The sequence below is a fragment of the Syntrophorhabdaceae bacterium genome (genome assembly GCA_036504895.1).
Lineage (GTDB): Bacteria > Desulfobacterota > Syntrophorhabdia > Syntrophorhabdales > Syntrophorhabdaceae > PNOM01.
In genome coordinates, this window is sequence record DASXUJ010000095.1 from 1 (window position 1) to 57,671 (window position 57,671).

Annotated in this window: 50 protein-coding genes (1 of these 50 running past the window's edge); 33 read left to right on the forward strand and 17 right to left on the reverse strand. The window is 55.0% G+C overall.

What is annotated here, in order from left to right:
* Nucleotides 1-843 (reverse strand): fused MFS/spermidine synthase (locus VGJ94_13515; protein HEY3277631.1); only part of this gene is annotated, 843 nt, incomplete at its 3' end.
* A gap of 750 nt (nucleotides 844-1,593) precedes the next feature.
* Here VGJ94_13515 and VGJ94_13520 point away from each other — a divergent pair.
* The 4 genes from VGJ94_13520 (at nucleotide 1,594) to VGJ94_13535 (ending at nucleotide 6,496) form a co-directional block, all read left to right on the forward strand.
* Nucleotides 1,594-2,268, forward strand: coding sequence for a response regulator transcription factor (locus tag VGJ94_13520; protein ID HEY3277632.1), 675 nt, complete (start codon nucleotides 1,594-1,596; stop codon nucleotides 2,266-2,268).
* A complete protein-coding gene (locus VGJ94_13525; protein HEY3277633.1) occupies nucleotides 2,261-3,661 on the forward strand; it encodes a heavy metal sensor histidine kinase in 1,401 nt (466 codons plus the stop codon). Before VGJ94_13520 ends, VGJ94_13525 begins: the two co-directional genes overlap by 8 nt.
* Nucleotides 3,662-3,673: 12 nt before the next feature.
* A complete protein-coding gene (locus VGJ94_13530; protein ID HEY3277634.1) occupies nucleotides 3,674-5,137 on the forward strand; it encodes a DegQ family serine endoprotease in 1,464 nt (487 codons plus the stop codon).
* A gap of 150 nt (nucleotides 5,138-5,287) precedes the next feature.
* Nucleotides 5,288-6,496 (forward strand): type II secretion system F family protein, encoded by a 1,209-nt coding sequence (locus VGJ94_13535; protein ID HEY3277635.1) that lies wholly within the window; start codon nucleotides 5,288-5,290, stop codon nucleotides 6,494-6,496.
* A 33-nt stretch (nucleotides 6,497-6,529) separates the two neighbouring features.
* Here VGJ94_13535 and bioB read toward each other — a convergent pair whose 3' ends face one another.
* The 9 genes from bioB to thiL are packed head-to-tail and all read right to left on the reverse strand — an operon-like array spanning nucleotide 6,530 to nucleotide 16,005.
* On the reverse strand, nucleotides 6,530-7,507 hold the full coding sequence (gene bioB / locus VGJ94_13540) for a biotin synthase BioB (GenBank protein ID HEY3277636.1): 978 nt from the start codon (nucleotides 7,505-7,507) through the stop codon (nucleotides 6,530-6,532).
* The gene (trmFO, locus tag VGJ94_13545; GenBank protein HEY3277637.1) at nucleotides 7,491-8,813 is read right to left on the reverse strand and encodes a methylenetetrahydrofolate--tRNA-(uracil(54)-C(5))-methyltransferase (FADH(2)-oxidizing) TrmFO; all 1,323 of its coding nucleotides are present in this window, start codon (nucleotides 8,811-8,813) and stop codon (nucleotides 7,491-7,493) included. Before trmFO ends, bioB begins: the two co-directional genes overlap by 17 nt.
* Nucleotides 8,798-11,032 (reverse strand): type I DNA topoisomerase, encoded by a 2,235-nt coding sequence (gene topA / locus VGJ94_13550; protein HEY3277638.1) that lies wholly within the window; start codon nucleotides 11,030-11,032, stop codon nucleotides 8,798-8,800. Before topA ends, trmFO begins: the two co-directional genes overlap by 16 nt.
* A 44-nt stretch (nucleotides 11,033-11,076) precedes the next feature.
* On the reverse strand, nucleotides 11,077-12,132 hold the full coding sequence (gene dprA / locus VGJ94_13555; protein ID HEY3277639.1) for a DNA-processing protein DprA: 1,056 nt from the start codon (nucleotides 12,130-12,132) through the stop codon (nucleotides 11,077-11,079).
* 7 nt (nucleotides 12,133-12,139) lie between these two features.
* Nucleotides 12,140-12,844: a hypothetical protein gene (locus VGJ94_13560; protein HEY3277640.1), complete on the reverse strand. Its 705-nt coding sequence runs from the start codon at nucleotides 12,842-12,844 to the stop codon at nucleotides 12,140-12,142.
* On the reverse strand, nucleotides 12,841-13,347 hold the full coding sequence (locus tag VGJ94_13565) for an RDD family protein (protein ID HEY3277641.1): 507 nt from the start codon (nucleotides 13,345-13,347) through the stop codon (nucleotides 12,841-12,843). The genes VGJ94_13560 and VGJ94_13565 overlap by 4 nt, the downstream gene beginning before the upstream one ends.
* Complete coding sequence (locus VGJ94_13570; protein HEY3277642.1) at nucleotides 13,344-14,081, reverse strand: 16S rRNA (uracil(1498)-N(3))-methyltransferase; 738 nt, start codon at nucleotides 14,079-14,081, stop codon at nucleotides 13,344-13,346. The genes VGJ94_13565 and VGJ94_13570 overlap by 4 nt, the downstream gene beginning before the upstream one ends.
* Nucleotides 14,081-15,043 carry an HD domain-containing protein gene (locus VGJ94_13575; protein HEY3277643.1) on the reverse strand — a complete coding sequence of 321 codons (963 nt, stop codon included), beginning with the start codon at nucleotides 15,041-15,043 and terminating at the stop codon, nucleotides 14,081-14,083. Before VGJ94_13575 ends, VGJ94_13570 begins: the two co-directional genes overlap by 1 nt.
* The gene (gene thiL, locus VGJ94_13580) at nucleotides 15,040-16,005 is read right to left on the reverse strand and encodes a thiamine-phosphate kinase (GenBank protein HEY3277644.1); all 966 of its coding nucleotides are present in this window, start codon (nucleotides 16,003-16,005) and stop codon (nucleotides 15,040-15,042) included. Before thiL ends, VGJ94_13575 begins: the two co-directional genes overlap by 4 nt.
* 247 nt (nucleotides 16,006-16,252) lie before the next feature.
* Between thiL and VGJ94_13585 the strand changes: the two genes are divergently transcribed.
* The 9 genes from VGJ94_13585 to VGJ94_13625 all read left to right on the forward strand — a co-directional run bounded on the left by VGJ94_13585 (nucleotide 16,253) and on the right by VGJ94_13625 (nucleotide 24,331).
* Nucleotides 16,253-16,954 (forward strand): GntR family transcriptional regulator, encoded by a 702-nt coding sequence (locus VGJ94_13585; GenBank protein ID HEY3277645.1) that lies wholly within the window; start codon nucleotides 16,253-16,255, stop codon nucleotides 16,952-16,954.
* A gap of 12 nt (nucleotides 16,955-16,966) precedes the next feature.
* Nucleotides 16,967-18,226 (forward strand): ABC transporter substrate-binding protein, encoded by a 1,260-nt coding sequence (locus tag VGJ94_13590; protein ID HEY3277646.1) that lies wholly within the window; start codon nucleotides 16,967-16,969, stop codon nucleotides 18,224-18,226.
* Nucleotides 18,227-18,283: 57 nt separating this feature from the next.
* Nucleotides 18,284-19,063 carry an ABC transporter ATP-binding protein gene (locus tag VGJ94_13595; GenBank protein HEY3277647.1) on the forward strand — a complete coding sequence of 260 codons (780 nt, stop codon included), beginning with the start codon at nucleotides 18,284-18,286 and terminating at the stop codon, nucleotides 19,061-19,063.
* Complete coding sequence (locus VGJ94_13600) at nucleotides 19,051-19,740, forward strand: ABC transporter ATP-binding protein (GenBank protein ID HEY3277648.1); 690 nt, start codon at nucleotides 19,051-19,053, stop codon at nucleotides 19,738-19,740. Before VGJ94_13595 ends, VGJ94_13600 begins: the two co-directional genes overlap by 13 nt.
* Nucleotides 19,741-19,751: 11 nt before the next feature.
* Nucleotides 19,752-20,414: a cysteine hydrolase gene (locus tag VGJ94_13605; GenBank protein ID HEY3277649.1), complete on the forward strand. Its 663-nt coding sequence runs from the start codon at nucleotides 19,752-19,754 to the stop codon at nucleotides 20,412-20,414.
* Between the two features lie 106 nt (nucleotides 20,415-20,520).
* Nucleotides 20,521-21,510, forward strand: coding sequence for a branched-chain amino acid ABC transporter permease (locus VGJ94_13610; protein ID HEY3277650.1), 990 nt, complete (start codon nucleotides 20,521-20,523; stop codon nucleotides 21,508-21,510).
* Entirely contained in the window at nucleotides 21,507-22,340 is an 834-nt protein-coding gene (locus VGJ94_13615) for a branched-chain amino acid ABC transporter permease (GenBank protein HEY3277651.1), read from the forward strand. The genes VGJ94_13610 and VGJ94_13615 overlap by 4 nt, the downstream gene beginning before the upstream one ends.
* Before the next feature lie 28 nt (nucleotides 22,341-22,368).
* Nucleotides 22,369-23,703, forward strand: a complete 1,335-nt coding sequence (locus VGJ94_13620; protein HEY3277652.1) for a glycerate kinase — start codon at nucleotides 22,369-22,371, stop codon at nucleotides 23,701-23,703.
* Between the two features lie 106 nt (nucleotides 23,704-23,809).
* On the forward strand, nucleotides 23,810-24,331 hold the full coding sequence (locus VGJ94_13625) for a methyltransferase domain-containing protein (GenBank protein ID HEY3277653.1): 522 nt from the start codon (nucleotides 23,810-23,812) through the stop codon (nucleotides 24,329-24,331).
* Between the two features lie 161 nt (nucleotides 24,332-24,492).
* Here the strand turns inward: VGJ94_13625 and VGJ94_13630 are convergent, their stop codons facing one another.
* From VGJ94_13630 to VGJ94_13650, 5 genes are all read right to left on the reverse strand, one after another.
* Nucleotides 24,493-25,149, reverse strand: coding sequence for a hypothetical protein (locus VGJ94_13630; protein HEY3277654.1), 657 nt, complete (start codon nucleotides 25,147-25,149; stop codon nucleotides 24,493-24,495).
* A 33-nt stretch (nucleotides 25,150-25,182) separates the two neighbouring features.
* Complete coding sequence (locus VGJ94_13635) at nucleotides 25,183-27,342, reverse strand: xanthine dehydrogenase family protein molybdopterin-binding subunit (GenBank protein ID HEY3277655.1); 2,160 nt, start codon at nucleotides 27,340-27,342, stop codon at nucleotides 25,183-25,185.
* A complete protein-coding gene (locus tag VGJ94_13640; protein HEY3277656.1) occupies nucleotides 27,342-27,809 on the reverse strand; it encodes a (2Fe-2S)-binding protein in 468 nt (155 codons plus the stop codon). Before VGJ94_13640 ends, VGJ94_13635 begins: the two co-directional genes overlap by 1 nt.
* A gap of 283 nt (nucleotides 27,810-28,092) precedes the next feature.
* Complete coding sequence (locus tag VGJ94_13645) at nucleotides 28,093-28,650, reverse strand: hypothetical protein (protein ID HEY3277657.1); 558 nt, start codon at nucleotides 28,648-28,650, stop codon at nucleotides 28,093-28,095.
* Nucleotides 28,651-28,724: 74 nt separating this feature from the next.
* On the reverse strand, nucleotides 28,725-29,837 hold the full coding sequence (locus VGJ94_13650) for a hypothetical protein (GenBank protein HEY3277658.1): 1,113 nt from the start codon (nucleotides 29,835-29,837) through the stop codon (nucleotides 28,725-28,727).
* Nucleotides 29,838-30,300: 463 nt separating this feature from the next.
* On the opposite strand from VGJ94_13650, the gene VGJ94_13655 reads away from it, so the two are divergent.
* From VGJ94_13655 to VGJ94_13665, 3 genes are all read left to right on the forward strand, one after another.
* Entirely contained in the window at nucleotides 30,301-33,216 is a 2,916-nt protein-coding gene (locus VGJ94_13655) for a PAS domain S-box protein (protein HEY3277659.1), read from the forward strand.
* On the forward strand, nucleotides 33,216-33,848 hold the full coding sequence (locus VGJ94_13660) for a response regulator transcription factor (GenBank protein ID HEY3277660.1): 633 nt from the start codon (nucleotides 33,216-33,218) through the stop codon (nucleotides 33,846-33,848). Before VGJ94_13655 ends, VGJ94_13660 begins: the two co-directional genes overlap by 1 nt.
* A 230-nt stretch (nucleotides 33,849-34,078) precedes the next feature.
* Nucleotides 34,079-34,474: a response regulator gene (locus VGJ94_13665; GenBank protein HEY3277661.1), complete on the forward strand. Its 396-nt coding sequence runs from the start codon at nucleotides 34,079-34,081 to the stop codon at nucleotides 34,472-34,474.
* Between the two features lie 20 nt (nucleotides 34,475-34,494).
* On the opposite strand, the gene VGJ94_13670 is transcribed toward VGJ94_13665, so the two are convergent.
* On the reverse strand, nucleotides 34,495-34,731 hold the full coding sequence (locus tag VGJ94_13670) for a hypothetical protein (protein HEY3277662.1): 237 nt from the start codon (nucleotides 34,729-34,731) through the stop codon (nucleotides 34,495-34,497).
* 98 nt (nucleotides 34,732-34,829) lie between these two features.
* Here VGJ94_13670 and VGJ94_13675 point away from each other — a divergent pair, with 98 nt between their 5' ends.
* The 17 genes from VGJ94_13675 (at nucleotide 34,830) to VGJ94_13755 (ending at nucleotide 57,385) form a co-directional block, all read left to right on the forward strand.
* On the forward strand, nucleotides 34,830-35,498 hold the full coding sequence (locus VGJ94_13675) for a DUF3313 domain-containing protein (GenBank protein ID HEY3277663.1): 669 nt from the start codon (nucleotides 34,830-34,832) through the stop codon (nucleotides 35,496-35,498).
* A 22-nt stretch (nucleotides 35,499-35,520) separates the two neighbouring features.
* Complete coding sequence (gene ydiK / locus VGJ94_13680) at nucleotides 35,521-36,588, forward strand: AI-2E family transporter YdiK (GenBank protein ID HEY3277664.1); 1,068 nt, start codon at nucleotides 35,521-35,523, stop codon at nucleotides 36,586-36,588.
* Nucleotides 36,588-37,805: a cation:proton antiporter gene (locus VGJ94_13685; GenBank protein ID HEY3277665.1), complete on the forward strand. Its 1,218-nt coding sequence runs from the start codon at nucleotides 36,588-36,590 to the stop codon at nucleotides 37,803-37,805. The genes ydiK and VGJ94_13685 overlap by 1 nt, the downstream gene beginning before the upstream one ends.
* Before the next feature lie 55 nt (nucleotides 37,806-37,860).
* Entirely contained in the window at nucleotides 37,861-38,928 is a 1,068-nt protein-coding gene (gene gap / locus VGJ94_13690; protein ID HEY3277666.1) for a type I glyceraldehyde-3-phosphate dehydrogenase, read from the forward strand.
* Nucleotides 38,929-38,997: 69 nt separating this feature from the next.
* On the forward strand, nucleotides 38,998-40,023 hold the full coding sequence (gene fbaA / locus VGJ94_13695) for a class II fructose-bisphosphate aldolase (protein ID HEY3277667.1): 1,026 nt from the start codon (nucleotides 38,998-39,000) through the stop codon (nucleotides 40,021-40,023).
* A gap of 26 nt (nucleotides 40,024-40,049) precedes the next feature.
* Nucleotides 40,050-41,342, forward strand: a complete 1,293-nt coding sequence (locus VGJ94_13700) for an ATP-dependent 6-phosphofructokinase (GenBank protein ID HEY3277668.1) — start codon at nucleotides 40,050-40,052, stop codon at nucleotides 41,340-41,342.
* A 67-nt stretch (nucleotides 41,343-41,409) separates the two neighbouring features.
* Complete coding sequence (locus tag VGJ94_13705; protein ID HEY3277669.1) at nucleotides 41,410-43,032, forward strand: NADP-dependent glyceraldehyde-3-phosphate dehydrogenase; 1,623 nt, start codon at nucleotides 41,410-41,412, stop codon at nucleotides 43,030-43,032.
* Nucleotides 43,033-43,070: 38 nt separating this feature from the next.
* Nucleotides 43,071-43,751: a potassium channel family protein gene (locus VGJ94_13710; protein HEY3277670.1), complete on the forward strand. Its 681-nt coding sequence runs from the start codon at nucleotides 43,071-43,073 to the stop codon at nucleotides 43,749-43,751.
* Nucleotides 43,752-43,890: 139 nt separating this feature from the next.
* Nucleotides 43,891-46,335, forward strand: coding sequence for a glycogen/starch/alpha-glucan phosphorylase (locus VGJ94_13715; GenBank protein HEY3277671.1), 2,445 nt, complete (start codon nucleotides 43,891-43,893; stop codon nucleotides 46,333-46,335).
* 31 nt (nucleotides 46,336-46,366) lie between these two features.
* A complete protein-coding gene (gene pyk / locus VGJ94_13720; GenBank protein HEY3277672.1) occupies nucleotides 46,367-47,797 on the forward strand; it encodes a pyruvate kinase in 1,431 nt (476 codons plus the stop codon).
* A gap of 48 nt (nucleotides 47,798-47,845) precedes the next feature.
* Complete coding sequence (locus tag VGJ94_13725) at nucleotides 47,846-49,093, forward strand: efflux RND transporter periplasmic adaptor subunit (GenBank protein HEY3277673.1); 1,248 nt, start codon at nucleotides 47,846-47,848, stop codon at nucleotides 49,091-49,093.
* Between the two features lie 3 nt (nucleotides 49,094-49,096).
* Nucleotides 49,097-52,324, forward strand: a complete 3,228-nt coding sequence (locus VGJ94_13730; GenBank protein HEY3277674.1) for a multidrug efflux RND transporter permease subunit — start codon at nucleotides 49,097-49,099, stop codon at nucleotides 52,322-52,324.
* Between the two features lies 1 nt (nucleotide 52,325).
* Complete coding sequence (locus VGJ94_13735; GenBank protein ID HEY3277675.1) at nucleotides 52,326-53,744, forward strand: efflux transporter outer membrane subunit; 1,419 nt, start codon at nucleotides 52,326-52,328, stop codon at nucleotides 53,742-53,744.
* A gap of 66 nt (nucleotides 53,745-53,810) precedes the next feature.
* Entirely contained in the window at nucleotides 53,811-54,977 is a 1,167-nt protein-coding gene (locus tag VGJ94_13740; protein HEY3277676.1) for an ABC transporter permease, read from the forward strand.
* 10 nt (nucleotides 54,978-54,987) lie between these two features.
* On the forward strand, nucleotides 54,988-55,776 hold the full coding sequence (locus VGJ94_13745; protein HEY3277677.1) for an ATP-binding cassette domain-containing protein: 789 nt from the start codon (nucleotides 54,988-54,990) through the stop codon (nucleotides 55,774-55,776).
* Entirely contained in the window at nucleotides 55,773-56,771 is a 999-nt protein-coding gene (locus VGJ94_13750) for an MlaD family protein (GenBank protein ID HEY3277678.1), read from the forward strand. The genes VGJ94_13745 and VGJ94_13750 overlap by 4 nt, the downstream gene beginning before the upstream one ends.
* The gene (locus VGJ94_13755; GenBank protein ID HEY3277679.1) at nucleotides 56,768-57,385 is read left to right on the forward strand and encodes a PqiC family protein; all 618 of its coding nucleotides are present in this window, start codon (nucleotides 56,768-56,770) and stop codon (nucleotides 57,383-57,385) included. Before VGJ94_13750 ends, VGJ94_13755 begins: the two co-directional genes overlap by 4 nt.
* Nucleotides 57,386-57,474: 89 nt before the next feature.
* Here VGJ94_13755 and VGJ94_13760 read toward each other — a convergent pair whose 3' ends face one another.
* A protein-coding gene (locus tag VGJ94_13760; GenBank protein HEY3277680.1) for an endonuclease/exonuclease/phosphatase family protein crosses the window boundary here: on the reverse strand, nucleotides 57,475-57,671 show its 3' end. The gene runs 889 nt beyond the window's last position; the window shows 197 of its 1,086 coding nt (coding positions 890-1,086); its start codon lies beyond the right edge, outside the window — the gene reads right to left on this strand; the stop codon is at nucleotides 57,475-57,477.

The following is a 57,671-nucleotide window of genomic DNA, read 5'->3' on the forward strand; positions in this document are numbered from 1 at the left end:
CACATCGGAATAGATCTTTTCGTAATCATATTCTATATGAAGGGGATTTTCGAGGCATACGTAGGAGTGAATAAGATTATCGAGGACCATCGCCTTAAGCGGCGTGGTCCGGTCATGGCTTATGGTGTCGATGAGCTTGATGGTGAAATAGTCGCTCTCCGTGTAAAGCTTTACGCCCTGCCGGAGGGGCACCTTGTAGAGGAAATGATGGACGCCCCACATGCCGAAAAAAGCGATGATGACAAAAAGGGCCACGCTCTTCTTCGTTTTAAAGAGGGAGCCGGAGAAGAGGGCAGCCAAAAGCAGGATTATGCCCATGAGGAATATAATCTTTTGGGTTCCCATCCATGAGATGAGAAAAAAGCCTGTAATAAAGGTACCGATGATAGCCCCGAGCGTGGAGAGGGCATATATCTTTCCAATTACATTTCCTGCATTATCGAGATTTTTGAGAGTGAGCCTCACCACTACGGGGCTGATTGTGCCGAGCACGCAGCCGGGAATGAAAAAGATGATGGTGGTGACAAGAAAAATTCGCAGCATGAGAGAGAGGGGGAAACGGTAAGAAGCGACTGCGAAAGTAAGAGGAATTATGGCAAGGGTCAAAATACCCGAAAGAAGTAGAAGCCATCCCAGGGTCTTCCTTTCGGGAAACCGGTCAACGAGTTTCCCGCCTATATAGGCGCCTATGCTGATGCCCGCCAGAATCACGCCGATAATACTCGTCCACGTATAGATCGAAACACCTACGAAGGGGGCCAAGACGCGTCCGGCCACCATCTCTATGACGAGGGTGCAGAAACTTGCCGTAAAGGTGATGATGTAGGCTTCCAAAAGGCTCATAGACTCACAGTACCTCCAATTGTAGAATAGCGCGTGGGGGATATCTTCCCGGAACCGGGGCCTTACTCCCGCACATAGAATTTGATCGGCAACCTTTTTATACTTACAGGTTTCATGGGGGTTTGTCAAAGCATTTAATGGGGCTCACGTCGCCCCCTCCGATAGCAAAGGCTATCGGAGCCTCCCCCTCTCGCCCGCTGTGCGGGCTAGGCTGACGCGGGAGGACCGGTTTCTTTTCCCTTTTTTCGCTTCAACGCATACACGCTTTACGGGCGCATTTTATTGGGGCTTGCGTCGCACAACCCATAGGGGCTCACGTCGCCCCCTCCACGGGCAGCAGCCCGCGGAGCCTCCCCCTCTCGCTCGCCGTGCGAGCTACGACACGGGGGACCACTCATAGAGGAATTGCCCTTCATAAGCGCCGCCTGTTCCTTCTAATAGACGAGCAGGCTTCTTTTCGCCTCTGCAGGTTTTTACTGCCTTGGCTTCGACTAACGACTGGAGACTAGAGACTGCCCTTTCTATTCTAGGGGCTCACGTCGCCCCCTCTCGCTCGCGTGCGAGCTACACCACGAGGGACCACTCTATGGGGAATGCCCTTCATAAGCGCCGCCTGTTCCTTCTAATAGACGAGCAGGCTTCTTTTCGCCTCTGCAGGTTTTTACTGCCTTGGCTTCGACTAGAGACTAGAGACTGTTCCTCGAGTTGTTATTGCGGGATTTTTTGTTTTAGTTAATATATAATATGGCGATGAAAGTGCTTGTTATCGAGGATGAGGTCAAGGTCGCGAGTTTTGTGAGCAGGGGCCTTGAGGAAGAAGGGTATGATGTCGATGTGGCCTATGACGGGCTTAAGGGACTCGAGGCCCTTAAGGGGGCTTCCTATGATATCGTGCTCCTCGATCTGATGATACCCGAAATCGACGGGCTCGAGGTGCTTCGGCGGATGCGCTCGTGGGGGTCCATTACTCCCGTTCTCATCATCACGGCGAAAACCGCCAAAGAAGACGTGGTAAAGGGGCTTGATACGGGAAGTGACGATTATCTTACCAAACCCTTTTCCTTCGATGAGCTCCTCGCGAGAATAAGGGCCCTCCTTAGACGGAGCAAACAGGCGGAATCACGGCTGCTCGAATATGGGCATGTGATCCTGGATCCCTATAACCGCAGGTTAAGTGTCGATTCCAAAGAGATCGAGCTCACGGAGAAAGAGTTTCTCATTATGGAGTTTATGCTCAAGAATGTGGAAAGGCCGCTCACGAGGAACGAGATTGCCGAATATGTATGGCAAAGCAAGGGGGAATCGACGAATATCGTCGACGTATATGTCAACTTTCTCAGAAAAAAGCTCGATTCCGTCTCCGCAAGAAGGTATATCCATACGGTAAGGGGCACCGGCTACATTCTTAGAGAAGGTGATGAATAAATTTAACCTCCCCATAAAATGGAAACTGACGCTCTGGTATGGAGCCATACTTGCGCTCATTCTCGTGGTCTTCTCGTCGGGAGTTTATATCTATTTTCAGAATGGACTTCAGAAGAGCATCGATGCCAAAATAACATCCATAGCCCAGGTTTTGTCTTCATCTATGACAGAATCCCATACCCAGAGTGTCTTCGGAAATTTTGAGCGGTACCTCGAGAACGTGCTGGGGAGAAGGCCCAAGGGGAAGCTGGTGCAGATCATCGATACTTCCGGTAAAATAGGGGCGAAGATGAATGATATCGAGACGGATTCGGTGCCTGCCAGCTTTGAAAATTTGCAGAAGGCTTTAAAAGGGGAAATCGCATACGAGACGATCGGCGAGAGGCGTCCGCGGCTCAGAATGATTACCTTCCCCATCGTCGAAAACAAGAAGGTGACGAGCATTATCCAGGTCGGCACCTCCCTGGAAGACTTCGACGAGACGATGACGAAGCTTCTTCTCATTCTTGTGGTGGGTATCCCCACCTCTTTATGCGCCACCATTCTGGTTGGATATTTTCTCGCTAAAAAGGCATTGAAGCCGGTCGATCAGATAAGAAAGGCGGCGGTAAAGATTTCGTCCACCAATCTCGATGAGAGGATAGATGTCAAAGGAAGGAAAGACGAGCTGTCGCGGCTTGCGGAAACTTTTAACGCCATGATCGCGAGGCTGAAGGAATCCTTCAGCAGGATCAATCAATTCAGCCTCGATGTCTCTCATGAGCTTAAGACCCCGCTCACGATCCTGAAAGGTGAAACCGAAGTCGCATTGCGGAAGGACAGGGAAACAGAGGACTACAAGAACCTTCTGAAGAGCAGCCTCGAGGAGGTTGACCGGATGTCCAAGATCATAGACGATCTCCTTTTCCTCTCAAAGGCGGATCCCAAAGATGTGCGCCTCAATCTCGAAGACGTTTCGCTCAGAGACCTCATAATCGAAGTGTGCAGCGATATGCAGATTTTTGCCGATAAAAAGGGTATAGAGCTTTCCGTGGGCGAGCTGGGTGAGGCAAAGGTGAGGGGCGACGAGCTGAAGCTCAGGAGAATGTTCCTTAATATCGTGGAGAATGGGATAAAATATACCCAGCCCGGTGGTCAGGTGGCGGTCTCGTCTTTTGCGAACGGCGGCTATGTGCGGGTAAATGTGAAGGATAATGGCCCGGGGATCGGAGAAGAGGATTTGAGGTATGTGTTCGACAGATTCTATCAAGCGGACAGGTCGAGAAGGAGGGAAGGCGGCACAGGCTTGGGTTTATCCATCAGCAAGTGGATAGCGGAAGCTCATAAGGGCTCGATCCAAGTCGAAAGCCAGGTCCGGAACGGGAGCCTGTTTTCCATAAAATTGCCTATTTAAGCGGAGGGAATCATGAGAAACAAACGATGGCAAGTGACTGTTGTTGCGCTCTTGTGTATGGCGCTCGTTTTTGTGTACGTAAGGGGCAAGGTTGTCTCCAAAGAGACGTCCTTTGACGCGAGCAGGTTGCCGGTCAGGACCGTGGCTTATGACAAGGGACTGCCCAGCTTCGGTCCTCTCGTGAAACAGGTCAGGTCTGCCATCGTCAATATCAGCACCACCACGGTCAGGAAAGGACCTAATCTCGGCCCGGGGGCCGGCGGGCCCCAGGGGGGCTTCAGGGATTTCTTCGGGGAAGATTTCTTCGAGAAATTTTTTGGAGATATGCCACAAAAAGAGTCTAAGCAACGAAGTCTCGGATCGGGCTTCATTATCGACAGGGAAGGGTATATCCTTACCAATAATCACGTGGTCGAGCGGGCCCAGAGCATAAAAGTAAAACTCACCGACGGAAAAGAGTATGACGCCACCGTAATAGGGAAAGATCCCAAAACCGATATCGCACTCATAAAAATAACTGCCAAGCAGGTCTTTCCCGTTGCACCCTTCGGCGATTCCGATAAATTGGACGTGGGGGATTGGGTTGTTGCAATCGGCAATCCCTTCGGCCTTGAGCACACCGTCACTCAGGGTATTGTGAGCGCGAAGGGCAGGATCATCGGCGCGGGCCCTTACGATGAATTCATTCAAACCGACGCGTCGATCAATCCCGGGAACAGCGGCGGCCCCCTGTTCAATCTTGCCGGCGAGGTGGTGGGAATAAACACCGCCATCTTCTCGGGAGGACAGGGCATAGGATTTGCGATACCGATCAACGTGGTCAAGGAGCTCCTGCCCCAGCTTAAGAGTAAGGGAAAGGTGGTACGGGGTTGGATCGGCGTGGTGATACAGAAAGTAACGCCTGAGATTGCAAAAAGCTTCGGTCTCAAGGAGACGGAAGGGGCGCTCGTGGCCGATGTATCCGAACAGGGTCCCGCTGATAAGGCGGGAATTAAAAGGGGTGATGTGATCGTATCCTATAACGGAAAACCGATAAAGGAGATGGAGCAGTTACCGCGACTTGTAGGCGCCACGGAAATCGGCAAGAAGGTAAAGATAGGCATTTTGCGGGACGGGAAGCAGATGGATGTGGATTTAGTGATCGGAGAGATGAAGGAGGAGGGTGTCCTTACATCGAAAAAACCGGAGGTAGATAAAGATTTCTTCGGCCTCGTGGTTCAGAATATCAATCCTGATATTGCAAAGCATCTGAACCTGAAGGATAAGAGAGGCGTCATAGTAACGGACGTTCAACCCGGGAGCGCCGCCCAGAATGCAGATATACGGTCGGGAGACGTAATAAAGGAGATCGCGAGAAAGCCTGTCCGAAACCTGACTGATTTTAAGGAGGCCATGAAGAAAGCGAACATCAAGGAAGGGATCGTGCTGCTCATCACCAGGGAGAATGCGACCTTCTATGCGGTCATGAGAGATTAGGCTGAAAATGACGGATTCAGAGGGCCGGCTTCCCTTCGGGGCGCCGGCCCTCTGTTTCTTTTCTCCGAAAGTGACGATGGTCATTGTATCATCTATCGGAAAAAGTATAAAAATAGAGTGACATGATATGAAGGAAAACAGGCGGCCTGCATGACCTTATTTGAATGGGAAGGGAAAACTTTAAAGGGTGAGACGCGAACCGGCGTTTCCGGATCTCCGTCACATGCGGCCCTCAGGGCAGAGCTCAGAAAAGACGGGATTATACTCGTCAAATGGAACGAGAGGAAAGATGCGTCCAAATCCCGGGCGAAGGGGAAAAAGAAGAAAGTAAAGACCCTGAGTGTCGTTCTCTTTACCCGTCAGCTCGCTACCATGATTACCTCCGGCCTCCCCCTGGTCCAGTCCCTCGATATCCTTTCAAGCCAGATAGAGGATAAAAACCTCAAAATAATCGTCGAGGAGATAAAAGAGAAGATCGAGGGGGGATCCAGTTTCGCCGACGCCCTTAGGGACTATCCCCAATGTTTTGACGCTCTTTATGTAAATCTGGTGGTAGCGGGCGAGGAGGGCGGCACGCTGGACACGGTCCTTATCCGTCTCGCCTCCTATATGGAGAAGACGGAGAAGCTCAAAAAGAAGGTCAAGTCGGCGATGATCTATCCTATAAGCATAATCGTGGTTGCCATCGGCGTAGTAATGGTCCTCCTGATCTTTGTGATACCCGTTTTTGAGACGATGTTCAAAGACATGGGAGCTACCCTGCCCGCGCCCACCGCGTTTGTGGTTGCCTTGAGCAGAATGGTCAAATCGACGATCCACATCCTGGCAGGCGTGGTAGTCGGGCTCTATTTCCTGTTCAGGAGATATTATCGGACGGAGAAAGGAAGAAGGCAAATAGACAGACTGATACTTAAGATGCCCCTTTTTGGCACTTTGGCCGTAAAAGCCTCGGTGGCGCGGGTGACCAGGACTCTTTCCACCCTCCTCTCAAGTGGCGTGGCCATACTCGACAGTCTCACGATCGTGGCGAGGGTGGCAGGCAACAGGATTGTGGAGGACGCCCTCGTCACCGCAAGACTTCGGATCAGCGAGGGGAAAAGCATGTCGGAGCCTTTGGAGCAAAGCGGGGTATTCCCGCCCATGGTCGTCCAGATGGTCCAGGTAGGCGAGTCGACAGGCGCACTCGATAACATGCTCAATAAAGTGGCCGATTTCTATGAGGAAGATGTAGATACGATGGTAACAAATCTCACGGCCCTTATGGAGCCCATGATCATGCTCTTCCTGGGCGTGGTGCTCGGGGGGCTTATTATCGCCATGTACCTGCCCATCTTCAAGCTCGGGACCGTGGTAGGATAGGCGGACAAAAGGCGGTCCGTCGCGCCGGGGCCCTTAAGGGAGCGAGGGCGTGAGGCCCAGGTCGCGTATCATTTCAAGGTCGGCAACAGTGCCTCTGCCCTCGGTAGTAAGGTAATTTCCCGTCATGAAAGAGTTGCATCCCGCGATTATTCCCAAGGGCAGGAGCTGTCTCAGGTTTCTCTCCTTGCCTCCGCACAGTTTGATATCCTTCTTCGGGAGAATGAACCGGTAAAGGGAAACGGTCAAAAGGACCTCCAGCGGGGTCAGGGACGCGGCATCCATCAGGGGCGTTCCCGGAATGGGGCTCAGGATGTTGATCGGCACCGAATCGACGTCGAGCTCCCTGAGGGTCATGGCCATCTCTATTCTCTGTTCCATTGTCTCGCCGAGTCCTATGATCCCCCCGGAGCAGACGGTCAGTCCCGCGTCTTTAGCGGCCGTCACGCTTCCCGTGTCCTCATCGTATTCATGGGTGGAACAGATATGGGGGAAGAAGCTCCGCGAAGTCTCCAGATTATGATGATATCTGTAGAGCCCGGCGTCCTTGAGGCCCCGTGCCATTTCCCGGTCGAGAAGCCCTAAAGATGCGCAGGGCTTGATGCCTATATGATTCAGACGTTCGATGGCTTCATAAATTGTATCCCATTCCTCTTTTGCGATCACGGAAGTGCCGCTCGTGACGATGCCGAAGAAATGAGCGCCTGCCTCGTGGGCCGCGCGCCCTTTTGCAAATATCTCATCGGCGCTTACCAGGGGATAGACGGGCGCATCGGTCTCGTAATGGGCCGACTGGGCACAAAACCTGCAGTTTTCCGGGCAGACGCCTGATTTTGCGTTTATAATGGCGCAAAGGCTGATCTTCTGTCCTTTGTAAAATTCCCTCAACTCGGAAGCATAGGCCATGAGGAGGAAGGGATTCTCCATGCCCTTTCCATATAATGCCATTACGTCGGACGTGTCGATTTCTCCCCGTAGGGCCTTCTCTTTCAGCGCTTCAATCTCTTGTTTCATCCTGATCTCCATCATCGGGACGCGGGGCGACCCGTTTCTCCATCCAGAAGCCTATCGAATCCAGGGCCTGCCGGATTATTCTCTCCTTTTCCTTCTTGTTATACTCGGGCATAAGGCCGAAATTTACATTCATGGGCTGAAAATGTTTTCTCTCCGTAGTGATATAGCGCACGAGACCGCCGATGCAGGTGTCCGGCCCGGGGGGCTCGAAAGGGATGCCCCTTATGAAATTACAGGCCGAGATACCCGCGAGAAGTCCCATGGCGGTTGATTCCATATACCCTTCCACGCCGGTGATCTGGCCGGCAAAAAAGAGATTCGGCATGGCTGCGAGACTGAGACCGCGCGTAAGTGCCGATGGGGAGTTGATATAGGTATTACGGTGTACGCTGCCGTGACGCAAAAAAGAGGCGCGGGCAAGACCGGGAATCATCCGGAACACCCGCTCCTGCTCTCCGTATGTCAGCTTTGTCTGGAACCCCACCATGTTGTACATGCTTCCGGCGGCGTCTTCCCTTCTTAGCTGGACAACGGCATAGGGTCTCCTGCCGGTATCGGGATGAGATAGCCCCACCGGCTTCATGGGGCCGTAGGCAAGGGTTTTCCTCCCCCTTTCAGCCATGACCTCAATGGGGAGACAGCCCTCAAAGTAAGGCGTCTTCTCGAAATCTCTCATGCTTACCCGCTCGGCTCCTATAAGGGCATCGATAAACGCATCGTATTCTGTCTGGGTGAGGGGACAGTTGAGGTAGTCGTCTGTGTGGTCCATATAGCGGGAGCCGAAGAACGCCTTCTCCATATCTACCGTCTCGCTGTCGATGATAGGGGATATGGCGTCGAAAAAAGAAAGGTTTTCCGCACCCGTGAGGGCGCCGATCCTCTCCGCGAGACTATCGCTCGTGAGCGGGCCTGTGGCGATTATCGCTACTCCGGAAGGGATCTCCGTCACTTCACCCCGGATCACATCGATCAGGGGGTTGGCCTCTATCTCCCGTGTTATCAGCCCCGAAAACTCGCCCCTGTCCACCACAAGGGCCTTACCGCCCGGAATGGCTGCCCGATCGGCCGCACTCAGAATAATGGAGCCGAGGAGACGCAGCTCCTCTTTCAGGAGGCCGTGAGCGTTCGAGAGGTCTTTCGATTTCAGTGAATTACTGCATACAAGCTCCGAAAGAAGTGAGGTCCTATGGGCAGGCGTGGAGGTATGGGGTCTCATCTCGCACAGGGTTACCCTGAGTCCCTGGCGGGCTATCTGAAAGGCGGCTTCAACCCCTGCAAGGCCGCCTCCGATTACTTTGATTTCCATCCGCAGCCCTTCCGCAGGCATGAGAGCATCTTTCTGTGGAGAAAGAGCGTCGGCGCCCCGCATTCGGGGCACGGACCCTCCGCAGGCTCCGCATTAGTTGCAAAGGAGCAATCGGGGTACCGCGAGCATGCCGTGAACTTCTTCTTTATCTTCGATACTTTTTCGACAAGCTTGCCGGTGCATTCTTCGTTGGGGCAGGCAAAGCCGAGAGAATAGGGCTCTGTGTGCTTACAGTCGGGATAATTGCTGCACGCGAGAAAGCGGCCGAATCTGCCGGTCTTTTCGACGAGATTGCCGCCGCACTCGCTGCACGTGCCTTTTACTTCCTGCTCTACTACGTGAATAGCCCCGGAGCTGTCTACTTTCACATTTTTTTTATTCTTGCATGCGGGTTTTCCGCTGCATATAAGGTATTCCCCGTTCTTGCCCCACCTGAGCAGCATGTTCTTGCCGCACTGCTCGCAAAGTATGTCTGTCTCCTTCTCCTCTTTCTTGAGACTTTTCATGCCTTCCTGCGCCAGGAGCAGCTCCTTCTGGAGAGTGGCGTAAAATTTTTCGAGGGAAGAGACCCAATTCGCTTTTCCGCCTTCAATCTGATCCAGTTTCTCTTCGAGTTTTGCGGTAAAGTCGACATCCACTATGGTGGGGAAGAAGCCCTTCATGAGACCGTTTACCGTGATGCCAAGGGGCGTGGGTATGAGTTTGCCTTTATCTCTTTTCGCGTACGAGCGATCCTGGACCGTGGTGATGATGGTAGCATACGTCGACGGTCTGCCGATTCCCCTTGTCTCGAGTGTCTTAATGAGAGACGCCTCCGTATATCTGGGAGGGGGCATAGTAAAGCGCTGATTGAGCACGGTATCGGCGAGGGTGAGCGGGGTGCCTGATTTCATATCGGGCAGATAGGCAGTCTGCTCTGCCTTTTCACCATCCTCACCCGGAGCCGTGACTGCCTCTTCTTCGTATATTCTCGTAAAGCCGTCGAAGAGGACGTGGGAGCCCCGTGCGACAAAGATATACTCACCTGCTTTGATGTCCACAACCTTGGTTTTCAGCCTTTTCTGCGCCATTTGAGAGGCGATGAACCTCTTCCATATAAGGTCGTAGAGAGCGAAGAGGTCTTTGTCCAGGAAAGGCCTCACCTTCTCCGGCGTGATGTGAACTTCGGCGGGACGTATCGCTTCATGGGCGTCCTGGGCCGATTTCTTATTCTTGAAAAGGTGAGGCGCCTTCGGAAGGTATTCTTTCCCGAAAGTGCCGCCGATAAGCTCCCGGGCGCCTTTTACCGCCTCATCGGAAACGCGCACGGAATCGGTCCTCATGTAGGTGATAAGACCCGTAAGACCTTCTTCGCCCCCCATATCCACTCCCTCATAAAGCTTCTGAGCGAGCATCATGGTTCTCTTGGGTGAGAATTTCAGTTTCCTTGACGCCTCCTGCTGAAGCCTGCTGGTAATAAAAGCGGGCTGGGGCAAAACATTCTTTTCTTTTATCTGAATATTTGAAATGACGAAATTATTATTCTTTATTGCTTTCTTTATCGCCTCGGCCTCGCCTTTGGAGGCGACCCTGATCTTTGCGTCACCTTTCTTTTCCAGAATCGCTTTAAAGCGCTCTCCTGAGGGAAGCTCGAGTTCTGCCTCGATGACCCAGTATTCTTCTTTTACAAAGCTCTCTATCTCTTCTTCCCGGTCGCAGATCAGCCTCAATGCCACCGACTGCACGCGACCTGCCGAAAGTCCATAGCTGACCCTTTCCCAGAGAAGAGGGCTTATCTTGTACCCGACCAGCCGGTCAAGAATCCTTCTCGTTTTTTGTGCATCGTATTTTGATGCATCCAGAGCAGTAGGATTCTTCAGGGCATCGAGCACCCCTTTTTTCGTAATTTCATGGAAGAGGACTCGCTGCACGTTCTTCTTTTTTCCTACCAGCTCTGCTACGTGAAATGCGATCGCTTCACCTTCGCGATCAGGGTCGGACCCGATGTAGATAGTATCCGCAAGGTTGCCGGCTTTTTTGATCTCGTCAACGGCCTTGTTTTTGCCCTTAACCAGAACGAAATGGGGATTAAACCCTTTTTCGACATCCACCCCCATGGCGCTCTTGGGAAGGTCCTTGATATGACCGTAGGTTGCCTTTATGGTGAAATCCTTACCCAGAAATTTTGAAAGCGTTTTCATCTTTGTTGGTGACTCGACGATCAAAAGCGACTTACCCATTTATATCCTGCCTCCCGGGGCATCCTTTACTTTGCAAGGGACGATCATTTCTTGATATAAAAGCCCCCGGCGACCTCTCGCACCGCTTCCTTCATCTCGAGCAAGGTGAGAATCGCCATCACATCTTTTGCGCCCATATTGCTTTTTTCTATCACTTCATCGACATGGATCTTCCCGTGGCCGACAATTGAATAAATATAACCTTCCCTCTCACTCATATCAATCGGTAGTTTGTTCCCGATCCGAATCTCCGGAAAGCATTCGGAGATTATGTCCTCGATCGTGTCCACGAGCCTTGCGCCTTGTTTGATCAGGGCATTCGTCCCTTTGCTTCCGTCGCTGAATATGCTTCCCGGGACTGCCATTACGCTTTTCCCGTACTCAATTCCGAGCCGCGCGGTGATGAGGGAGCCGCTCTTTTCGGTGGCTTCTATTACGAGGATGCCCTTGGCAAGGCCCGCGATGATCCTGTTTCTCTCGGGAAAATGCCCTGACAAGGGCCTCTCTCCGAGGCCGTATTCGGTAAATACCGCGCCCTCTTCGCCTATTTGCCGTAAAAGGCGGCCATGCTCGGAGGGATATACAATGTCGAGTCCGCATCCCAGAATGGCGAGGGTCTTTCCCCTGCCGGCGAGCGCTCCCCTGTGAGCGGCGCCGTCTATGCCGCGCGCGAGGCCGCTCACGATAGTGATGCCGACGCTTGAGAGGGTGTCGGCTATTTTTTCCGCGAGGCGCATGCCCTCCTCTGTAGCTCGTCTCGAACCGACGATCGCGAGGGCGGGGCTATCCGTCCTCAGAGGACCCTTTTTAAAAAGGACCAGGGGAGGGTCGGGAATGGCCTTAAGCGCGGCCGGATAGAGGTCATCCCTTATGGTGAGCGCTTCCGCCCCCATATCGCCCAGTTGTGCCAGCTCCTCATCGATGGCTTTCCATCCTTCGAAAGATGCGATTTCCCTGGTCAATATGGGATCGCCGGCCGGCACGCGCCCTTCAAAAACCGGCGCGATTAAGGAAACCTCCTCAAGAAGGCGCCTCTTTCTTGCCATTCCAAGGCCCTTGAGCCTCGAGAAGGCGATCAGGGCGCGCAGTTCTTCCATCATCCCTTCCTTATTTCTGTACTGTGCACACTATATTCCTGCGAGGAGTCCAATTCGCCCCCTCTCCTTCGGCCCCTGTCGCATCCTTTTCGCTTCCGTGTTGGAATTTCTCAACGGAAAGGGGAGCGAGGATAAAGAGCTCGTTGAGCAGCAGGAGTCTGGAAGGACCGTTCTTCCACCACCCGTCCTTTTTGAAATAGGAGACGTTGACGGGCCTGATCAGATAGGTTGTTTTTCCGGTCCCCGAATTGCCGTAGAGCATGTGGTACCTTCTCGATGCATATTCGGGAACGAGGATGATCACCTTCTTTGCGCCCATGGCGGTAAACTGTTTTCTTATCTTATAAGCCTTCTTTAACCCCTCTCCGTCAGTCTCCATCTTTCTTACGAGGCCCTCTTTTATCCCCCTGGCCTTTGCCATTTTTTGAACAGGGTCGAGGATGCTCCCACCCAGTACGGTATCGTTCTCCACATAAATGAATCGTCCGTTGCCCGCCCAGAACTCCCTGAAGGCGTCCGCGTAAGCCTCGCCGTTCTTATCCTCTTCGAATCGCGGAACGAATAGAATGTCCGAGGGAGATAACTTGTCCTCGTATCTGAACTGGTTTCCGAGAAACTTAAGGCTGATGGGATGAGCGCTCAGCCCCGCGCCTATCAAAACACAGATGAGAACGAAGATGAGGCAGCCGCAACCCACCTTTCCATCCTGTTTCATAATGCCTCCTCCGGCTTTTGGCCCGGGATTTCATCTTCCGGGAACGGACCGCCCTCTGTCTCCGTTTTCTCAACCCGTATCACTTCAGTGCCGGCTATAAGATCATGAAGGGTCCTTCCATAGAAAAAGAGGGCCATAATGAATCCGATGAAGCAGGGCAGGGCAGAGAGACCGTAGGCGACAGTTCTCACAAGAGATCTTACAAAACCTGGTGCCTTACCCTTTTGTCTTCCTTCTGCGCACACTACCTTTATATTCATGATGGCTTTCCCGAAAGTCATCCCCTCTCTCGTGGTGAGGAAGGTAAAATAAAAAAGGAAGATCAGGCAAATAAAAAGGGAAGAAAGCAAGAGAATACAAGAAAGATTTATGAATGTCAATCTGCCGGATCCGAGGCGGTATCCCGCCAGGGCCGCCAGGCACACGCTCACCCAGGTGCTGAAAAGTAGGGCAAGATCGATGATGAAGGCGATGCACCGGGAAGACAGGGGTGCCTTATTCATTTCAGGAGATACTCGTAGAGGATGATGGAAAGTACTACAAGCGGGGCGGTTTCGGACCTGAAGATGTGCTCCCCTAAACTGCAGGGGGCGAAGCCCTTGCCCTTTAGCCACTCTATCTCCGACTCTTCAATGCCGCCTTCGGGGCCCGTAACGATGAATATATCCCCTTCTTTCCTGGCGCCCATTATATTCTTTAAAGTCTGCTCCTTTTCTTTTTCATAAAACACCCATCGGTTACTCACGTCGTCGACGTAAGGAAGGATTTCCTGGAGCGGCATAGGATCGGTTATTTCGGGGACCGAGCTTCTCCCCGACTGTCGGGATGCCTCTCTCGCAATCCTTCGCCACCTCCCGTACTTCTCCCGTGTTCCGCTATCCGCCTTGACGACAGTCCTTGCGAAGAGGGCCGGAATGACTCGGTCCACCCCCAACTCGGTAGCCTTCTCGATGAGCCAATCCATGCGGGCGCCCTTTATAGGGCTGGCGCAAAGAGTCACCCTGTCCCGGCTTACCTCCTGCTTGAGCTCGGTGCTCAAAATATCAAGGACCACTTCCCTGCCTTTGACGGTCCGGATACTGCAATGGTAGAACCGGCCTTCCCGGTCGATAAGGTCTAACCGCTCTCCCGGGTTTTTTCTGAGGACCGTTACGATATATTTGGTCAAAGGGCCCCGCAGACGGGCAAGGCCGTCTTCGATCTCCAGAGTATCGACGACTATCCTTTTTACTTCCATTATTTACTGCCTGAAAGCCTGTAGAAATAAGATTCGTAAAGCCTGTGATAGGCCGACCAGCGCTCGTCCTCCATATTGGATTTCATATGCTCTTTTACGCCCATTACTTTCGCGTCGAGATCATCGAGGTAATGGACGATAAGGGCCTCAACACACATCGGTTTCTTCGGAGAGCCCCACTCTTCGACGCCATGGTGGCTGACGATGATGTGGGACAGAATATCGGCGATGTCCCGGGGGAAATCTTCGACCTCGGCGATCAGCTCTTTGAGCATCATCACTCCGATGGTAATGTGGCCCAAGAGCCGTCCCTTATCGGAATATCCGAACCCCCCCTTCAACTCCAGCTCTTCGATCTTGCCTATGTCGTGAAGGAGGCATCCTGCCACCGCCACATCCCCGTTTCCCCCGAGCACGGCTGCCGCCAATTTTGCCATTTTCGCCATGGAGACGGAATGTTCGAGAAGGCCGCCCATGGCCACATGGTGTACCCCCACGGAGGCAGGAAAGAGGAAGAATTTATTAAACCACTCTTTTCTCGTTTCAAGGGCCGCAAAGAGCCGTCCGAGATGGGGGTCCTCTATTTCGGCCACAAATTGTCTATAGTCATTCCTGACGTGCTCGTCGCCGTCTCCGTTCTCAGGATAATAGTCTCTCATCTCCTCGAGAGAGAGCTCTTTTTCGACCTTTCTGATATCGGTAATGGTGAGCTGGCACTTCTCCTGATAGAGGCGGGATTTTGCCTTTATGCGAACCAGATCATTTCTTTGAAAGAGGCTGCTCAACTCGTCGACCCGATCCCATATCTTCCCCTCAATGGTACCCGTCTTATCCCGAAGGGTAACGCTCATATAACGCGCGTTGTTCCTGCCGGAGAAGATCCCTTTCTTGACCGCCACAAAAAAATCGTTAACGTCGATGTATTCTCCTGTAATATCCGATATGTATAACGTTTTGTTCATCCATTATCTCCGAAATGCTGATAGCCTTTTGATGTAATGGGAACCATAACCCCCTGGTTAAGAAGTTTGACGCCCTTTCCCCGGATTACCCTGCCGATCACGGAGAGAGGCACTCCCCGGCCGCGAAGTCCCTCGACCTCGGGAAGCTTTGAAGGCGGGAAGGTGAAGAGAAATTGATAATCTTCCCCGCCGGAAAGGGCGAAGCTCTCTTTTCCGTTCCGCACCAGTTCCCGTGGGATCGGTATGTGCTCGAAGTCAAGACGCGCCCCTTTCCCGCTCTCCCTCATCATTCGTTCGAGATCGATAATCAGACCGTCGCTCACATCCATCATCCCCGAGGGGATCTCGCGGTCCATCAGCTCCTTCCACACAATATAGGGAGGCTTGGGGTTGACGTACCGGTCTATAAACCTGCTCTTTTTCCGGCCCGTCGGGCCGTTCATCAGGAGGTGGAGTCCGTAGGCGCTTTCGCCGAGGAAACCTGTTACGCCGATATAGTCCCCTTCCGAGGCGCCTTCTCTTCCGAGGTAACGATCGCTTTTCAATTTTCCTATCATGGATACATCAATAAAGAAATCCGATCTTGTGGCGGAGGTGTCCCCTCCCAGGAGGGTTACATTGAACTCCTTCGCCGCCTGGCTCATGCCGGAGTAAAGGCTGCGGATTTCCGGGAAAGACATTCCCTGCGGTATGCCTATAGTGACGAGGAAATAAAGGGGCAGGGCGCCCATGGAAAGAATATCGGATATATTTACGTAGAGCGCTTTCTTCCCGACCTGCCTTGCATTCATGAAGGCGAATTCAAAATGGATGTGCTCGACCACCGTATCCTGGACGAAGACATAGCTGCCATGGGCCATTTCGACCACCGCGCCGTCGTCTCCGATGCCCCGTATAACCTCTTTTCTGCTTTTTTCGAATTTCTTCAGTCTTTTTATTAATTCGTTTTCAGGAATTTCCATAATTGAGAAAGATAATAACAGTTAAACCGGCGATTTTCAAGGTAGATTAAAGGCAAATCCCCCTCCTGTGGCGCAGCCTTTTCAGGAGTCCCGGCCCCGGCAATCCTGTGGTCGTCTTTTATAGCCCAGGGCCGAACCCGCGGGTGCACCGAAGGCCGATATATTTCATGAAATATGAAGTATATTTCACGAAAGAACTTGACAAGGCACGCTGTTTTGATAAAATTAATATATGATGCAGACTAAAGTGAGCAAAGAAAGGTTGAGCAATCAGATATATGCCATACTCAAAGATATGATCGCCAACCAGCGGTTTGGACCAGGAATGCGTATCAATGTGGAGCAGATCGCCAAAGAGGTAGGTGCGAGCCGTACCCCTGTGTGGGAGGCGGTCCATCGGCTCATACAGGAGGGGTTACTCGAAAATATCCCGAACAGGGGTGTTTTTATGGCATCTCTCACGCCCACTATGGCCATCGAGCTTTATACCGTGAGAGAGGTGCTCGAGGGTCTGGCGGCGAGGCTGGCTATATCTCATGCGGATGAAAAGCTCGTAAAAAAAATGAAAAAATGCATCGACGATCAGCGGAAGGTAGTGGAGAAAGAAGACGTTATAGGCTATTCCCGCCTGGATTATGATTTTCATGCCCTTGTCTATGAAGCGAGCGGAAATAAAATACTGCAGGAGATGCTGCAGGCGGTAAAGAACAAGATGAGGCCGATCGCCATGCATATCAGCCCTGTGATCTCCAGTCTCTACGACGATCACGTAAGGATTGTGGACGCCTTCGAGCTGAAGGACCAGGAAAAGGCGGAGGCGGCCTTTCGGAATCATAACCGTAAAATGGTAGAGCAGATCAGAGAGAGCACGGAGACCGATGACTGGAAAGAAGTGGTCGGAGAAAGATCGAACGGCAGGAAAGAGGATTCCGGTACCAAAACAAAATGAGGAGGTATTGCGATGGGTACGAAGATGAAGCTAATGGCAGTTTTTTCCTTGATCTGTTTTATGGCCGCCGGCGGTATATTCGCCGGCGGTGTATTCGCGGCGCCGCCCGATAAGATAAGGGTAGGCCTGATGTTCGGCCTCACCGGCGCGGCTTCTCCTATCGGGCCCCTTCAGCTCGACGGAGCGAAGCTTGCGGTAAAAGAGGTCAATGCAGCGGGGGGCGTGAAGATGGGAGGAAAAAAGGTGCCCATCGAGATTTTTGTAAAAGATGACGAGTCGAAGCCCGATATTGCTATCCGCCGATTCAGAGAGCTGATCGACGAGAGTAAGGTAAACGTCATTGTGGGTCAGACCTTCGCTCCCATATCAGCCGCTCTCAACAAGGAAGTGAAGAAGACCCCGATCGCCTATTTTCCCGTGAATGTCGTGGCCGCCACCATGTTTGAAAAGAACGAGATGGCGGAGACCACCTTTGCGGTGCATGGCAGCGCTTACTCCGCAGGGTATGCAGGAGCATCGTATATTGTTGATAAACTGGGATACAAGAATATTATCTTCTTCGGTCCCGCCTACGCCTTCGGCCGCGATCAGTGGGCAGGGGCGAAGGCAGCATTCGAGAAGCGGGGCATTAAGGTCGACTATGTAGAATCGCCCGTGGGGACCAGTGATTACACCTCTTATCTTCTGAAGATCGGCGAAAAAAAACCCGACATCGTCATGCTCGCCCACTGGGGGGTTGATGCGATCAACGTGCTGAAACAGACCTATGAGACCGGTCTCAAGAAGAAAACGAAGATATGGTTCGACTGGATGACCAACGCCTTCGGAAGCGGCGTGCCGCCCGAGGCGCTGGAAGGCGTCTATTCGCTCATGTCCTGGTACTACGATATGAAGGGTTTTCCCGATGCCGCCATCGTAAAAACTTCGGATGCCTTTGCAAAGAAATTCGAAAAAGAATACAAGTATCCGCCTGACCCTTATTCGGCAATGGCCTATGAAGGCGTTATGGAAGCGGTACGCGCCATGGAGCTTGCCCAGTCGACTGACGGAAAAGCGATGGCGAAGGCTCTGATGGCAAACCCGAAGTTCGATTCCATGAAGGGACAGGGCATGTGGAGGGCCGACCACCAGCCTATATTTAAATATGGCGCCTATGTAGTGGTAGGAAAGGGCGCGAAAGAGAGAAAGGATAAGAAGTGGGACCTTGTAAAGGTGATCGGAGCCTATACGGGTGAAGATTACCTCCCGACCCTGTCTTCCCTGGGATACTGATGGTGAAAAGGGGCGCCCTTTCCGAGGGCGTCCCTTACGATCCTTCAATGAGGAGTTATGAAAGAACAGAATTTCATTGAGACTAAAGGAGTTACGATCCGGTTCAACGGATTGGCCGCGGTTGACGGCGTCGATTTCACCATGAGGGAAGGTGAGGCGGTGGGCGTTATCGGTCCCAACGGGGCCGGCAAGACCACGTTCTTTAACCTTCTTACCGGACTTTTTCCGCCTACCGAGGGGAGCATCTTCTTTGACGGAAAGGAGATCACCAAAGTTCCGCCTCACAAGAGAGTCATGATGGGACTGGTAAGGACTTTTCAGCTTGTCTCCGTCTTCGACTCGCTGAAAGTGATGGATAATCTCATTCTCGCGTCCATAAGGTTCAGAAAGGACCATGGATCGAAGAGGAGGTTTTTCTTTGCCGATGCCCATCAGCCCGAGGTAATGGATAGCTGTGTTCAGGCCCTTCACACGATGGGAATTGAGGGCAAGGCCGACCTCATGACTTCCGAGCTTTCTTACGGAGACAAACGGAAGCTGGAAATTGCGGTGGCCCTGTCTCTTAATCCGAGGGTGCTCCTTCTGGACGAGCCCTTCGCGGGGTTAAGCGATTCCGAAATAGGAGAGGTCCTGCGCATTATAGAGAAGGTGAAGTCCCGGTTCTCCCTCATCCTCATCGAGCATAAAATATCCAGGATCGTCGATCTCGTGGAGAGGTTGTGCGTCATGCACGAGGGCAAGCTGATCGCCCAGGGCATCCCCAATGAGGTGCTTTGCAATACTCTGGTGCGGGAAGTTTACTGGGGCAAAGAGGAGGGCTTGGTATGCTCAGTGTAAAAAATCTGGATGTTGCGTACGGGCACGCGAAGGTCCTCCACGGCATCACCCTCCGTGTCGAGAACGGCGAAATGGCTTTTGTGGCGGGCAGGAACGGGGCGGGAAAGACCACGCTCCTTAAATCGGTGGCCGGTTTTCTGAAACCCTCTTCCGGTTCCATCTTTTTTGAGGAGAAAGAGATCACCGGTCTTGCCCCTGAAAAAATAGCATTAATGGGAATACGATATGTTTTTCAGGATAAGAGGGTATTCTCGCAGCTTACGGTAAAGGAGAACCTCGAGCTTGCGGCCTATCCCACCCGTGAGAAAATAGCGGATGCCATCGCCAAGGTGGTCAGCATCTATCCCAAGATCGAGAAATACCTGAATGCGAGAGCAGGGAGCTTGAGCGGGGGCCAAAGGCAGATTTTACTCATCGGGCGCGCCCTTGTGGGAAATCCCAGGCTGCTTCTTATCGACGAGCCCACCGAGGGCCTTGCCGCCGGGACCATTAATGATATCCTCAATGTCCTTTCCCTGATGAAAGGAAAGGTATCGATGGTGATCGTGGAGCAGAATCTCTCTGTAGTCGGTATGCTTGCCGACAAAGTCTATGTGATGAAAGAAGGCAAAGTGGTGACGGAACTCACGGAAAAAGGGGAAATAAACAATAAAAGCCAGTTGGAACAATACCTGTAAGGAGGACAATTATGAGCGCACCAAAAATTGAGGCATCAAAGACCGCCATCGTTTTGATCGAGCCGCAATACGATTTTCTGAAACCGGGCGGTTCAATGTACCAGTTTATCGCGCAGCAGCTTGAGAAACGGAACGTGATCCCCAATCTCGTCGACCTCATCGACAGGGCGAGGGGCAAGGTCAAGAAGATCATCTACGTGCCCTTCGAGGCATTCGAGCCGGGTTTTCCCGAGATAGATCCTCACGGTCCGGGAATGGGAGGTTTGAGGGGCCTCGAAATAGACATGCCCACCGGCTGGGAGATCGAAGGCAAACCGGTCAGCGGCGCCTGGGTGGCGGGAACACTGGGCCCGGAGATCATCCCGGAGCTCACGCCCAAGAAGGGAGACCTGATCGTGAGAGGCAAGAAAACCCTTGACGCGTTCTGGTCCACGGCCCTCGACTATACTTTGAGGGTCAATATGATCGAATATGTCGCCATCGTCGGATTTCACACCAACTGGTGTGTCGAATCGACCGCGAGATCGGCGTATGACAAGGGCTACAGGGTAATTGTGGTCGGCGACTGTACGGGGACTGACACGGATATGGAACAGGATTATGCCGAGAAATATATATTCCCGAAAATCGGCCATGTAATGAACCACGAGGATTTCCTGAAGAGCCTCATATAAGTGTTTTAAATATCGGAGCGGATCGGAAGGATCCTTATCAGGCAGTAATCCTGGATTCGGGCCTTCCGTGCCCCCGGCACCCGCGGAGTCTTAAGAGGAGGACAGTTTGAGCGCGAGCAGTCCCTACGGAAAAAAGAATTCATATATTGCAACCGGTCCGAGAAGCGTCATGGATATCGCGATAATCGCCGCGGCCTTCATCGTTCTGGTCCCCGTGCTGGGGATAAACAGGACCACCGATTTCATAATCTTCTGTATTTTCGTCCTCGGATATAATCTCCTTTATGGCTACATGGGCCGCCTTTCCTTCGGTCATATGCTCTATCTGGGCACGGGGGCATACGCACTTACCCTCTTTACGGAGCATGTTTCGAAGAACCCGATCCTCGCAATTCTCGCCGGTATTTGTGCCGGAGCGTTAATAGGCATAATCCTCGGACCTATCATCGTACGGACCTCGGGCGCCTGTTTTGCCCTTATCAACCTGGCATTCGACCAGGTCGGATATTTTCTCGTTATCGTCGCCTTCTCAAAATATACCGGGGGCGAGGACGGTATGTCAGCCTACTTCGGAAAGCTACCGCTTCTCGATTTCGGTAAAAAACCGGTCATATTCGGATTCGTCCTCTTCTGCCTTCTTCTTACCTATTATTTGCTGAAGAAGTTTACTTCCTCGCCCTACGGCGTATTGATCAAGTCCATAAAGGAGAATGAGACGAGGGTAAAATTCCTGGGCTACAACACTTTTGCGTATAAGTGGGCAACTTTCATAATATCTACTTCCATATCCGCCTTTGCAGGGGCGCTTTCAATTCTCAATTACGGCTACGTGACGCCCAGTTTCATCGATCCCTCAAGGGCCGTGGAAGTCATATTCGCAGCCCTCATCGGAGGGGCGGGAAGTCTCTATGGCTCCATAATCGGTGGAGTCGTATATATGGCCATAAGCAATTATCTCGCCTCCTATATACCGAGATGGGAAATGTTTCTCGGTTTTGCCCTTCTTATCAGCGTCTTCAGGTTCAGGTCGGGCATCTGGGGGTTTATAGTCGAAAGAATAGAGAAAAGACACAACCCGTCAGCGAGGCAATCATGATAAATACCATCGCATATGGATTGACTATCGGCGCGATACTCTACATTATCAGCATAGGGCTCTCCCTTACCTTCGGCACGATGAGGATCGTGAACTTCGCTCACGGTTTCGTCTATACGGCAGGGGCCTATCTGCTCGTCACCTCCCTTCCTCTCGTGAGAGACAACTTCATCCTCGGTGCGGTACTGGCTGTAGCCGCCGTGATTCCCATCAGCTATGTGATCGAGAGATTCGTAATCAGGAAGCTCTATGGCGTGTCGATAGACTATGCGATTATCGCCACCTATGCGGTGGTGCTCATAGGCATCGACCTTATCAAGTGGATATGGGGTGCGGCGCCCATACCCCTTTCCGATCCGGTGGGTATCGACGTCTCTCTGGGGGGAGTGACCCTTCCCCTGTACCGTTTGATCATCATCATGCTTTCCCTGATCATCTTCCTCTCTCTTTCGCTCTTCTTCAAAAAAACGATGGTGGGTAAGATCGTGGTGGCCTCCCTGGAAGACAAGGACGCCGCACGAAGTCTGGGGATTAGCGTCGACAAGTATTTCTCCTATGTCTTTATCATAGGGAGCTGCCTTGCCGCCCTGGGCGGCGTCCTGTACGCTCCCATTACCTCGGTTCACCCCTATATGGGAATGATGGTGCTTCTCATAAGCTTTGCCGTAGTACTCGTGGGGGGTCTCGGAAATGTGAAGGGCACTTTCGTCTCCGCCTTCGTCCTCGGAATGATCATGGCAATCACGGGGCGGTTTTGGGGGCCTGCCGCAGAGACTATGGTTTTTGTGGTTATGGGCATAGTACTCATTTTTAAACCGATCGACGTGTGAGACAGGAGGACAGGGGAGCTGCCATTTCATGAATCCGCAAAGCTTGTTGCGACAGATATTCGAAAGCGCCCTCCAGGCTGTTGACCCTTACGAAACCGTAAAGGTCCATGGAGACGTCATTTTATCCCAAATGAGGAGGGGGAAATACGGCAGACTGAAGATCGTCAGTTTCGGCAAAGCCGCTTATCTGATGGCAAAGGCCCTTCAGGATCAGGCATCCGATCTGATCGGTTCCGGCATAGTAATCACAAAATACGGTCATGCCCAGACTGAGCGTCTCGGAGCGGTTATGGTGAGGGAGGCGGGCCATCCTCTTCCTGATTTAAAGGGATATGAGGCAACGAAGGAGGCAGTACATATTGTGGGCGAGGGTGATAGCCCCGCACTTATCGCCTGCCTCATTTCAGGCGGAGGCTCGGCCCTCCTGGTCGCTCCCTACGGAGAGATAACTCTCGCGGAGAAACAGAAGGCAACCAGCCTTCTCCTGAGGGGCGGGGCAGATATTACCGAGGTAAATACGGTTCGGAAACACATTTCCCTGGTTAAGGGAGGGCGGCTTGCAGGCCTCGCCTCTCCAAGCAGGGTGATCTCCCTTATCCTCTCCGACGTAATAGGGGACAGGCTCGACGTAATCGCCTCGGGCCCCACTGCACCGGACAACACCACCTATTCAGATGCCCTTGCGGTGATTGCCAAATATGGTCTGGGCAGTGAAATGCCTCCCGGCGTGCTCGACGTCCTGAAGCGAGGGGCAGGCCACGCATTGCCGGAGACGCCGAAGGGAGGGGATCCGATCTTTGCCAAAGTAGAAAATATAATAATAGGGAACAATAAGATGGCTGCCGCCGCCGCAAAAAGGAAGGCCGAATCCCTGGGTTTGGCTACTACGGTCATCTCCACTGAAGTCCGGGGCGAAGCAAAACTCCTGGGGCGGACCCTTGCGGAGAGGGCAAAGAAAAGTTTGGAGGCAATGCGGCAGACGCGGTGCAGGGCCCGAAAAGGCATTTGTCTCATTTCCGGGGGAGAGCCTACCGTGACGGTGACCGGAAACGGGCAAGGGGGGCGGAATACGGAGCTTGCCCTGGCCTTCGCGAGAGAGATCGAAGGAGTGAAAGGCATTACCTTTCTTTCGGCAGCCACGGATGGGACAGACGGACCGACGGACGCGGCAGGGGCGATGGTGGACGGCAACACCACATCTATCGCGAGAAGGACGGGGACAGACCCCCTGGAGCACCTGAACAACAATGATTCTTATAATTTCTTCCGAAAGGCAGGCGGGCTTTTCATGACCGGCCCGACAGGCACCAATGTCATGGACCTTCACATGGCGATTATCGAATCACCGGTTGATAAGGGCTGATCGCCACCCCGGGGACCGAGCTTTATCCTGTTACCCTTATCCGGTATTATATTAGAACATGATCCCCTTCAATCGCCTGGGCTTCCTTTTCAAAATTTTTGGAATCATGATCTATCCCGGGGAGGCCAGGGTCCGCCTGAGCACGATCGGCCGCCGACTGGCGCTGCGGGCGCGCGTACTCGATCTCGGCGGCGGGACAGGGGTATTGGCTGATCTTATCCACAGGGTAAGGCAGGACCTCCGCTGCGTTGCAGCGGACCCTGCGCTAGGGATGCTTGAAAAAGGCTCTCCCCATATACTTAAGGCGGCGGGCCTGGCGGAGAGCCTGCCTTTTAAGGAAAATATTTTCGAAGCCGTGCTCATAGGCGATGCCCTCCATCACTTCGATGACCCCTTCAAAGCAATACTGGAGGTGATGCGGGTCCTGAAGTCCGATGGCATACTTTTCATATTCGACATGGACCCGGAGACTTTTGCGGGAAGGATCATTTACCGTGTGGAGAAGCTCATGAGAGAGCCCGCGCGGTTTCGTCCGCCCGAAGAGCTGAGTAAGATCCTTACCGATTACGGATTCCGGGTGAGAACGGAAAGGTATGACTGGAGGTACTCCATAACCGCAGAGCTATAGCCGGCTCCCTTCGGTCCAAATCGTCTATTTCCAGCTTTTAATTACAATCCCGCAAAACCAAACATCAGAACGAGGGCAGGAGAGAGGAGGGCTGCCGCAAATGCGCGTCTCACGGGTCATCTTGAATGCCTCAGGGTTTCCGAAATACCGTTTTCAGCTCATTAGTCCGGACAGGAGGCGCCTTTCGAAGCCCATTCCGTCATATATTTTACGAATGTGGTATGAGCCATGGGGACGGGGTCGCGTCCCTCTCCGGGGCTCCATCCCCAAAGGACGATCGGCGTATTGAGGTGCTCGACAATCTCCATGGGGTTCCTGTTGCCGTTTTTCGCGGGGTCCCTCATCTGAACGCAGAGATCGTGGGCGGTCTTCTTCTCGAACACCATGGGCGTGTCCTCGGGAGGCAGCTCCCATCCCGGAGCCCCGGGCGGCATATGCAAACCGGGAAGGTTTTTCGTCTGGTGGCAGCTCCCGCACTGCATCGGGTTCTTGCCCATGCCCGACGGCCCGCGTTTCACCAGCATGTCGTGAGGTCGGCCCTCGTTGCCCTGGAGAGGGGCATCGCCGAGAGGGTGGCAGTTGACGCACCGGGGGTTCATAAATACGGGGTATGCGGCGAGGAAGGCTTTGGCGGAGGCCGCGGAATCCGGCATCGTCTCGGCATAGACGGGGCTTACATCCGGGACCTGTGCTATCAAGGTTCCCGTCACCCATGAATCCAGGGTCCACATCAAAACGGCCGTTATAGCCATGGAGGAGACTACGATAGCTGCGAATATCCCTCTGATCATCTTTAGCCTTTCTCCGGTATTATTCACGATACCTCCTTCCCAAAATCCTTCAGAGCGTAGCTATACCTTCTTGAGGTCTATTGCGGCGATAGGCAGTCGCCTCACCCGCTTTCCCGTCGCGGCAAAAATGGCGTTGGCTACTGCGGGAGCGATAGGCGGCGTGCCGGGTTCCCCCACGCCGCTGGGGTTTTCCGTGCTCGGGACGATGTGTACCTCCACGACAGGCATCTCATTCATGCGCAGGACCGGATAGTCGTGGAAATTGCTTTGCTCGACGCGCCCGTTTTTGAATGTAATCGCCCCGTGGAGGGCCGCGGAGAGTCCGAAGACTACCGCTGATTCCAACTGGGCTTCTATGGTCAGGGGATTGACGGCCCGGCCGCAGTCAATGGCGCATACTACCCGGTGGACCCGGGGCGTGCCGTCGGAATTCACCGAGACCTCGGCCACCTGGGCCACAAAACTGCCGAAAGATTCGTGCATTGCGATGCCGCGACCGCGACCCTCGGCCAGCCTGGAGCCCCATCCCGCCTTTTCAGCCGCAAGGTCCAGCACCCCTCGATGGCGGGGGTGACGGGAGAGGAGGGTGCGACGGAATTGGTAGGGGTCCCTGCCAGCCTTATGGGCAACTTCATCGATAAATCCCTCCACCACGAAGGCAGTATGGGAGTGGCCCACCGAGCGCCACCATTGCACGGGAATTCCCGGCTTGGGGCTGTGAAGGTCGACGAGGAGGTTCGGGATTTCGTAAGGGATCTCCTTTGCCCCTTCGACGGAGGCGTCGTCAACCCCGTTCTTGATCATTTTTTCCGCGAAGGGTGTGCCTTCCATGATCGATTGGCCTGCGATCGTATGATGCCATGCAACCAGGTTTCCTTTTCCGTCGAGCTGCGCCCTCAGCCGGTCATACCACATGGGGCGGTAATAGCCGCCTTTCATGTCATCTTCCCGGGTCCAGATTACCTTTACCGGTTTTCCCGCGGCCTTGGCGACCCGCACGGCCTCGCCTACAAAATCGGAGTAGGGGTTGCCCCTGCGGCCGAAGCCGCCGCCCAGGTACTGGGTATGGACCTTGACTGCTTCGGGTTTTAAACCGGAAATTTTCGCGGCTGTATCCCGGTCGCCAGTCTGCATTTGCGTGCCGGTCCAAATGTCGCATGTCTGCTGTTTAAGATCCACAAGACAGTTCAGGGGCTCCATTGGCGCATGGGCGAGATAGGGAACCTCATACTCGGCCGCGAGCTGGAGGCCCTTGTCAGCGAAGGCCTTTTCAGGGTTTCCCTCCCTCCTTGCCTCCATACCTGATTTCTGCACAAGCTGACTGTACTGGGCGCTCATTCCCAGGGTGGAGAGCCCGGCATTCGGCCCCTCGTCCCATGTGATCTCAAGAAGGTCTCGCCCCAGTTTGGCCGACCAAAAGCTTTCCCCTACCACCGCGACTCCGGAATCGACCTGAAAAACCCCTTTCACCCCGGGGACAGCCCGGGATCGCACGTCCCTAAAATTCCGAACCTTTGCCCCGAATACGGGAGGACGGGCCACCAATGCCACGAGCATACCCTCGGCCCTCGAATCGATTCCGAATATGGCTTTTCCCTTCACTTTTGGCGGGCTGTCAATGCGGGGGGTCGGCTTTCCTATAAGGGTGAAAGCCGAAGGGTCTTTAAGTTTCAGTTTTTGGGGTACAGGCAGGAACGCTGCCTTCGCGGACAATTCGCCATAGGTCAACTTTTTCCCGCTCTCGTGATAGATCACCCCTTTTTCGGCCCGGCAGGTGCTCCGATTCACTCCCCAGGTGAGGGCAGCGGCGCTGAGAAGCATTTCCCTCCCTGCGGCGCCGACTTTGCGCATCCTGTCCCATTCCGTGGAGACGGACGTACTGCCTCCGGTGACCTGGGAACCGAAAACCGTATGGTTATATATGGGGGCCACGCCGGAAGCCTCGATGCGGACCTTATTCCAGTCACATTCCAGTTCTTCCGCCATAATCATGGGCAAAGAGGTATAGACCCCCTGTCCCATTTCCGATTTATTGAGTATCATGGTGACCGTTCCCTCCCGGTCGATACGAAGAAAAGCGCCCGGTGTGTAAGGGGCATCCCCGGGACCTGCGGCCCGGCCCGTCTTCACCGGAAAATAAATAAACCCGAGGAGCAGGCCCCCGCCCGCGAGGGTGGTCGAAAGAAACTGACGTCGGCTGAGGTTGACGATGTCTCTCATTATTGTCCCCCCTCAGCCATCATTCCCGCCGCCCGATGGATCGCGCGTCGGATACGCTGATAGGTGCCGCAACGACAAATATTTCCCGACATGGCTTCATCGATATCCTTGTCGGTGGGCTTGGGATTCTCCTTGAGAAGGGCTGCGGCCGACATGATTTGCCCGGAATGGCAGTACCCGCATTGAGGTACATCCTCCGCGACCCACGCCCGCTGTACCGGGTGAGAGCCTTCCGGAGAAAGTCCTTCGATGGTCACGATGTCCTTGCCCACGATGGCTTCGACAGGGGTGACGCAGGAACGCACCGCTTCGCCGTTTATATGTACCGTGCAGGCCCCGCACAGGGCCATGCCGCACCCATATTTTGTCCCGGTCAGGCCGATATTTTCGCGGATCACCCACAGGAGCGGAGTATCGGGCGGGACATCCACGTCATACTTTCTCCCGTTTACTTTGAGTGTAATCATAGGTACCTCCCGGTATATCGCGCCATCCGGTCCGGCACCCGGGAGCCCCCGGAATTGCACCGGAACGTCTTGAAGTGCCTTCTTTACGAAAGGAATCTAACCACCCCGGCAGGATTTGTCGAGAGAAGAACAGGTCGCTCTGAAATGTGAGAGAATGGTTTTCAGAAGAAGGGGCGCTGCTTCCGGAATCACGAAAGCACAGAACAACTCAATTTAGATTGTGAAGAAAGGCATACCGTTTCTTGATGAGCCCTCCGCCGATACTTCCTTTAAATACGGGAGCCTACCCGGTCTCCGCCCGGAATATGAATCTCAAGGCAATGAGGCAGAAACCAATGAAGACACTGTACCCTCCCAAGACCAAGCTAAAGAGCCGCATCCCCGGAAGGAGGTAGGCCAATAACCCTCCGAACGCGACGGCGACAACGCCGGTCAGGGCTATGGTCCGCCTTCCGGCATCCCCAAGAAAACCCAGGGCGAGAACCTGCAGTATCCCGGTGACCATAAATCTGGCGATGATAAAGTAGGGAAGAAAAATACTGCCCGTATGAGCTATTATGCCACTAAAGGCGACAGGGCCCAGAAGGGTCAATATGCTTGCGCATATGGACGCTCCGCCCTCGGCAGTGAAAATCCAGCTTCCCCGATCCTTTCGGAAGAAGCTGAAGATCAATGCAAGAAGACCGTCGGTAAAGGCATAAAAGAAAAAACATATCGCCAGAGAACTTTGGTCTGATATGGCCCACCCAAGAACAGCACAGCCGAACAAGAGAGAGGCGGCGCCCCGGGACGGGAGAAACCAATTGAAGAGATTACCACTCTTGCCTGTCTTTGGTACCATGGCCATTCTCCTTTCTATTTTTTTAACCTGCGCACAAGGACAAATCTCTTCCGCCTTTTTCTCGCATTTGGTGCCTAACCGATCGGGATTGTCACGATGGGCGCACCTTCTTTCTCACCCGTTTCCGTGAGGGTAAAGATGAACATCAAAAAAGAGAACATGCCCTTGGACATCAAATCTTTGTCGTCGATCCAGAACCAGTGCGCGCGGTAAGGAATGGCTACGAACGCATCATCCGGTTTTTTTAATGAGCTATGTATCCTTACAAGAGGCACCACAGGAGTGCCTTCCGGGGTCACATCCTTGAGAGTGGGGCTGACCCGCTTCTCCGCCACGTGGACCTCCGGGACATCAACGGAAGATGCGAGGTCAATCATGATCTGCAGCATGGATCGGCTCATGATGGCGATCTCCTGGTTGTTCGATGCAATCGCCCCGTAGACTATTCTTAGCTCCACCGCATCGGGGTCCAGCCCCAAGGCGGCCCTGATGGCTTCAACATCTTCCTCGACTGCCCTGGTCAGTTTTCTACGAAAAACCATCACCGCGCCCTCCTTTTCACCAACTCTCTGAACGCGAAGTCCGATGTCTCCGGAAGTCTGAACCCGCTTCATTCTTTGAAGAAGGGGATAAAATGTCGGGTCCGCGGGGCGAGACTGGGCCATCCTGCCGAAACGGTTTTGAACGCCGTTTATCGACTGTACACAGAGCCGGAATACAAGATCGATGGGGTAGCCTGCTTGAACGAGACTCAGAATGGCGGTGGGTGGAATGGGAGCCATAACGCTCCTGGCAAATTTCGCACCTGTCACAGGGTTATAGGTGATGGTCGGGCGATCGATGAATCTCCCGACTCCCGAGAGGCCAAGGGTATTCGCATTGGACGTTTGAGTGAGGGGGGTCTGCCATGTCGCGGACGCGCTCGCGACCGTCTCAAGCTGATACTGGGCAATTACGGAGGCAACATCCAGAAAAACGGGCGCATCGCCGTAACGCCCCTTCACGATATTGAAAAGCATCTGGGTTTTCCAGGAGTCGGATATGGCAGTCGTATAATCGAACCGGTCACGGCCCATCGAGCCGGGACCGATGGCGGCACAATCCGTCAGGATGAAAAGTGCCGCCAAGACAAAGACTGCCTGGAGTCCTTTCCCTCTTTTCTTCGCCCATTCAATCCTATTCCCCACTGTCTTTCAAACCCTTTCGCCCGGTCGCTCAATCCTCACCGCCTCTTATTGGAACTCACAGGGGCCGTGCACGATGCCAGGTGCGCATTCTCACTATTTCTCACCTGAATGTCCGCTGAGCCGGCACTCTCTTTTTTGCCCAGGCCTTATTCATTTCCCGCGCTTCTTCAAAAATACCGCTCTTCTTCGTGCTATGTACAATAAATGGCTGAGGGTGGGGCATCTGTCTATAGGACTTTGGTCCTATTTTCCCGGTGCCGGTCGAAAGCATTCTTTGTGCAGCGGGCCGCTTTGGCCGCTATTGACATCAAGGCGATGGAACACGATATTACCTCTAGTAGCAGGAAGAATCAACGCCGACGCTATCTCACCAGTATCCTCACTGTCTACCTGCTGATCGCCGCATCATTTTGAGACTCCCATTCTTTTTGCGGGATGCCGCAGGAGGCGGATCGAGAGGGTGATGGAAGAACGACTCAGGTTCGAGCAATTATTATTGGAACTCTCAATTCGATTCGTGGACGTGTCTCCGGGGCGGGTAGATTCGGAGATCGAGCGTGCACTGCGGCGCGTACTCGAACTATTTGCGGTCGACCGTTGCGGTTTCATGCGCGTTTCGCCGGATGATCCCTCGTGGCAAATCATCTATTCGGCCGTTGCGGAGGGAATAACCCCCCCGCCAATCCGCACCTATTTCCCTGTATCCTGGTTCCCGTGGACCTACAAAGCAACTGTGGAGAACCGAGAGCCCACAACGTTTACCACGTTCGAAGACCTTCCGCAGGAGGCGGGGACGGATAAGGAAACTTACAAGAGATGGGGCATTCGGTCAGGCATGAATATACCCATAAGCCTTGACGGGCACCTCGATTATGTCATGGGCATTCACGCGGTCCGGGCCGAAAGAGTATGGCCTGCCGAGTATGTGCCGCGGTTAGGCCTGGTGGGGAAGATATTCGTGAACGCACTCGAACGGGCCCGGGACAGGGCGGAGCTGGAGCAGCGTGTGCGGTTCGAGACGCTGCTGGCTGACCTTTCAGGAGGCTTTGTGAATTTTCCCTGCGATCTTGTAGACGATGAGATCAATAGCGCACTCAAGAGCATTTGTGAGCACCTTGACCTCGACTCTGCCATCCTCTGGCAACGGACGGCGGGTAACCCGAGTTGTTGCACCATAACCCACCTCTATCGTCCCCTGGGAGGTCCGCCTCTTCCCGAACGCCTTGACGTGCAGGACATGTTTCCCTGGTGTCCGGAACAACTGACGGCGGGCCGGGCGATTGCCATTTCCGCCGGGAAAACACCGCCCGAGGCCGACCGAGATCGTGAGGAGTGGCGCCGTTACGGGGTCAAGTCGAGTTTGACCCTTCCCTTGTCGGCAGGGGGAGAACCGTTTATCGGTGCACTCAGTTTCAACATGATGCGTGATGCGCATTCGTGGCCGGATGCGTTCGTGAAACGATTGCAGCTTGTGACCCAGATCATCGGTAACGCCCTGGGCCGGAAGCGGTCCGAACGAGCCTTGCGCGAGAGTGAAGAACGTCTGAGCCTGATCGCGGCATCTGCAGGGGTGGGGCTGTGGGTTTTGCAGGCCGATACCGGCCGCCTGGCCACCGAGAAAGCTCGGGAATTGTTCGGCTTTGCTCCAGAGCAGGACGTCGACCTGGAGAGGATTTTAGCCCTTTGCCGCCCCGATGACCGGGGTAAGGTTCGCCGGATCGTGCGACAATCTCTGGAGGCAAGGAAAGGCTACCTTAATGAATACCGCGTCGTCAATCCCGACGGCACCATACGTTGGATGTCCTCCCGCGGGCGCGGGTACTTAAGCCCTTCGGGGATACCGGAACGTCTGATGGGGGCGACCATGGAGGTCACGGAACACAAACTGGCCGAAATGGCCGCGGCGGAGGCCCAGTCTACGATCGCAGCGCTCGTGGAAAGCACCGATGATTTGATCTGGTCCGTAGACGCGGAGCGGTTTGGTCTTCTCACCTTCAATTCGGCCCTGAGGGACTATTTTCTCAATAGCATAGGCCTGGAGCTGACGTCGGGCATGAGTCCCACGGATATGGTGAGGGGGTCGTTCACCCCGTCCGTTGCCGAAAGATGGCGTCAATTTTACCTTCGTGCGCTCAGGGAGGGGCCTTATACGGAGGAATATACGGTCTGCGCACGCACAAAGATCCTCCTTCTCTCTTTCAACCTGTTGAAACGGTCCGGAGAGGTCTTCGGCATCTCGGTCTTCGGCAGGGACATCACCGAGCGCAAGCAGATGGTGGAACGGATCCAATTTGCGGCGAAAGAATGGCAGACTACCTTCGATTCCATTCCGGATGGGGTGATGATCCTTGACCGGGAATACAGAATTGTCAACATGAATGCCGCGACGATTGCCTTTTTGAAACTTCCTCCAGAGCGGATTCGGGACCAAAGTTGCCACGTCTTGGTGCACGGGACGGACGAGCCGCCCGCGACATGCCCCTTTCGGGTAGCGGTGAAAAAGGGACGGCGCGAGGGGGTAGAACTCTGGGACGAAAAAAGGCACGCGTGGCTCGACGTCTCGGTAACCCCGATCCTTGATGAAGAAGGGGAGGTAACACGCGTTATCCATACGGTGAAAGACATTACCGAGCGTAGGAGGATTGAGACCGAGGTGTTCGGCCAACGGCGAGAAATGTTGCGCATGGACCGGCTGCTTCGTATGGGCGAATTGACTGCTTCCCTGGCCCACGAACTGAACCAGCCCCTCACGTCAATCCTTAGTAATGCCAGGGCCGCTGTCCGGTTTCTGGAGGCAGGTACGCTCGACACTGGTGAATTGAAGGATATATTACGTGACATCGCGGATGATGATAGCAGGGCGGGTGCTATTATACGAAGCCTCAGATCAATGGTAAAGTTGGATGAAGGAGAACCGGAGTTGGTTCCGATCAATCGAATACTGGATGAAACCGTCTCTCTCCTCAACAGCGAGGCTATAATGAGGAACATAAGGGTGGAGACCGATTTCACCGATCCCTTACCCTCGGTCAAGGTGGACAAAGTGCAGATACAACAGGTGCTGATCAACCTGATGACGAACGCACTTGAGTCCATGCCGCAGGGTTCGCAGGACAACAGAAAAATAGTGGTAGAAACGCGGGCAATCGATGGCCCTGCGGTGGAGGTGGCCGTCCGCGACTTCGGCGTCGGCATTGACGCCCGGGAGCTCCAGAAGATATTTGATCCGTTCTTTACTACAAAGCGTCATGGATTGGGAATAGGACTTTCACTCTGTCGGACCATCGTTGAAGCCCATGGAGGTCACATCAGGGCGAAGAATAATCCGGATGGAGGCGCCACATTCTGTTTCGATCTTCCGGCAGGAGGAAAACGGTGATGGAGGAGGAAAAACCGGTAATCTTCGTGATTGATGACAATCCTTCCGTCCGCACGAGCCTTTCCAGGCTTCTGCTCTCCATGGGATTTTTCGTGGAAACCTTCGCTTCTGCCGGCGAGTTCATGGAAAGAGGCGAGTTCGACAGAGGGGGCTGCATTGTTCTCGATGTAAGGATGCCGGGCTTGAGCGGGTTGGATCTGCAGGATGTGCTCGCGGGGGCTGATTATTCCATGCCCATAGTGTTCATTACCGGGCACGGCGACATTTCCACCAGTGTCAGGGCAATGAAAAAGGGCGCAGTCGATTTCCTTACCAAGCCCTTTGATGATGAGGACCTCTTGGAAGCCGTAAAGAGTGCCCTTGAAAAAAATAAAAAGGTAAGGCAAAAACAAGCCGAGATGCGTGAAATCCGGGATCGGATGGAACAGCTTACCCCGAGACAACAGGAAATACTCCGTTACGTCATTACCGGCATGCTGAACAAGCAGATCGCCTACAAGTTGAACATTTCAGAAAAAACCGTCAAAGTTCACCGGGGCAATGTCATGGAGAAACTCGGCGTCGGCTCCATTGCGGATCTGGTCCGACTGGCCGGAAAAGCCGGTATCGAGCCGCCCACCCAATCCTTATAGATCGACCACCTTTTCTTCTTCAAAATTCCTGACCTTTTCGGCGGTTCCAATCTTATCCGCCCCGTCAACGTCAGCCCGGAATATACAGTCCACCCCGAGTGTAAAGTACGTAACGGAGACATGCCTGTAGGACTAAAGTCCAATAGAAACCATTACCTGTCTTAATTAATATCAGATTAACAGAACCGGCGGCACCATTGTTATCAACCAGCAAAGGCGAGCGAGGGTCGATGATAAAAGAGCAAAGTATTGTTTATGTGATTGACGACGACCCATCGGTCCGAAGAGGATTTGAGAGGCTCCTTAGGTCCGCCGGTCTCACTGTGGAAACTTATTCTTCGGTCGATGACTTTTTCAAGGGGTCGAGAAATGACGAAAACGCGTGCATTCTCATGGACGTCAGGTTGTCCGGCGCGACCGGATTCGACCTCCAGCAGGGATTGGCGGAGCGTGGGAAACAGATACCTGTGATTGTGGTTTCTGCGAGCGATGATGCGCTCCTTCGCGAGCGTGCGCGGGAACTGGGCGCAGTAAGTTTCTTCCGAAAGCCGATCGATGACCAGGCGCTCCTGGATGCCATCTGGTGGGCCATTTCAGGGGCCAAGGAGGGCAGCCTGAAACGATAATGGCAGCTATTACCAATGAGTTACTGAAAGGCAATAAATCCGGGCGGGGGGGTGAAGACCTGCACGGAAGATATATTGAGTGAAGGGCCGGAAAAAAGGTCCTGGATGGGTAACCTGAGAATGGTGTCTCGCGAAGCTTGGAGAAAGGCACAATCGGAAACGGAGATGGGGAAGGGCCCCACAAAATCGGTAGTGAATATGGAGAAGAAGACTTGCCGGATGGCGGTAGCCTGCCTGAACAACAGATTGACCGTCAACCACCCCTTCCCTTAAACGATGAATGAGAACAAACGCGAGGAGCACCGCGGCAAACAGAAGGACAGACGAGCAGGTAATAAATAGAACTGGAGGATATATGAAAAGAACAGTACAGATTACATTGGCAGTGGTGATGGGGTTTGCTCTTTTAGTCTCCGCAGGTTACGGAGCTGAACCGAAATATTCCGGATTTCTCGGAGACGACTACAAGTATCTGCAGCCGGGACCTGAGGGCGGAGCGAAGATGCGGTGGCTGAAACCAGGCGTGGACTTTTCCAAGTATAAGAAACTGATGATCGACAGCGTCGTATTCTACTTTGCCGACGACTCGGACTATAAGGGCATAGACCCCCAGTTCATGAAGGAGATGGCGGACAAGTTCAACCAGGTCTTCGTCGACACCATGAAAGATGCCTACCCCATAGTCGCCGAACCGGGCCCCGATGTGGCGAGACTCCGTTTCGCGATCACCCGTATCAAACAGAGCAGGCCGGTGCTGAGCGGCGTCACGTCCGTTGTCCCTGTGGGATTGGCCGTGAGCCTCGTGAAAAGGGGAACGGTCGGCTCCTGGACGGGTTCGGGCGCCACCAGTGCGGAGGTTATGGTCCTCGACTCCATGACCAATGACGTGATCGCCCTTGCAGCAGACGACAGGAGCGCGGGATTCACCGAGAGGTTCAGCAAATGGGGCTCCACTGAAGAGGCCTTCAAATTCTGGGCGGAAAGGGTGAAAGTGTTTATGGATGAAACCCGTACCATAAAATGATCTCCTTTCCGAGACCGTGAATATGACACCAGCCGCAACATCCCGGGACATTACAGGCACCACCCTGGCGGTGCTCTGGATTGGAGCCCTTATCCTCGCGGTCTTTTGGATCGTGAACCCTTTCCTGGTGCCGACTGTGTGGGCCGGCATGGTGGTGGTAGCGACCTGGCCGGTCCTTCTACAGCTGGAGAAGCTCCTATGGGGCAGGCGCGGACTCGCTGCCGTCGCCATGACTGCGATGTTGGCGCTTATCTTCTTGCTGCCCTTATTGGCGGCCGTCAGTATTGTAGTGGGAAATTTGGATAGGATCGGGGATTGGACAAAGTCCGTAAGCACCTTCGTCATACCCCAGCCGCCCAGCCGACTGGCGAGCCTGCCGGTCGTGGGGCACAGGCTTTCGGAGGTATGGCGGGAGATTGCAGCGGCCGGGACCGCAGGGCTCTCCGCAAGGGTGGCGCCACATGCCGGAAAGATAGTGACCTGGTTCTTTAACCAGGCAGGAAATCTGGGAAAGATGTCTTTCGAGATCCTTCTGACCTTGATTATCTCAGGGATTCTCTATTGTACCGGAGATAGTGCCGCCAGGGGCGTGCTTCGTTTCGCGCGTAGGCTCGCGGGGCCCCGCGGTGAGGAGGCGGCGGTTCTTGCGGCCCGGTCGGTCAGGAGTGTGGCTCTCGGGGTGGTCGTGACCGCGATAGTCCAGTCCACCCTCGGCGGCATCGGTCTCGTGGTATCGGGTGTGCCGGTCCCGGTCTTGCTGACGGTAATCATGTCCATGCTCTGCCTCGCCCAGCTGGGGCCCGCCCTTGTGCTCATCCCCTCGACGATCTGGCTTTTTTGGAGTGACCACACGGCCTGGGGGATCTTCATGTGTGTCTGGACGGTGTTTGTGGGCACCATCGACAATTTCCTGCGTCCCGTGCTTATCAGGAAAGGCGCCGACCTGCCGCTCCTTCTTATCTTTGCCGGAGTCCTGGGAGGCATTATGGCACTCGGTATAATCGGCATATTCATCGGCCCCGTGGTCCTTGCAGTCACGTATACACTTCTCGTGACATGGATAAAGGAAGGAGAGGGGGGCGCCACATAATGCGGGAGTATCCGATCTTTATTTTCGCGGCTCTCCTCACTCTCGCATACGGGTTTTTTTCCCGCTTGACGGAACGCTCCCCTGTATCGGCGGCGATGGTGTTCGTTTCCGTCGGAATACTTGCGAGTCCCCTGGGCTTCGATTTCATGGAACTGGGAATGAAATCGACCCCGGTGCGCGTGTTTGCCGAAGTGACCCTTGTGCTCGTCCTTTTCACCGATGCGTCACTCATAGAAGTAAAAAGCCTCGTTTCCTCAAAGAGCCTGCCCTTCCGGTTACTTTTTGTCGGGCTCCCCCTCACGATGGTTCTCGGTGTGCTGTTGGCTGTGCCCCTATTCAAAGACCTGGGTTTGTGGTCAGTGGCCCTTATGGCGTTTATCCTTTCTCCCACGGACGCGGCTTTGGGCCAGCCGGTGGTGAAAAGCCCGTTTGTCCCGAAGAACATAAGGGAAGCAATCAACGTGGAGAGCGGATTGAATGACGGCATAGCCCTGCCCCCTATCCTGGCCTGCATCGCAGCCCTGTCCGTTGAGACGCCTGAGCATACGGGTGCACTGTACTGGACGGAATTCGTCCTGATGCAGTTCATCTTCGGCCCCGTTTTAGGCGGCCTTGTGGGTTGGGTCGGCGGCACGCTGGTGGATAAGGCATCAAAGGCCGGATGGATGGATACGACGTTCCAGCGGTTGGCCGGGTATTCCCTCGCGATCCTCGCCTTTGCCCTGGCCGAGCAATTTCACGGAAACGGCTTTATCGCCGCATTTTTCGGAGGGCTTATGCTGGGAGGGCATACGCAGGAGGTATGTGAGCGGATGGAGGAGTTTGGAGAAGCAGAAGGCCAGCAGCTTGCCCTTCTTATTTTTCTCATCTTCGGCTTGGCCGCAGTCCCCCAGGCAATAAAGTACTGGGATGGCAGGGCGTGGCTCTATGCCTTTTTGAGCCTCACCATTATCCGCATGGTTCCGGTAGCGGTGGCCCTCACGGGGACAAAGCTGAAGCGATTCCCTGTCCTCTTTATCGGCTGGTTCGGCCCGAGAGGCATTGCCTCGGTCCTTTATCTTCTCGTAGTAGTCAATGAGCTGGGCGTGAAGGGTTACGAACGTATTCTGTCGGTCGTTATCCTCACTATTATGTTGAGCATTTTTCTTCACGGGATAACCGCGGCACCGCTCGCCCGCCTTTACACCAGGTTCACCGGGGACCGGACAGCCGCGTAGCCGGATCACAGAACGACGGTTTTTGAAGTCAATTGACGAAATTTAGGAGGTTGCTATGGCTGTAAAGATCGCAATTAACGGGTTTGGAAGGATCGGAAGGCTGGTTCTTGCCGCAATGGCGGAGCAGGGTCTTGTGGGGCGGGAGATCGATGTTGTCGCTGTCGTGGACGTGGGCACCGACGCGAAATATTTCGCCTATCAGTTGAAATATGACTCGGTTCACGGCCGTTTCCCGAAGAGTCTGTCTTCGGAAAAGAGCGTCCCCTCGGTTGAAGCGGACGATATCCTCATGGTTGACGGGCATAAGATCAAATGCGTGGCCGCTGCCAAGACGCCCGATCTTCTTCCGTGGAAAGACCTGGGCGTTGAATACGTGATTGAGTCCACCGGCCTCTATACGGCTGCGGAAAAGGCCGCCCTGCACCTCAATGCGGGGGCCGGGAAGGTGATTATCACTGCACCCGCAAAGGGGGATGTAAAGACATTCGTCATGGGCGTCAATGAAGGGGAATACGACCCTGCGAAACACCACATTGTCTCCAACGCTTCCTGCACCACCAACGGCCTCGCCCCCGTCGTTCATGTAATCCTCAAAGAGGGTATCGGCATCGACAAGGGCGGCATGACCACTATCCACTCCTACACTGCCACTCAAAAGGTAGTGGACGGCCCCTCGAGAAAGACCTGGAGAGAAGGCAGGGCTGCGGCCGTGAACATCATCCCCTCGAGCACCGGAGCGGCAAAGGCCCTCCACGAGGTGATCCCGGAGGTAAAGGGTAAGCTTGTAGGCATGGCGTTCCGGGTTCCCACTCCGGATGTCTCGGTCATCGACTTCACATTCAGGTCCAACAGGACGAGCACTATTGAGGAGATCGACTCCTTGATGAAGAAGGCTTCAGAAACCTATCTCAAAGGCATATTGGAATATTCAGACGAAGAGATTGTATCGTCAGACTTGATTCATTCGAGAAGCTCATCCATCTACGACTCCCTCACTACCCTTCGGAATAATTTCAAGGGCGAGCAGAACGCGTTCAAGATCATCGCCTGGTATGACAACGAATGGGGCTATTCAAATCGACTGGTCGACCTTCTTCAATATATGGTCGCCAGACAGGGTTAGAAGTGCCCGTCACCCGATCCTTCGGGCTAGGCCCGGGTGACGTTAACTGTAAAAAGGAAGGAGGACAAAATGCCGGTAGCAGATTATAAGATTTATTGCGAGATGCTCGACAGAGCAAGGAACAACCGTTTTGCCTATCCCGCCATCAACGTGACATCCCTCACCACTGCCAACGCGGTGCTGCGGGGCCTTGCCGAAAGCAGGAGTGACGGCATCATCCAGGTAACCACGGGAGGCGCCGCGTTTGCATCGGGCTCTTCCGTCAAGGATATGGCCCTCGGCGCGATCTCCATCGCCGAGCACATCCACCGCGTTGCGGATAGATACCCCGTGTACGTCGCGCTCCACACGGACCATTGCACGGCGGAGAACCTGGAGAAGTTCGTCATGCCCCTGCTGGAGGAAACCGAGAGGCGGCGCAGGGAGGGTAAACCGAACCTCTTCAACAGTCACATGTTCGACGGGAGTACTCTTCCCCTTAAGGAAAACCTCGACATTGCAGAGAAGTTGCTCGAACGATGCGTCAAGAGCGACCTGATCCTCGAAATCGAGACAGGGGCGGTCGGGGGGGAGGAAGACGGCATGAAGGCGAGCGCTGCCGCGAAGCTCTATACGACCCCGGAGGACACCCTTGAAGTCGCACGGCGTCTGAACGCCATCGGCGGCGCCCGCTATCTCCTCGCGGCAACCTTCGGAAACGTCCACGGCGTCTATGCACCCGGTCACGTTCAACTGAGGCCTTCCATTCTGAGGGATTGTCAGGAGGCGGTAGTGAAGCAGTATGGCGAGCAGGCCCGTTTCCACCTCGTATTTCACGGGGGCTCGGGATCATCCGCAGAGGAGATTCACGAGGCAATCGACTACGGTGTGGTGAAGATGAATATAGATACGGACACGCAGTACGCCTTTACCCGCGCCATCACCGATCACCTGTTCAGGAACTACAGCGGTGCCCTCAAGGTAGACGGCGAAGTGGGGAACAAAAAAGTCTACGACCCCCGCATCTATATGACCCTCGCGGAAGCGGCAATGGCGAAACGGGTCAGTGAGGCGGTAACCCAACTCAGGGGTACGGGCATGACGATGGCGAAGTGATTTTTAGTGAAGATAGGGGAGGATCTATGGTAGGCGCTGATCTTGATTTTACCATAAGCCGGCTTGGCGAAGGCACCGTTCCCTCGCCGATGAAGGGTGCACACTTTACCCGGGACGATGAACGAGTGCTCTACCATACACGCCTTGCCGACATCCGGGCATGGATCGACGCCCGGACAAACCCTCCGGCGATTGAGGCGGCCGGGCCGAGAGAGCATATTTATTTTGAGCCTTCCCGGCTGGCGTGCGGGATCGTGACCTGCGGCGGAATATGTCCCGGCCTTAACGATGTAATACGGGCGGTCGTCTTAAGCCTGTACTACCACTACGGCGTCAGCAAGGTGTACGGTTTCCGTTTCGGGTACGAGGGCCTGGTGCAAAGGTACGGTCATGCCCCACTTGAACTGACCCCTCAGACGGTCGCACAAATCCACCAGATGGGCGGGACAATCCTGGGCTCGTCCCGGGGACCCCAAGATCCTGCGGAGATGGTGAGGACCCTCGAGGACCTCAAAATAGGTATCCTTTTTGCAATCGGCGGGGACGGAACCCTCCGCGGGGCCGGGAAGATCGGTGAGGAGGCGGCACGACGGGGACTCGCCATCAGCGTCATCGGCATTCCGAAGACGATCGATAACGATATATCCTATATCCAGAACACCTTCGGGTTCGAGACGGCGGTTACCGAGGCCCGGCGGGCCACATACGCTGCCCACAATGAAGCGGAGGCAGCGGTGAATGGTATCGGACTGGTGAAGCTGATGGGTCGCGATTCCGGCTTCATTACCGCGTTTTCGGCCCTCGTCGACAACAACGTGAACTACTGCCTGGTCCCTGAAGTGCCCTTCACCCTGGATGGATTCCTTAGGGAGTTGAAAGCGCGGCTTGACCGCAGGGGTCACGCGGTGATCGTAGTCGCGGAAGGGGCAGGTCAGGACCTGATGGAAAAATCGGGGGAACGCGACGCATCAGGAAACGTCAAATACGGTGATATCGGCATTTTTCTCAGGGATGCCGTCAAGAAATACTTTCAGCAGGAAGGTATGGAGATAAACCTTAAATATATTGACCCGAGCTACACCATAAGAAGCACGCCCGCTAACCCCCATGACTCTGCTTTTTGCCTCCTCTTCGGACACAACGCGGTACATGCAGGGATGAGCGGCCGGACCAATATGGTGGTGAGTTTCTGGAGTCATCAGTTCACCCATATCCCCATATCTCTTGCCGTATCGCACCGTAAAAAGATAGATCCCGAGGGAATGCTCTGGAGCAGCGTTATCGCATCGACCGGACAGCCGAGGGACCTGTGTAAATAACGGCAAAATACGACGGGTCCGCGGGTATGGGACCCTTCGTATTTTGACGGACAGAAGGAGATGAGAAATGACAGATCGAGCTTTTGGAACAATAATCCCCGAAGATGAGAAAATACCGGAGCCTTTTCGTATTACTTCCCCCCTGGAGCAGCGCCAATACCTCTGTGACGGCGTAATAAAAGAATGGGGGGGCCCTCGACAGGACGTGCTGTCACCCCTTTGCGAAGCTATGGGCGACTCCCTTCAGCGGAAGCGGATCGGGAGCTACCCCTTGCTCCACGAGGAGGAGGCCCTGGAGGCTCTTGACGCGGCCTGCCGGGCATACGACCACGGACGCGGGATATGGCCGACCATGTCCACCGAGGAACGGGTAAAGCACCTGGAAGAATTTGCGTACCGGATGAAGGAAAGGCGGGAGGATGTGGTAAAGCTGCTCATGTGGGAGATCGGAAAGACCCTGCCCGATTCCCAGAAGGAGTTCGACCGGACCATAGACTACATCAGCGAAACGATCGATGCCTTGAAAAACCTGGACCGTGTGTCCTCGCGGTTTGTCATCGAACAGGGCATCATCGGGCAGATCCGCCGCGCGCCCCTCGGGGTGGTCCTTTGCGTCGGGCCTTTCAACTATCCCCTCAATGAAACTTTCACGACCCTGATCCCCGCACTTATCATGGGCAATGTGGTCATCTTTAAACCGCCTAAAATGGGGGTGCTCCTTCACCGGCCGCTTCTGGAGGCATTCCGGGACTCCTTCCCTAAAGGGGTGATCAACACCGTGTACGGGGAGGGCCATGAGGTCCTGGGCCCCCTGATGAGATCGGGGAGAATAGATGTGCTTGCGTTCATAGGGACCAGTCAGGCAGCAGACATCCTAAGGAAGCAACACCCGAAACCCCACCGGCTTCGCTGCGTGCTCGGACTCGAGGCCAAGAATGCGGGAATAGTCCTCAAAGATGCGGACCTCGATCACGCGGTGGAGGAATGCGTCCTGGGGGCCTTGTCTTTTAACGGCCAGCGGTGTACGGCGCTCAAGATACTTTTCGTTCATGAAGATATCATCGACCCCTTTATCGCAAAATTCAACACAGAGGTGGGTAGGCTCAAGGCGGGCATGCCATGGGAAGGAGGAGTCCGGATTACGCCGCTGCCGGAGCCGGATAAGACCAAATACCTTGGGGAATTGATTGAGGACGCGTGCGCCAGGGGCGCCCGGGTGGTTAATCCGGGCGGCGGTGTGGTGGTGGGGACCTATATGTCCCCCGCGGTGGTATACCCGGTCACGGCCGGCATGAGGTTGTACTCGGAAGAACAATTCGGCCCGGTTGTTCCTATTTCGAAATTCCGGGATATCGAAGAGCCCATGCAGTATATCATTCAGTCCCCTTACGGACAACAGGTGAGCCTCTTCGGGACAGACCCGGAGCTTATGGCACAGCTCATAGATCCTCTGGTCAACCAGGTATGCAGGGTCAACATCAACAGCCAGTGCCAGCGATTTCCCGACACATTCCCTTTTACCGGGAGAAAGGACTCGGCAGAGGGTACCCTCTCCGTTTCAGACGCACTGAGGGTCTTCACTATCAGGACCCTTGTTGCCGCCAAACAAACCGATGAAAACAGAAAGATCATCAAATCGATCGTTACGGAGCGGCGCTCGGGCTTTCTTTCCACCGACTTCATTCTGTGACCGGGATGGGAAACAGTTATCGGGAGACATGGTTTTAGATGATGCGAAATCCGATCTGGTTCTGGACGAAAGAGCACAGCCTCAGCGCCCTTCTCGCGATTCTGATCGTTCATTTCTTCATTTTTGTTCCCGCAGCGGGAAAGGGCATGCTCGTCAGGCTTGCCGCCGACCTGGCCCTGTCGACATTTCTCCTGGCTGGACTTCTGTCGATGGCCCCCGGGAAGCTATTCATGATCCCCTTTTCCGCCTTCGTGGTCCTGGGCGCGGTTACCCACTTTGCGAGATTTCTCTTCGGTGTCCAGGACCTGGTTGGATGGGACTTCACATTTTCGACCCTTGGGCTGGCCGGAGTGCTCGTAATCACTCTTAAAATGGTGTACCAGGCCGGTCCGATAACGAAGCATCGGATCCTGGGGGCCATTGCCGCGCACCTCATGATCGCCGGCCTCTTCGGTAAAGTATATGCCATGATCAACTACCTCATACCGGGAGCCTTTGACGCGAGTCACGAGTTCAGCCGGTTCAGCGTGGAAGGCACGGAAGATTTCCTCTATTTCAGTGTGGTTGCTCTGACCACCATGGGTTTCGGCGATATCACCCCTGTTGCCCCCATCGCCCGCTCCTTTGTAATGATTGAGGGACTCGTCGGACAGCTTTATCCGGCCGTCTTCATTGCGAGGCTCGTATCGCTCAGCCTTGCGGTGAAGGAGGGAAAGTGATTCAACCCCCCGCCATGGGGGGAACCCGATTTTGAAAGGATACGACATGGAGAATAAAAGAAGAAGTGCGAACAAAAGCGAAAGGAGTGCCGGGAACCCGTCTTCGGTCCCGACCGGGCCTGAAGATCTGGAGAGACTGATGGCTGGGTATGGATGCGGGCCCGTTCAGTTCACGGCAAAAGACGGGTTGTACGAACGCCACCTTATCTTTGATAACGTGGTCGACCCGTCATCGGTGGGAATACGGGAGCGTTTTGAGGCGGCGGCCCGCTCGGTTCGCGATATCCTCTCCCAGCGTTGGATACGCACGGAGGAGACTTATAGGCGCGAAAACCCGAAAAGGATCTACTACATGTCCATGGAGTTTCTCATGGGCCGGGCCTTTGAGAATAACCTGACGAACCTGCTGCTCATGCCCTATGTCAGGGAATTCGCAGCCGAGAAGAAGCTCGACTGGAATGACCTGGTTGCGCAGGAACCGGATGCGGGTCTCGGAAACGGAGGACTGGGGCGACTTGCCGCATGTTTTCTCGATTCCATGGCGACAATGGAGCTTCCCGGCATGGGTTACGGCCTCCGTTATGAGTACGGCATATTCACGCAGGCGATCAGGGACGGCTGGCAGGAGGAATATCCCGACAATTGGCTCCGTCGCCCGGACCCGTGGGAAGTTGCCCGTCCGGAAGAGACCGTGGAAATAAGGCTCAACACCTTCTTTGAATTGCACAGGGGAAGCCTGCGGGCAGTTCCGGGACGTGCATCCACCCTGCTCGGCATCCCCTTTGACCGCCCCGTGGTGGGCTATGGGGGAAAGACGATCAATACCCTGCGGCTCTGGGCGGCTGCGGCTCCCGATTTTTTTGATTTCCAGGCGTTCAGTGGCGGAGATTTCGTGGGGGCCCTGGCCCAGACGCTCGCAAGCGAATCTCTTACCCGGGTACTTTACCCCGACGATACCACAAGTATGGGGAAAGGGCTGCGGTTTGTGCAGGAATATTTTCTCGTGGCATGCTCGCTCCAGGACCTCCTGAGACGTTTTCGGGCGGGTAACGCAGACTGGAGCGCCCTGCCCGAGAAGGCTGCCATCCAGCTTAACGACACCCATCCCGCATTGGCAGTGCCCGAATTGATGCGAATCCTCCTGGATGAAGCTCACCTGGGATGGGACGAAGGGTGGGACATTACCAGGCGGACCCTGGCCTACACGAACCACACGTTACTACCCGAGGCCCTCGAGAAGTGGCCGCTTGTGTGGTTCGAAATAGTGCAGCCCCGCCTCCTCGAAATCATTCTGGAGATCAACCGGCGTTTCCTTGACAAGGTCCGGAGCCGTTTTCCGGGCCGGGAAGACCGCGTGCGGGGCGCGAGCATCATCGAGGAGGGGCCGGAAAAAGAAGTCCGCATGGCCAACCTCGCCATCGTAGGCACCCACAGCACCAACGGCGTTGCCGCAATTCATTCTCAACTCCTGCGCACCCGGACGGTGAAAGACCTGGCCGAGATATTCCCGGAACGATTCAGTAACAAGACCAACGGCGTCACGCCCAGGCGGTGGCTGCTCCTCGCGAACCCTTTTCTTTCGGCAGCGATCACGAAGGCCATCGGTGCCGACTGGATCACCGATCTCAGTGAGCTGGCTAAACTGAAACCCCTCGCCGACGATCTGAACTTCCGAAACGCCTTTCTCCAAGCCAAACGTGATCAGAAGTCGGCCTTCGTCGACTGGCTCACGGCGACGAGCGGCAGGATTGCGGACCCCGACACCATCTTCGATTGCCAGGTGAAGCGCATTCACGAGTACAAACGGCAACTGCTGAACGCGCTCCGTATTATTGTCCTCTACAACCGCCTGAGGGAGAATCGGAAAATCGAGATGGCCCCCCGTACCTTCTTCTTCGCAGGCAAGGCGGCCCCCGCTTACCACCTCGCCAAGCTCGTCATAAAGTTCATCAACAATCTCGCGGAGACCATTGACGGCGACCCGGCAGCGGCCGGCCGGCTCAAGGTCCTTTTCCTCCCGGACTACTCCGTCTCATTGGCAGAGCGGCTCATCCCCGCCTGCGACGTCTCCAATCAGATATCAACCGCAGGCTACGAAGCCAGCGGCACGAGCAACATGAAATTCATGATGAATGGGGCCCTTACCATTGGCACCAGGGACGGCGCCACGATCGAGATGGCTGAAGAGGCAGGGGAGGAGAATTTCTTTCTTTTCGGCCTCACCGCGGAGCAGGTAACCGGAAGCCGGGATTGGTACAACCCTTACTGGCACTATGAGAATGAACCGGAGACCCGTGCGGCCATCGACTTGATCGCCTCGGGCCACTTCAGCCGTCATGATCCGGGTATCTTTACCCCCTTGATCGACGTACTGCTGCCCTGGGGGGACCGATATATGCATCTTGCCGACCTGGGAGCCTATCTGGACGCAGACGAGCGCATGTGTGAGTTGTATGAAGACCGGAATGGCTGGGCGCGAAAAGCGATACTCAACGTGGCCGGTTCGGGAAAGTTCTCGAGTGACCGTACCATCGCAGAATATGCGGCCCATATCTGGAACGTTAAATCGTGCCCGGTGCGATGAACGAGGCGCGTATAAGAAAGGATGGGAAATAATGAATCTTCCTCGCAATAAAACAAAGATCGTATGTACCATCGGACCGGCGTCCGGTTCTCCGGAGATGCTTGAGCGGATGATCCGGGCGGGCATGAACGTGGCCCGCCTCAACTTCTCTCACGGAGAGTTCGAAAGCCACAGGCAGACCATCGAGAGACTCCGCTTCGCTGCGAAAGGGGCGGGCAGGAATATCACCATTATGGCGGACATGCCCGGACCGAAGATGCGGATCGGTCAGATTGAAAACGAGCCGGTCTACCTTCCGCAGGAGGGGACCTTCACCCTTACCGCCAGGGACGTGACAGGCAATGAATCCCTGGCATCCGTGACATTCAAAAAGCTACCCGCCGTGGTAAAGCCGGGGAACACTCTTTTTCTCAACGACGGACTTATCCAGCTCGAGGTTCAAGAAGTTCAGGGGGCGGACGTTCATTGCAAGGTTCTCGTGGGGGGCGAGCTGAGATCCAGGAAAGGTCTCAACCTTCCCGGCATCGACCTCGGCATCAGCGCATTTACGGATCGGGACCGGGAGTGCCTCAAGTTTGCCATAGAGAGCGGGGTCGATGCAATCAGCCAGTCCTTCGTGGAGTCGCGGGATGATATTCTCGCGGTCCGAGAGGCGGCGAAGGAATCGGGCCGCATACCCTTCATTATTGCAAAGATAGAGCGTACCCGCGCTCTTGAGCGTATCGACGAAATCCTGGAAGTCGCGGACGGGATCATGATTGCCCGGGGGGACCTCGGCGTCGAGATCCCCATCGAGCGTATCGCCATGGTGCAGAAACAACTTACGCGGCAGGCTAATATAGTGGGGAAGCCGGTCATTACCGCGACCCAGATGCTCGAGTCTATGACGGACAATCGCCGTCCCACGCGGGCCGAGGCCACGGACGTGGCAAACGCCATTCTTGACGGGACCGATTGCGTCATGCTTTCCGAAGAATCCGCCATGGGTAAATATCCTGTCGAAGCGGTGGAAATGCTCGGCCGGATTGCCCGGGAAACCGAGCCTTCCCGTTCCGGCCTCAGTATGCGGGAGGCCCTGAGGGCGATTGGGTTGGGCAAAGAGGCGGATAAGGGCGATCTTATTTCTGTCTCCATGCAGAGTATTGTCGAGAGAATGCCTGTTGCCGCAATTTTCATACCCACTCATACGGGTGCTACGGCGCGCAGGATCGGGAGGTTCAGGCTGCCCGTATGGATCGCCGCAGCATCCCGCGCGGAACCCGTGTGCAGCGCCCTCAATTTCTCCTACGGCATTTTCCCCATCCACGAGCCGGGCGACATCGAGGATTGGAGTGACTACGCGAGATCCTGGACAAGAAGCCAGACCATCGAAGGAGATATGGTGATCGTGATCGAGGGGCCTTCGCGCCTGCATCCGGAAGGGAATCACAAGATGGAGATTGTAGACCTTAAAAAAAGTTAAAAAAGCCCGGGAGGCGATTTTGTTTTTATTTCGCAAGGAGGTAATCTTATGGGCCGATTAAATCTATCAGGGCTGCGTCTTTTTGTGAGGATACCTTTGCTCGGCCTGATCATTGCACTTATGGCTGCGACCATTGCGGGGGGTTGCAAGAAAGAGACCAAATCCCAGGCACGCCCTCCGGCCCCGGTAACGGTGATGACCATCTCGCCCAGGGACACACCCGTCACCCTCGAGTTCGTGGGACAGACGCAGAGTTCCCACCAGGTGGAGATCAGGGCGCGGGTAAACGGATTTCTGGAAAAGCGGCTCTACAAGGAAGGGACCCTGGTGAAGGCCGGAACGGTTATGTTCACCATGGACGCCAAGCCATTCCAGGCGCAGCTCGATGCCGCGCGAGGCGTGCTCGCCCAGCAGCGCGCCCGATTGACAACCGCCCGGGCGAACCTCGCACGGGTCAAGCCCCTTACCGAGCAGGATGCCCTGTCCCAAAAAGACCTCGATGATGCCACGGGTCAGGAGCAGTCTTCGGCGGCGGCAGTGGAAACGGCAGGCGCGGAGGTGGAGCAGGCAAGGCTTAATCTGAGCTACACCACGATCAGCACTCCTGTAACCGGGCTTTCAAGTTATGCGCGGGTTCAGGGCGGCGCTTACGTGAATCAGGCGAACAGCCTTCTTACCTACGTGGCCCAGACCGACCCGATGTGGGTGAACTTCAGCCTCTCGGAGAACGATCTGCTCAAGTACCGGGGCGAGCAGAAAAGCGGTCTTCTGCGTCTGCCCAAAGACCAGGCATTCATCGTGGAGGTCGTGCTCGCCGACGGTACCATATTTCCGAAGAAAGGCACCATCACCTTTGCCGACGCTGAATTTAACCCCCAAACGGGCACCTTCCTCATCCGAAGCACGATCCCGAATCCCGATGACCGGCTCCGGCCGGGACAGTTTGTCAGGGCACGCATCCTCGGCGCGATCCGCCCAAACGCGGTTGTAGTGCCTCAAAGGGCGGTCCAGCAAGGGGCGAAAGGGCACTTCGTCTGGGTGGTCTCTAAAGAAGAGAAGGCCGAACCCCGACCCATAGTGGTCGGTGACTGGGTTGGGAACGACGTGTTCGTTAATGAAGGGCTTCGTACCGGCGACAGGATCGTCGTCGACGGCGGACTCACCCTTGGTCCGGGCGCGACCGTTGCCGTTAAACCTTATGTTCCGAACGCCAAAGGAGCACCGGCACCCGCACCGGCTAAAACGGAAGCGACGAGCCCTGACAAAGGTGAAGGCAAGAACCGGGGGAGGAACTGAGCCATGTTCTCCAGGTTCTTTATAGAGCGGCCCATTTTCGCCACCGTAATCTCAATTATCATCGTGATCGCGGGTCTGGTGGCGATGAGGGCCCTGCCCGTCGCCATGTACCCCTCCATCACGCCCATTCAGGTCCAGGTGACGACCACCTATCCGGGGGCCGATTCAAAAACCGTCGGCGACTCCGTGGCATCGCCTATCGAGGCCCAGATCAACGGCGTCGACAACATGCTCTACATGACATCCACGAGCTCCAATACGGGGCAGATGACCATAACGGTCTTCTTCACCCTCGACACCGACCCGGATATTGCCCAGGTTCAGGTGCAGAACAGAGTAAACCTGGCCATGCCTCAACTCCCCCAGGCAGTGGCACAGTACGGTGTCTCGGTCCAGAAAAAGTCCTCCACCCCCCTCATGATTATCTCCGTATACAACAAGGACGGCCGGTACAGTGCGGAGTATGTGACCAACTACACGAACATCTATGTGCTCGATGCGATCAAGCGGATAAACGGCGCGGGGCAGGCACAGATCTTCGGCGTGCCGGACCAGGCTATGCGCATATGGATGAACCCCGACCACATGGCCTCTCTCGGGATCACTACCACGGATATCCAGACTGCCGTAGCGAACCAGAATGCCCTCTTTGGGGCCGGACAGGTTGGACAGGAGCCGAATGACGAAAAGGTGCAATTAACCTTCCCGGTAATTACCCAGGCCCCCTTTGTGAAACCTTCCGAGTATGGGGAGATCATCCTCCGGGCAAACCCGGACGGCAGCGCAATCGTCCGCGTGAAAGACGTTGCCCGCACCGAAATGGGAAGGCGGCAGTACATCGACGACAACAAGCTGAACGGCGCCCCGGCGACTCCGATCATCGTCTATCAGCAACCCGGGGCGAATGGCCTCGAAGTCTCCAAAGCTGTCAGAAAAACAATGGAAGATATGAAGAAAGCGATGCCTGACGGTATCGAATACGTCATTGCCCTGGATACCACCGATTTTGTGAGGCTTTCTATCGAGGAGGTGATTCATACCCTCTTCGAGGCGATCCTGCTGGTGATCCTGGTGGTCTATCTCTTTCTCCAGAGCTTTCGCTCCACGATCATCTGCATTGTGGCCATCTTCGTCTCCCTCATAGGCACTTTCTGCGGGATGCTCGCCCTGGGCTTCTCCATCAACCTCTTGACCCTTTTCGGGATTGTGCTTGCCATAGGAATGGTAGTTGACGATGCCATCGTGGTGGTGGAGAACGTGGAGCGGATCATGGTCAAAAGCCATCTCCGCGCGAGAGAGGCGACCATAAAGGCCATGGAGGAGATCGGCGCGTCGCTTATCGCGGTGGTGCTTGTGATGGCCTCCGTGTTTATCCCTGCTGCCTTTCTTCCCGGCACTACCGGGCAGCTTTACAAGCAGTTCGCCATCACCATCGTGATTTCCGTGGCCCTCTCCGGATTCGTGGCGCTCACCCTGACTCCGGCTATGTGTGGAATCATGCTGAAACATACCGTGCCTCCCAAGAAGGGTGTTCTCGGCTGGTTCTTCAGGTTTTTTGCCTGGTTCAACAGGGGTTTCGACCGTTTTACCCTGGGTTTCGGCGATGCCGTCGTGCTCATGATAAAAAGAATGGGGATTGCCTTTGTTCTCCTGGGCGTCATGGTCATGGTCCTTCTCTATCTGTTCCGCACGATCCCGACGGCTTTCGTGCCGAACGAGGACCAGGGTTACGTCATGGCTCAGATCGTTATGCCTGATGCGGCCAGCCTGAAGAGGACATCGGAGACCGCGCGACAGGTAGACGCACTTTTTGCCAAGAATCCCGCGGTGGATAACAGGACCGTGGTAAACGGGTACAGCCTTCTCGATGCCCAGTACAAACCTAACGTGTCGACTTTCTTCGTGACCCTGAAGGATTTTAAGGACCGCTATTCCTCGAAGGAACGGGCGCGCAAGGAGAGTTCCGACGCGGTGCTCGGTGCGGTACGGAAAGAAGCACGCCTGATCGAGACAGGATCCACCATTCCCATTGCGCCCCCGGCAATTCCGGGCATAGGCACTACCGGAGGTTTCGAATTCTGGGTCCAGGACAAAGAAGCGGGGGACCCTGCGCGCCTTTACGAGATTACCGAGCAGTTCCTTGCCAAGGCGCGAACGAGGCCCGAGCTTGCCGGCCTCAATACAACCTTCCGGGCTGCTTCACAACAATTAAAGGCCGAGGTGGACCGTTCAAAAACCGTCCTTCTCAACGTGCCGATCGTCGACGTATACAACGCGCTCCAGGCACAGTTCGGCTCAATACAGATCAGCCAATTCAACCAGTACAGCAGGGTCTGGAATGTGGTGCTCCAATCTGACGCCCCCTATCGGAAGACCCCGATGGACGTGACAAAACTCTATACGCGGTCTGCGACGGGCCAGATGGTTCCCTTGTCTGCGGTCATACGAACGAGCTACGTCACGGGACCCGACCTCGTGCCCCACTTCAACGGGTTCCCGGCCGCCTATGTAACGGGCAACGCTGCTGCCGGCTACAGCTCCGGGGACGCGCTCAAGGCCATGGAGGAAGTGGCCAAAGAGGTACTCCCTTCGGGATACGGGTACGCCTGGTCCGGAATGGCGTACGAAGAAAAAAAATCGGGCGGGACGTCGTCCAGCGCCTTTATTTTCGGTCTCATCATCGTCTTTCTCGTCCTTGCCGCCCAGTTCGAATCATGGACGCTGCCGGGCTCGGTCATGACGGCGGTGCCTTTCGGGATCCTCGGCGCCCTGATCTTCAACTGGCTGCGGGGTCTCAATAACGACGTTTATTTCCAAATCGGCCTCCTGGTCCTCATAGGTCTCGGGGCAAAGAACGCGGTCCTCCGGGTGACCTTCGCCACAGAATTGAGAAAGCAGGGACTGTCGATCATGGATGCCACAATCAAAGCCGGCGAGGAGCGGCTGAGGCCCATTATCATGACCTCCCTGGCTTTCATATTCGGGGTCTTGCCTCTCGCTATCGCGACAGGCGCGGGCGCGAACGCCCGCCACTCTATCGGCACAGGCATTATGGGCGGCATGATCGGGGAGGCGACCCTGGCCATGCTCTACGTGCCGCTCTTCTATTACCTTTTCGATAAGCTGAGCGAGCGGACCGCAAGAAAGAAGGCCGCTGCGGCCAATGGAGATAAAGGCCCCGGTATCGGCGATCCGGCTCCTCTGCCGCCCGGCACAAAAGGGAGCGAGTGAGATGAAGCGGATTCCGATCCTCATTATAATTATCCTTTGTGCGGCCGGCTGCGCCGTGGGTCCGGATTATAAGCGTCCCGACATCGATGTTCCTCAGTCCTACAGGTACGAGCCGGGGCAGGCGGCCGAGACGGCCAACACCCAGTGGTGGAAACACTTCAACGACCCGGTACTCGACCTGCTTATCGCGGAAGCTCTCGCCCACAACAGGGACGTGAAGATTGCCGTTGCCAACATTGAGGCGGCCCAGGGTATCCTTATGACTACCCGTTCGGCCCTTTTCCCCCAGGTAGACTATACGGGAAGCGCCCTTCGCCAGCGCCTCTCGCGGAATGCCCCGATTCCTGAGCCGGAGAAGAACCCGTTTACGAACCTGCAGGTTTTCGCGGGCGCGAGCTGGGAAATAGACCTCTGGGGGCGCATCCGGCGCCTGAGTGAGGCGGCGAAGGCTAACCTGCTCGCCACGGAAGAGGCCCGGCGAGGAGTTATTCTTTCTCTTGTAGCCGAGGTATCGTCTTCTTATGTTCAGCTGCGCGCCCTCGACGAGCAGCTGGAGATTTCGAAGCGCACCCTCGCAACATACGGCGACTCCGTAAGGATATTCGAGCTTCAGCAAAAGTACGGGCAAGTTTCGAAGATAACCGTGGAGCAGGCGCGATCGCAATACGAAACTGCGGCGGTGCAGATCCCGCAGATCGAGACCCAGATAGCGCTGACAGAGAACGCCCTCTCGATCCTGCTCGGACGAAACCCGGGCCCCATCGCGCGGGGCAAGGTCCTTGGCGACCTTTTAAGTCCTGCAATACCCGCAGGGCTCCCGTCCCAGCTCCTCGAGAGGCGTCCCGATATCCTCCAGGCCGAGCAGAACCTCATTGCAGCCAACGCGCAGATAGGGGCAGCAAGGGCACTCTACTTCCCGTCGATCTCTCTTACGGGCGCCTTAGGTGTTTTGAGCACCGACACATGGAACCTTTTTCGGGGGCCGAGCACTATCTGGAACTACGGCGGCTCCATTACAGGCCCCATCTTTACCGCCGGCAACATTGCCGGACAGGTGGCGACCGTGACGGCGGGCCAGAAGGCGGCCCTTGAATCCTACGTGCAGACGATCCAGAAAGCCTTTGCCGACGTGGAGAATGCCCTGGTATCCCGTCAGAAGCTGGGAGAGCAGTCCATGGCTGAAGAGAGGCGGGTGGCCGCATACAGGGAGTATGCCCGCCTTGCCCGACTCAAGTATGTCGGAGGCTACACATCGTACCTTGAAGTGCTCTATTCGGAGACCCAGCTTTTTCCGGCGGAGTTGAGCCTGGTGCAGGCCCGGGCAAGCACCCTCATAGCCGTTTCGAACATCTACAAGGCCATGGGGGGCGGCTGGGTCACTGCGGCGGATGAAATGACGGAACCTTCCGGCAAGGACTAGAGATGTTGCTTCCGGGACCATGGCCCGGGGTGTGAGGCAGAACCACCATGGAAGGGAGGCGACGTGGTGAAAACCAAAGAAATAGAAACCGACGGTCTGAATAGCGGGTCCGCGGGGCTCACCTTCTCCGATATTCCGCAAGGAACCCTCGTCATCGGGCTGACCGGTGTCTGGACAACGGAAACGTCCCAACCTCCCCTTGAAGACGTGGAGAGCCGGGTGAGCGCGGTTCCATCGGCCACAAAAGTTATTTTCGATACCAGGTCGCTCACCGACTGGGACAGCAGCTTCCTCACCTTCCTTCTGGGCGTGAGGGAAATATGCGAGCGCAAGGGCATCGCTGTTGAAACGGACGGCCTTCCCGAAGGCGCGCGGCGACTTCTGAAACTCGCCCTCGCCGTGCCTGAAAGGGTCGGCGCAAAGAAGGGGGCAGGGAAAGAGCCGATCATGTCGAGGATCGGCGGCTCAACCCTTAAGTTCGTTGCAGGTCTGGGCGAAGTGATGGATTTCCTGGGTGATGCGGGTGTTTCAGTGGTTCGCCTGCTCATGGGCAGGGCCACTCTACGGTGGTCCGATATCCTGCTGTTCCTCCAGGAAAGCGGATCGCAGGCATTGCCCATAGTATCCCTGATCAGCCTTCTCGTGGGACTTATCCTCGCCTTTGTGGGCGCCATACAGCTTCAGACCTTCGGCGCCCAGATCTACGTGGCAGATCTCGTAGGCATTGCCATGGTGCGGGTAATGGGCGCCATCATGACGGGGATTATCATGGCGGGACGAACGGGCGCAGCTTATGCCGCCCAGCTCGGAACCATGCAGGTAAACGAGGAGATTGACGCTATGAAGACCCTGGGCGTAACTCCTATGGAATTCCTTGTCCTGCCCAGAATGCTGGCCCTCACTGTAATGATGCCTCTCCTCTGTATCTATTCGGATATCATGGGTATTCTCGGGGGCATGATAGTCGGCGTCGCCATGCTTGACCTCAACCCCATCGTCTACCTCAATCAGACGAAGGCGGCGTTGAACCTCACCAACGTATGGATCGGCCTCTTTCATGGCGCCGTGTTCGGAGTCCTGGTAGCCCTCTCTGGCTGCCTGAGAGGCATGCAGTGCGAACGGAGCGCATCGGCGGTCGGGTATGCGGCCACTTCGGCTGTGGTGACTGGCATTGTAAGCATTATAGTCGCCACTGCGATCATCACGATTGTGTGTAATGTACTCGGGTTCTGAGGAAAAACCAATGGACGAAAGGGCGGTAATTGAAGTAAAGGGCCTCAACATGGGCTACGGGAGTTTTATTCTTATGCGGGACCTCAATTTCACGATCAACCGCGGAGATATATTCATCATCATGGGGGGCAGCGGGTGCGGCAAGAGCACGCTCCTCAAGATACTCGTGGGGCTGAAAGAGCCTTCTGCCGGGCAGGTCCTTTATGGCGGCGTGGACTTCTGGAAGATGGACCCCCCCGAGCGCCAGCAGTTCATGAAGCGTTTCGGAATACTCTACCAGAGCGGCGCGTTGTGGAGCTCCATGACCCTGGCGGAAAATGTGGCCCTCCCTCTGGAGTTGTATACGACCCTTCGGCCTCCCCAGATTCGCAAAATCGTTTCCCTTAAAATGGCCCTCGTGGGCCTTGCAGGTTTCGAGGATTTCTATCCCTCGGAGATCAGCGGCGGTATGAAAAAAAGGGCGGGATTGGCCCGGGCTATGGCGCTCGATCCCGATATCCTGTTTTTTGACGAGCCCTCCGCCGGCCTAGACCCGGTAAGCGCAAGGCTCCTCGATGACCTTATCCTGGAGCTTCGGGACAGCCTCGGGGCCACGGTGGTAATTGTGACCCATGAACTGGCAAGCATCTTTGCCATCGGGAACAACTCGGTGTTCCTCGATGTTGAATCGAGGACCATGACGGCCCACGGTGATCCGAAGCGGCTCCTCGCCGAATCTACCGACCGCAGGGTACGGAATTTTCTCACCAGGGGAGAAGTCGATAACCCCACAATAAATCGAGAGGTTAAAACCTTATGAGCACACAGGTAAACAAGACGGTTGTCGGCATCTTCATGGTAAGCGCCATCGCCCTCCTCGTGGCGGCGGTTTTCATCCTCGGTTCCGGAAAGTTTTTCAAACACTTGCCCAAGTATGTGATGTTCTTCAAGGGTTCGGTGGCAGGGCTCTCCGTGGGCTCGCCCGTACTCTTTCGGGGCGTGAAAGTGGGAGAGGTAAAAGAGATCAAACTGAGTTTTAATCCCAAGGACCTGTCCGCCAATATTCCCGTTATTGTGGAACTGGGGCAAGCCAGCGTAGAAATAGAAGGACAAACCACCAGTGAGCCGATTGGAACGCAAAAGGGCATGATCCAAAAACTGGTCGATAAGGGATTTCGCGGCCAGCTGGCAATGCAGAGCTTCGTGACGGGCCAAATGATGATAACCCTCGATCTTTACCCGGGCAGTCCGGCCGTATTCGTAGGGACTGAACCCGGATATACGGAGATCCCCACCATACCGACTCCTATCCAGGAGTTGACGCGTAAACTTGAGAAGCTTCCCATCGAGGATATTTTCAAGGAGACACAGCAAGCAATGACGGCCATTTCCAAAATAGTCAATTCACCGGAACTGGCAGCAATGCTCCGGTCTATCAGTGAAGGGGTAAACGAGACAAGGACCCTGGTGAAGAATGTTGACCGCCAGGTTGGGCCCGCGGGGACGAACGTCAACGAGGCGGTCCGGGAGGTCAAAAAACTGGCATCACGAATAGAGGGCGACATCGGACCCCTTATCGCGAGCGTGACAAAAGCCGCCGACGAGGCAGGGATCGCCCTGAAGAGGTCCCACACGGTATTGGGCAATGCGGAGGGGGTTATGGCAGGCGATTCACCCATGGGATACCGGTTGATGAAGACTCTCGAAGAGTTCGAGGGTGCGGCAAGATCCATGAGAACCCTGGCTGATACTCTGGACCAGCATCCCGAAATGCTTATCTATGGAAAGAAAGGTACCAAGGAGGCGGCGAGATGAAAAACTTCCTGTTCATGTCAGGATTAGCATGTGTCGTGCTGTCGGTGATCACGGGGTGTGCAAATTCCCCTGCCACGAGATTCTATGTGCTTAGTTCACCGCCCGATATCAGGGAAATGGCGGGCAAGACAAGTGACAACTGCCCGACCATAGGCATTGGCCCTATAGTGGTGCCGCCATACCTGACAAAATCCCAGATTGCGACCACCCCTTCGGAAAACGAGATCAGTTACGCCCCCTTCGACCAGTGGGCGCAACCCCTGCCGGGCAACCTCTCTCACGTCCTTGCCGAAAATATTTCGAAATTTGCCTGCAGTAAAGCAATATACCAATTCCCATGGATCGGCGCCCGGGAGCCGGACTACCGTGTTCGCGTGGAGATCGTCAGCATGACCGGCATACTGGAATCAAAGGCATCCATAGAAGCTTGGTGGACAATCTCGGAGACCCAGGAAAAAAAGGTGATCCTATCGAGCAGAAGACGCTACATCGAACCCGTTCACGGCCGGGACTACCAGGCCCTGGTTCAGGCATATAGCAGAATACTGGCAGCACTGAGCAGGGATGTGGCAATGGCGATTCCGGGCCCCCGAATCCCTCGGCCGGGACCCTAAAAACGTGGTCGTCTCCAGGATAGCAAAGCGAACGGCGGGGCCATGCCCGAAAAGAGCGGAACTTCAGTCTTTCATTTTCACCTTGTCTTTCACTTACCCCGTGTATCACCCTTCGAGTCCGGTTTTTGGTGAGGGAGAACCGGCTTTCCCCTTTTTATCTCGCTTTTGGGGGCGGCCTTCTTCTCGTCGGGGCCGTGGTCTGAATTCAAATCGGTCAGGGATGCAGGGATCTCAATCCTGGTCAAAATAGGAAAATGGTCCGAAGGATAACACTTTTTCCAGCGCA

Excerpts from the sequence above, each read along its gene's own strand:
- VGJ94_13625 (HEY3277653.1), top strand. The coding sequence starts at position 23,810 with ATGATCTATCCCGGGGAGGCCAGGGTCCGCCTGAGCACGATCGGCCGC.
- VGJ94_13565 (HEY3277641.1), bottom strand. The coding sequence starts at position 13,347 with ATGAATAAGGCACCCCTGTCTTCCCGGTGCATCGCCTTCATCATCGAT.
- VGJ94_13655 (HEY3277659.1), top strand. The coding sequence starts at position 30,301 with ATGGAAGAACGACTCAGGTTCGAGCAATTATTATTGGAACTCTCAATT.
- topA (HEY3277638.1), bottom strand. The coding sequence starts at position 11,032 with ATGGGTAAGTCGCTTTTGATCGTCGAGTCACCAACAAAGATGAAAACG.
- fbaA (HEY3277667.1), top strand. The coding sequence starts at position 38,998 with ATGCCGGTAGCAGATTATAAGATTTATTGCGAGATGCTCGACAGAGCA.
- ydiK (HEY3277664.1), top strand. The coding sequence starts at position 35,521 with ATGACACCAGCCGCAACATCCCGGGACATTACAGGCACCACCCTGGCG.
- VGJ94_13710 (HEY3277670.1), top strand. The coding sequence starts at position 43,071 with ATGATGCGAAATCCGATCTGGTTCTGGACGAAAGAGCACAGCCTCAGC.
- VGJ94_13645 (HEY3277657.1), bottom strand. The coding sequence starts at position 28,650 with ATGGTACCAAAGACAGGCAAGAGTGGTAATCTCTTCAATTGGTTTCTC.
- VGJ94_13755 (HEY3277679.1), top strand. The coding sequence starts at position 56,768 with ATGAAAAACTTCCTGTTCATGTCAGGATTAGCATGTGTCGTGCTGTCG.
- VGJ94_13530 (HEY3277634.1), top strand. The coding sequence starts at position 3,674 with ATGAGAAACAAACGATGGCAAGTGACTGTTGTTGCGCTCTTGTGTATG.
- VGJ94_13605 (HEY3277649.1), top strand. The coding sequence starts at position 19,752 with ATGAGCGCACCAAAAATTGAGGCATCAAAGACCGCCATCGTTTTGATC.
- VGJ94_13715 (HEY3277671.1), top strand. The coding sequence starts at position 43,891 with ATGGCTGGGTATGGATGCGGGCCCGTTCAGTTCACGGCAAAAGACGGG.
- VGJ94_13560 (HEY3277640.1), bottom strand. The coding sequence starts at position 12,844 with ATGAAACAGGATGGAAAGGTGGGTTGCGGCTGCCTCATCTTCGTTCTC.
- VGJ94_13615 (HEY3277651.1), top strand. The coding sequence starts at position 21,507 with ATGATAAATACCATCGCATATGGATTGACTATCGGCGCGATACTCTAC.
- thiL (HEY3277644.1), bottom strand. The coding sequence starts at position 16,005 with ATGGAAATTCCTGAAAACGAATTAATAAAAAGACTGAAGAAATTCGAA.
- bioB (HEY3277636.1), bottom strand. The coding sequence starts at position 7,507 with ATGAAACAAGAGATTGAAGCGCTGAAAGAGAAGGCCCTACGGGGAGAA.
- VGJ94_13620 (HEY3277652.1), top strand. The coding sequence starts at position 22,369 with ATGAATCCGCAAAGCTTGTTGCGACAGATATTCGAAAGCGCCCTCCAG.
- VGJ94_13525 (HEY3277633.1), top strand. The coding sequence starts at position 2,261 with ATGAATAAATTTAACCTCCCCATAAAATGGAAACTGACGCTCTGGTAT.
- VGJ94_13600 (HEY3277648.1), top strand. The coding sequence starts at position 19,051 with ATGCTCAGTGTAAAAAATCTGGATGTTGCGTACGGGCACGCGAAGGTC.
- VGJ94_13640 (HEY3277656.1), bottom strand. The coding sequence starts at position 27,809 with ATGATTACACTCAAAGTAAACGGGAGAAAGTATGACGTGGATGTCCCG.
- VGJ94_13730 (HEY3277674.1), top strand. The coding sequence starts at position 49,097 with ATGTTCTCCAGGTTCTTTATAGAGCGGCCCATTTTCGCCACCGTAATC.
- VGJ94_13665 (HEY3277661.1), top strand. The coding sequence starts at position 34,079 with ATGATAAAAGAGCAAAGTATTGTTTATGTGATTGACGACGACCCATCG.
- pyk (HEY3277672.1), top strand. The coding sequence starts at position 46,367 with ATGAATCTTCCTCGCAATAAAACAAAGATCGTATGTACCATCGGACCG.
- VGJ94_13735 (HEY3277675.1), top strand. The coding sequence starts at position 52,326 with ATGAAGCGGATTCCGATCCTCATTATAATTATCCTTTGTGCGGCCGGC.
- VGJ94_13750 (HEY3277678.1), top strand. The coding sequence starts at position 55,773 with ATGAGCACACAGGTAAACAAGACGGTTGTCGGCATCTTCATGGTAAGC.
- trmFO (HEY3277637.1), bottom strand. The coding sequence starts at position 8,813 with ATGGAAATCAAAGTAATCGGAGGCGGCCTTGCAGGGGTTGAAGCCGCC.
- VGJ94_13725 (HEY3277673.1), top strand. The coding sequence starts at position 47,846 with ATGGGCCGATTAAATCTATCAGGGCTGCGTCTTTTTGTGAGGATACCT.
- VGJ94_13520 (HEY3277632.1), top strand. The coding sequence starts at position 1,594 with ATGAAAGTGCTTGTTATCGAGGATGAGGTCAAGGTCGCGAGTTTTGTG.
- gap (HEY3277666.1), top strand. The coding sequence starts at position 37,861 with ATGGCTGTAAAGATCGCAATTAACGGGTTTGGAAGGATCGGAAGGCTG.
- VGJ94_13575 (HEY3277643.1), bottom strand. The coding sequence starts at position 15,043 with ATGAACAAAACGTTATACATATCGGATATTACAGGAGAATACATCGAC.
- VGJ94_13675 (HEY3277663.1), top strand. The coding sequence starts at position 34,830 with ATGAAAAGAACAGTACAGATTACATTGGCAGTGGTGATGGGGTTTGCT.
- VGJ94_13660 (HEY3277660.1), top strand. The coding sequence starts at position 33,216 with ATGGAGGAGGAAAAACCGGTAATCTTCGTGATTGATGACAATCCTTCC.
- VGJ94_13635 (HEY3277655.1), bottom strand. The coding sequence starts at position 27,342 with ATGAGAGACATCGTCAACCTCAGCCGACGTCAGTTTCTTTCGACCACC.
- VGJ94_13685 (HEY3277665.1), top strand. The coding sequence starts at position 36,588 with ATGCGGGAGTATCCGATCTTTATTTTCGCGGCTCTCCTCACTCTCGCA.
- dprA (HEY3277639.1), bottom strand. The coding sequence starts at position 12,132 with ATGATGGAAGAACTGCGCGCCCTGATCGCCTTCTCGAGGCTCAAGGGC.
- VGJ94_13745 (HEY3277677.1), top strand. The coding sequence starts at position 54,988 with ATGGACGAAAGGGCGGTAATTGAAGTAAAGGGCCTCAACATGGGCTAC.
- VGJ94_13705 (HEY3277669.1), top strand. The coding sequence starts at position 41,410 with ATGACAGATCGAGCTTTTGGAACAATAATCCCCGAAGATGAGAAAATA.
- VGJ94_13700 (HEY3277668.1), top strand. The coding sequence starts at position 40,050 with ATGGTAGGCGCTGATCTTGATTTTACCATAAGCCGGCTTGGCGAAGGC.
- VGJ94_13590 (HEY3277646.1), top strand. The coding sequence starts at position 16,967 with ATGGGTACGAAGATGAAGCTAATGGCAGTTTTTTCCTTGATCTGTTTT.
- VGJ94_13595 (HEY3277647.1), top strand. The coding sequence starts at position 18,284 with ATGAAAGAACAGAATTTCATTGAGACTAAAGGAGTTACGATCCGGTTC.
- VGJ94_13535 (HEY3277635.1), top strand. The coding sequence starts at position 5,288 with ATGACCTTATTTGAATGGGAAGGGAAAACTTTAAAGGGTGAGACGCGA.
- VGJ94_13570 (HEY3277642.1), bottom strand. The coding sequence starts at position 14,081 with ATGGAAGTAAAAAGGATAGTCGTCGATACTCTGGAGATCGAAGACGGC.